This window comes from Pseudomonas sp. G2-4 (assembly GCF_030064125.1).
Taxonomy (GTDB): Bacteria; Pseudomonadota; Gammaproteobacteria; order Pseudomonadales; family Pseudomonadaceae; genus Aquipseudomonas.
Map to the genome: position 1 here is coordinate 57,672 of NZ_CP125957.1, position 56,786 is coordinate 114,457.

The 56,786-nt window shown below is 59.0% G+C and carries 51 protein-coding genes and 1 tRNA gene (2 of these 52 cut by a window edge); 33 read left to right on the forward strand and 19 right to left on the reverse strand.

Translation table 11 applies throughout. The annotated features are described in order from the left end of the window. Window positions 1-390, forward strand: partial view of an MFS transporter gene (locus QNH97_RS00305; protein WP_283555081.1) — the end only. 924 nt of this gene lie to the left of the window's left edge; the window shows 390 of its 1,314 coding nt (coding positions 925-1,314); its start codon lies off the left edge, out of view; it ends in the stop codon at window positions 388-390. On the opposite strand, the gene QNH97_RS00310 is transcribed toward QNH97_RS00305, so the two are convergent. Beyond that, window positions 387-1,277, reverse strand: coding sequence for a LysR family transcriptional regulator (locus QNH97_RS00310; RefSeq protein ID WP_283555082.1), 891 nt, complete (start codon window positions 1,275-1,277; stop codon window positions 387-389). The two genes, QNH97_RS00305 and QNH97_RS00310, sit on opposite strands and share 4 nt — an antisense overlap. 107 nt (window positions 1,278-1,384) lie before the next feature. Here QNH97_RS00310 and QNH97_RS00315 point away from each other — a divergent pair, with 107 nt between their 5' ends. From QNH97_RS00315 to QNH97_RS00365, 11 genes are all read left to right on the forward strand, one after another. Continuing rightward, window positions 1,385-2,380, forward strand: coding sequence for a zinc-dependent alcohol dehydrogenase family protein (locus QNH97_RS00315; RefSeq protein WP_283555083.1), 996 nt, complete (start codon window positions 1,385-1,387; stop codon window positions 2,378-2,380). A 178-nt stretch (window positions 2,381-2,558) separates the two neighbouring features. Next, window positions 2,559-3,140, forward strand: a complete 582-nt coding sequence (locus QNH97_RS00320) for a hypothetical protein (RefSeq protein WP_283555084.1) — start codon at window positions 2,559-2,561, stop codon at window positions 3,138-3,140. 28 nt (window positions 3,141-3,168) lie between these two features. Next, window positions 3,169-3,849: a CsgG/HfaB family protein gene (locus QNH97_RS00325; RefSeq protein ID WP_283555085.1), complete on the forward strand. Its 681-nt coding sequence runs from the start codon at window positions 3,169-3,171 to the stop codon at window positions 3,847-3,849. Window positions 3,850-3,878: 29 nt separating this feature from the next. Further along, complete coding sequence (locus QNH97_RS00330; protein WP_283555086.1) at window positions 3,879-4,238, forward strand: DUF4810 domain-containing protein; 360 nt, start codon at window positions 3,879-3,881, stop codon at window positions 4,236-4,238. After that, window positions 4,235-4,888, forward strand: coding sequence for a DUF799 domain-containing protein (locus QNH97_RS00335; protein ID WP_283555087.1), 654 nt, complete (start codon window positions 4,235-4,237; stop codon window positions 4,886-4,888). Before QNH97_RS00330 ends, QNH97_RS00335 begins: the two co-directional genes overlap by 4 nt. A 149-nt stretch (window positions 4,889-5,037) precedes the next feature. After that, complete coding sequence (locus tag QNH97_RS00340; protein WP_283555088.1) at window positions 5,038-6,711, forward strand: vWA domain-containing protein; 1,674 nt, start codon at window positions 5,038-5,040, stop codon at window positions 6,709-6,711. A gap of 173 nt (window positions 6,712-6,884) precedes the next feature. Next, window positions 6,885-7,457 (forward strand): RNA polymerase sigma factor, encoded by a 573-nt coding sequence (locus QNH97_RS00345; protein ID WP_283555089.1) that lies wholly within the window; start codon window positions 6,885-6,887, stop codon window positions 7,455-7,457. Next, window positions 7,454-8,071: a hypothetical protein gene (locus tag QNH97_RS00350; RefSeq protein ID WP_283555090.1), complete on the forward strand. Its 618-nt coding sequence runs from the start codon at window positions 7,454-7,456 to the stop codon at window positions 8,069-8,071. The genes QNH97_RS00345 and QNH97_RS00350 overlap by 4 nt, the downstream gene beginning before the upstream one ends. 348 nt (window positions 8,072-8,419) lie before the next feature. Beyond that, window positions 8,420-9,457, forward strand: coding sequence for a helix-turn-helix domain-containing GNAT family N-acetyltransferase (locus QNH97_RS00355; protein ID WP_283555091.1), 1,038 nt, complete (start codon window positions 8,420-8,422; stop codon window positions 9,455-9,457). 710 nt (window positions 9,458-10,167) lie between these two features. Continuing rightward, window positions 10,168-11,229, forward strand: coding sequence for an HWE histidine kinase domain-containing protein (locus QNH97_RS00360; protein ID WP_283555092.1), 1,062 nt, complete (start codon window positions 10,168-10,170; stop codon window positions 11,227-11,229). Next, window positions 11,219-11,587 carry a response regulator gene (locus QNH97_RS00365; RefSeq protein WP_283555093.1) on the forward strand — a complete coding sequence of 123 codons (369 nt, stop codon included), beginning with the start codon at window positions 11,219-11,221 and terminating at the stop codon, window positions 11,585-11,587. The genes QNH97_RS00360 and QNH97_RS00365 overlap by 11 nt, the downstream gene beginning before the upstream one ends. A gap of 299 nt (window positions 11,588-11,886) precedes the next feature. On the opposite strand, the gene QNH97_RS00370 is transcribed toward QNH97_RS00365, so the two are convergent. After that, a complete protein-coding gene (locus QNH97_RS00370; RefSeq protein WP_283555094.1) occupies window positions 11,887-12,510 on the reverse strand; it encodes a glutathione S-transferase family protein in 624 nt (207 codons plus the stop codon). Window positions 12,511-13,370: 860 nt separating this feature from the next. Here QNH97_RS00370 and QNH97_RS00375 point away from each other — a divergent pair. Together QNH97_RS00375 and QNH97_RS00380 are read left to right on the forward strand one after the other, a co-directional pair. Continuing rightward, entirely contained in the window at window positions 13,371-13,823 is a 453-nt protein-coding gene (locus QNH97_RS00375) for a response regulator (RefSeq protein ID WP_283555095.1), read from the forward strand. Window positions 13,824-14,036: 213 nt separating this feature from the next. After that, window positions 14,037-14,360 carry a hypothetical protein gene (locus QNH97_RS00380; RefSeq protein WP_283555096.1) on the forward strand — a complete coding sequence of 108 codons (324 nt, stop codon included), beginning with the start codon at window positions 14,037-14,039 and terminating at the stop codon, window positions 14,358-14,360. A gap of 111 nt (window positions 14,361-14,471) precedes the next feature. On the opposite strand, the gene QNH97_RS00385 is transcribed toward QNH97_RS00380, so the two are convergent. Next, a complete protein-coding gene (locus QNH97_RS00385; protein ID WP_283555097.1) occupies window positions 14,472-14,732 on the reverse strand; it encodes a helix-turn-helix domain-containing protein in 261 nt (86 codons plus the stop codon). Window positions 14,733-14,832: 100 nt separating this feature from the next. Here QNH97_RS00385 and QNH97_RS00390 point away from each other — a divergent pair, with 100 nt between their 5' ends. From QNH97_RS00390 to QNH97_RS00400, 3 genes are read left to right on the forward strand one after another with little or no spacing between them, the layout of a single operon-like run. Continuing rightward, the gene (locus QNH97_RS00390) at window positions 14,833-15,372 is read left to right on the forward strand and encodes a hypothetical protein (RefSeq protein ID WP_283555098.1); all 540 of its coding nucleotides are present in this window, start codon (window positions 14,833-14,835) and stop codon (window positions 15,370-15,372) included. Between the two features lie 41 nt (window positions 15,373-15,413). After that, window positions 15,414-15,662, forward strand: coding sequence for a hypothetical protein (locus QNH97_RS00395; protein ID WP_283555099.1), 249 nt, complete (start codon window positions 15,414-15,416; stop codon window positions 15,660-15,662). Further along, window positions 15,652-15,960: a hypothetical protein gene (locus tag QNH97_RS00400; protein WP_283555100.1), complete on the forward strand. Its 309-nt coding sequence runs from the start codon at window positions 15,652-15,654 to the stop codon at window positions 15,958-15,960. The genes QNH97_RS00395 and QNH97_RS00400 overlap by 11 nt, the downstream gene beginning before the upstream one ends. A gap of 889 nt (window positions 15,961-16,849) precedes the next feature. On the opposite strand, the gene QNH97_RS00405 is transcribed toward QNH97_RS00400, so the two are convergent. After that, a complete protein-coding gene (locus QNH97_RS00405) occupies window positions 16,850-17,122 on the reverse strand; it encodes a hypothetical protein (RefSeq protein WP_283555101.1) in 273 nt (90 codons plus the stop codon). A gap of 190 nt (window positions 17,123-17,312) precedes the next feature. Between QNH97_RS00405 and QNH97_RS00410 the strand changes: the two genes are divergently transcribed. Beyond that, on the forward strand, window positions 17,313-17,888 hold the full coding sequence (locus QNH97_RS00410; protein WP_283555102.1) for a hypothetical protein: 576 nt from the start codon (window positions 17,313-17,315) through the stop codon (window positions 17,886-17,888). A 665-nt stretch (window positions 17,889-18,553) separates the two neighbouring features. Here the strand turns inward: QNH97_RS00410 and QNH97_RS00415 are convergent. The 5 genes from QNH97_RS00415 to QNH97_RS00435 form a co-directional block, all read right to left on the reverse strand. Then, window positions 18,554-19,336 carry a hypothetical protein gene (locus QNH97_RS00415; protein WP_283555103.1) on the reverse strand — a complete coding sequence of 261 codons (783 nt, stop codon included), beginning with the start codon at window positions 19,334-19,336 and terminating at the stop codon, window positions 18,554-18,556. 456 nt (window positions 19,337-19,792) lie between these two features. Then, window positions 19,793-20,668, reverse strand: a complete 876-nt coding sequence (locus QNH97_RS00420) for a hypothetical protein (protein WP_283555104.1) — start codon at window positions 20,666-20,668, stop codon at window positions 19,793-19,795. 4 nt (window positions 20,669-20,672) lie between these two features. Next, on the reverse strand, window positions 20,673-21,182 hold the full coding sequence (locus QNH97_RS00425; protein WP_283555105.1) for a KwaA family protein: 510 nt from the start codon (window positions 21,180-21,182) through the stop codon (window positions 20,673-20,675). A gap of 501 nt (window positions 21,183-21,683) precedes the next feature. Continuing rightward, window positions 21,684-22,757, reverse strand: a complete 1,074-nt coding sequence (locus tag QNH97_RS00430) for a site-specific integrase (protein WP_283555106.1) — start codon at window positions 22,755-22,757, stop codon at window positions 21,684-21,686. A gap of 114 nt (window positions 22,758-22,871) precedes the next feature. After that, a tRNA-Arg gene (locus QNH97_RS00435) sits at window positions 22,872-22,948 on the reverse strand. Window positions 22,949-23,297: 349 nt separating this feature from the next. Here QNH97_RS00435 and gabD point away from each other — a divergent pair. The 3 genes from gabD to QNH97_RS00450 all read left to right on the forward strand — a co-directional run bounded on the left by gabD (window position 23,298) and on the right by QNH97_RS00450 (window position 27,550). Beyond that, window positions 23,298-24,740 carry an NADP-dependent succinate-semialdehyde dehydrogenase gene (gene gabD / locus QNH97_RS00440; RefSeq protein WP_018606643.1) on the forward strand — a complete coding sequence of 481 codons (1,443 nt, stop codon included), beginning with the start codon at window positions 23,298-23,300 and terminating at the stop codon, window positions 24,738-24,740. Window positions 24,741-24,915: 175 nt separating this feature from the next. Continuing rightward, window positions 24,916-26,193: a 4-aminobutyrate--2-oxoglutarate transaminase gene (gene gabT / locus QNH97_RS00445; protein ID WP_283555107.1), complete on the forward strand. Its 1,278-nt coding sequence runs from the start codon at window positions 24,916-24,918 to the stop codon at window positions 26,191-26,193. A gap of 139 nt (window positions 26,194-26,332) precedes the next feature. After that, window positions 26,333-27,550, forward strand: coding sequence for an HDOD domain-containing protein (locus QNH97_RS00450; RefSeq protein ID WP_283555108.1), 1,218 nt, complete (start codon window positions 26,333-26,335; stop codon window positions 27,548-27,550). Window positions 27,551-27,701: 151 nt separating this feature from the next. On the opposite strand, the gene QNH97_RS00455 is transcribed toward QNH97_RS00450, so the two are convergent. Together QNH97_RS00455 and desA are read right to left on the reverse strand one after the other, a co-directional pair. Next, window positions 27,702-28,691 (reverse strand): GGDEF domain-containing protein, encoded by a 990-nt coding sequence (locus QNH97_RS00455; protein ID WP_283557577.1) that lies wholly within the window; start codon window positions 28,689-28,691, stop codon window positions 27,702-27,704. Between the two features lie 319 nt (window positions 28,692-29,010). Beyond that, complete coding sequence (gene desA / locus QNH97_RS00460; RefSeq protein ID WP_283555109.1) at window positions 29,011-30,195, reverse strand: delta-9 fatty acid desaturase DesA; 1,185 nt, start codon at window positions 30,193-30,195, stop codon at window positions 29,011-29,013. A gap of 146 nt (window positions 30,196-30,341) precedes the next feature. Between desA and dibA the strand changes: the two genes are divergently transcribed. Beyond that, window positions 30,342-32,249: a phosphodiesterase DibA gene (dibA, locus tag QNH97_RS00465; protein ID WP_283555110.1), complete on the forward strand. Its 1,908-nt coding sequence runs from the start codon at window positions 30,342-30,344 to the stop codon at window positions 32,247-32,249. Between the two features lie 158 nt (window positions 32,250-32,407). Here dibA and QNH97_RS00470 read toward each other — a convergent pair whose 3' ends face one another. After that, entirely contained in the window at window positions 32,408-32,791 is a 384-nt protein-coding gene (locus tag QNH97_RS00470; RefSeq protein ID WP_283555111.1) for a DUF6124 family protein, read from the reverse strand. A 479-nt stretch (window positions 32,792-33,270) separates the two neighbouring features. Between QNH97_RS00470 and oscA the strand changes: the two genes are divergently transcribed. The 8 genes from oscA to QNH97_RS00510 all read left to right on the forward strand — a co-directional run bounded on the left by oscA (window position 33,271) and on the right by QNH97_RS00510 (window position 41,855). Continuing rightward, window positions 33,271-33,453, forward strand: coding sequence for a sulfur starvation response protein OscA (gene oscA, locus QNH97_RS00475; RefSeq protein ID WP_030138496.1), 183 nt, complete (start codon window positions 33,271-33,273; stop codon window positions 33,451-33,453). Between the two features lie 132 nt (window positions 33,454-33,585). Beyond that, a complete protein-coding gene (locus QNH97_RS00480; RefSeq protein ID WP_283555112.1) occupies window positions 33,586-34,599 on the forward strand; it encodes a sulfate ABC transporter substrate-binding protein in 1,014 nt (337 codons plus the stop codon). A 202-nt stretch (window positions 34,600-34,801) separates the two neighbouring features. Next, window positions 34,802-35,620, forward strand: a complete 819-nt coding sequence (cysT, locus tag QNH97_RS00485; RefSeq protein ID WP_013692011.1) for a sulfate ABC transporter permease subunit CysT — start codon at window positions 34,802-34,804, stop codon at window positions 35,618-35,620. A 12-nt stretch (window positions 35,621-35,632) separates the two neighbouring features. After that, window positions 35,633-36,502, forward strand: coding sequence for a sulfate ABC transporter permease subunit CysW (gene cysW, locus QNH97_RS00490; protein WP_283555113.1), 870 nt, complete (start codon window positions 35,633-35,635; stop codon window positions 36,500-36,502). Window positions 36,503-36,505: 3 nt separating this feature from the next. Then, complete coding sequence (locus QNH97_RS00495; protein ID WP_092225611.1) at window positions 36,506-37,495, forward strand: sulfate/molybdate ABC transporter ATP-binding protein; 990 nt, start codon at window positions 36,506-36,508, stop codon at window positions 37,493-37,495. Between the two features lie 288 nt (window positions 37,496-37,783). Then, window positions 37,784-39,148 carry a cytochrome C gene (locus QNH97_RS00500; protein ID WP_123344681.1) on the forward strand — a complete coding sequence of 455 codons (1,365 nt, stop codon included), beginning with the start codon at window positions 37,784-37,786 and terminating at the stop codon, window positions 39,146-39,148. Beyond that, window positions 39,145-39,657 (forward strand): sorbitol dehydrogenase, encoded by a 513-nt coding sequence (locus QNH97_RS00505; RefSeq protein WP_283555114.1) that lies wholly within the window; start codon window positions 39,145-39,147, stop codon window positions 39,655-39,657. Before QNH97_RS00500 ends, QNH97_RS00505 begins: the two co-directional genes overlap by 4 nt. Continuing rightward, window positions 39,654-41,855, forward strand: a complete 2,202-nt coding sequence (locus QNH97_RS00510; protein ID WP_283555115.1) for a GMC family oxidoreductase — start codon at window positions 39,654-39,656, stop codon at window positions 41,853-41,855. Before QNH97_RS00505 ends, QNH97_RS00510 begins: the two co-directional genes overlap by 4 nt. A 130-nt stretch (window positions 41,856-41,985) precedes the next feature. On the opposite strand, the gene QNH97_RS00515 is transcribed toward QNH97_RS00510, so the two are convergent. Beyond that, window positions 41,986-42,510: an Mpo1 family 2-hydroxy fatty acid dioxygenase gene (locus tag QNH97_RS00515; RefSeq protein ID WP_283555116.1), complete on the reverse strand. Its 525-nt coding sequence runs from the start codon at window positions 42,508-42,510 to the stop codon at window positions 41,986-41,988. Window positions 42,511-42,597: 87 nt separating this feature from the next. On the opposite strand from QNH97_RS00515, the gene QNH97_RS00520 reads away from it, so the two are divergent. Further along, window positions 42,598-43,284 (forward strand): Crp/Fnr family transcriptional regulator, encoded by a 687-nt coding sequence (locus QNH97_RS00520; protein ID WP_283555117.1) that lies wholly within the window; start codon window positions 42,598-42,600, stop codon window positions 43,282-43,284. A 253-nt stretch (window positions 43,285-43,537) separates the two neighbouring features. Here the strand turns inward: QNH97_RS00520 and QNH97_RS00525 are convergent, their stop codons facing one another. Then, window positions 43,538-44,542: an AraC family transcriptional regulator gene (locus QNH97_RS00525; protein WP_283555118.1), complete on the reverse strand. Its 1,005-nt coding sequence runs from the start codon at window positions 44,540-44,542 to the stop codon at window positions 43,538-43,540. Window positions 44,543-44,642: 100 nt separating this feature from the next. Here QNH97_RS00525 and QNH97_RS00530 point away from each other — a divergent pair, with 100 nt between their 5' ends. Continuing rightward, window positions 44,643-45,716 (forward strand): fatty acid desaturase, encoded by a 1,074-nt coding sequence (locus tag QNH97_RS00530; RefSeq protein WP_283555119.1) that lies wholly within the window; start codon window positions 44,643-44,645, stop codon window positions 45,714-45,716. Between the two features lie 191 nt (window positions 45,717-45,907). On the opposite strand, the gene QNH97_RS00535 is transcribed toward QNH97_RS00530, so the two are convergent. The 3 genes from QNH97_RS00535 to QNH97_RS00545 all read right to left on the reverse strand — a co-directional run bounded on the left by QNH97_RS00535 (window position 45,908) and on the right by QNH97_RS00545 (window position 49,989). Then, entirely contained in the window at window positions 45,908-48,412 is a 2,505-nt protein-coding gene (locus QNH97_RS00535; RefSeq protein ID WP_283555120.1) for a TonB-dependent siderophore receptor, read from the reverse strand. An 85-nt stretch (window positions 48,413-48,497) separates the two neighbouring features. After that, window positions 48,498-49,484, reverse strand: a complete 987-nt coding sequence (locus QNH97_RS00540) for a FecR domain-containing protein (RefSeq protein ID WP_283555121.1) — start codon at window positions 49,482-49,484, stop codon at window positions 48,498-48,500. Window positions 49,485-49,488: 4 nt separating this feature from the next. Continuing rightward, complete coding sequence (locus QNH97_RS00545) at window positions 49,489-49,989, reverse strand: sigma-70 family RNA polymerase sigma factor (protein WP_283555122.1); 501 nt, start codon at window positions 49,987-49,989, stop codon at window positions 49,489-49,491. A gap of 278 nt (window positions 49,990-50,267) precedes the next feature. Between QNH97_RS00545 and QNH97_RS00550 the strand changes: the two genes are divergently transcribed. After that, window positions 50,268-52,148: a methyl-accepting chemotaxis protein gene (locus QNH97_RS00550; protein WP_283555123.1), complete on the forward strand. Its 1,881-nt coding sequence runs from the start codon at window positions 50,268-50,270 to the stop codon at window positions 52,146-52,148. A gap of 1,171 nt (window positions 52,149-53,319) precedes the next feature. On the opposite strand, the gene QNH97_RS00560 is transcribed toward QNH97_RS00550, so the two are convergent. Further along, window positions 53,320-53,802 carry an SRPBCC family protein gene (locus QNH97_RS00560; RefSeq protein WP_283555124.1) on the reverse strand — a complete coding sequence of 161 codons (483 nt, stop codon included), beginning with the start codon at window positions 53,800-53,802 and terminating at the stop codon, window positions 53,320-53,322. 32 nt (window positions 53,803-53,834) lie between these two features. After that, window positions 53,835-56,786, reverse strand: partial view of a non-ribosomal peptide synthetase gene (locus tag QNH97_RS00565; protein WP_283555125.1) — the 3' portion only. It continues 474 nt past the right edge of the window; the window shows 2,952 of its 3,426 coding nt (coding positions 475-3,426); its start codon lies beyond the right edge, outside the window — the gene reads right to left on this strand; the stop codon is at window positions 53,835-53,837.

Consider the following 56,786-nt stretch of genomic DNA (forward strand, 5'->3'; position numbering starts at 1 on the left):
GGCGCCTGGCGCACGGTCATGCTCTACAGCCTGGTGCTGCCGGTGGGCATCGCGGTGCTCTACGCCAGCCTGATCAACGGCGGTGCCTGGCTGGGCCTGGCCTATGCCATCGCCGGACTGGGTTGCGGCGTGGTCGGCGCGGTGCCGTCGGTGATGGTCAGCCTATTCCCGCCGAACATTCGCGTGTCCGGCATCTCGTTCACCTACAACATCGCCTACGCGCTGTGGGCGAGCATGACGCCGTTGCTGCTGATTGCGCTGGTGCCGTGGAGCCCGTGGGTGTGCGTGGCGTATTGCGTGGTGATGGGGGCGGTGGGGATTGGTGCGGCGGCGTATTTTCCGGGGCGCAATACGAAGGCTGCGCAGCCGTCTCTGGCTTGTGAAGCCTAATCCAGCCTTCCAAGACGCTCACGCAGAAAATCCACAAAAGCACGGGTCCTTGCCGACCGGCGGCGGTCATGGCTGAAGACGGCGCTGATGGGCAATGCCACCGGATGGTAATCGGCAAGCACGGTGGACACGCTTCCCTGGCGCACGTCGGTTGCGAACAACCACTGTGGTGACAGCGAAATACCCAACCCGGACAGCACCATTTCCCGGATCGCTTCGCTGCTGTTGCTGGTGACGTTGCCCTTGATCGTGATGCTGTGTTGCTTCCCTCCCTGGTCAAATCGCCAGACGTCGTAATGCTCCAGCAGCGTGAACCCCAAACAGTTGTGGCGGACCAGATCGGCCGGTTCCAGCGGCGTGCCGTGTTGTTCCAGATACGCTGGGGAGGCGTAGACCCGGCGTGGGCTGTCGCCCAGGGAGACTGCCACCAACCCTTCGGTTTTCACCGCGCCAATCCGAATGGCAACGTCGATGTTTTCCTTCAGCACATCCTCGTTTTGATCGCTCAGGCGCAGGTCGATCCGCACTTTTGGATAATGCGCCAGGAACTCACCCACCCGCGGCGCAATGCACAACCGTCCGAAACTCACTGGCGCCGCCACACGCAGGGGGCCGGCGATCTGTTCCTGTCCGCTGGCGAAACTGAGCTTGGCCGTGTTCAGGCTGGCGAGAATTTCCTTGCTCTCGGCATAGAAACGCTGGCCCTGGTCGGTCAGCGCGAGCTGGCGGGTGCTGCGGGCAAACAACGCTCCGCCTAAATGTTGTTCCAGCGCGCGGATCTGCTTGCTCACTGCCGGTTGGCCCAGGTTCAGTTCCCTGGCGACGGCCGAGAACGAGCCACGCTCTACCACCCGTACGAACACCTGCATTGCGTCGAACAGATCCATCAGGATTTGGCCTCTATCTGGAATAAATTCTATTCATTGTTGCTTACTTATCGGAATGCATCGGCGGCTGCAATATGAACTCACCCACTCATTGGAGGTTTACCGTCATGAACAACGCCATGCTCGCCGCCATTGCCGAAACCGCCCAGGCTCCGCTGGTCGTGCGCCACATCCCCCGGCCTGCTCCCGGCAAAGGCCAAGTATTGATCAAGGTCCATGCGGTCGGAATCAATCCCCTGGATACCAAGATTGCGGCGGGAGGCGGTGCCCATGCCCGCCAGCCGCTGCCTGCGGTCTTGGGGATAGATCTGGCCGGGGTGATTGTTGAGCTGGGCGATGGCGTGGACGACTTCGCTGTTGGCGACGAGGTGTTCGGTATGGCCGCCGGAATCGGCGGAGCCCAGGGCGCCCTGGCCCAGTACGTGGCCGTCGATGCCTCCCTGATCGCGCCCAAGCCCGACTCATTGAGCATGCGCGAAGCGGCCGCCTTGCCACTGGTCTTTATCACCGCCTGGGAAGGGCTGGTTGATCGCGCCAACGTGCGGGCTGGCCAACAGGTGCTGATCCACGGTGGCGCGGGGGGCGTCGGTCAAATGGCCGTGCAAATCGCCAAGGCCCGTGGTGCCGAGGTCTACGCCACCGGCTCGGCCTCCAGCCTGGACTTCATTCGCGAACTGGGCGCCACCGCCATCGACTACCGGACCCAGGACACCGACAGTTACGTTCGCCTGCACACCGATGGCGAGGGCTTCGACATCGTCTACGACACCGTCGGCGGCCCAACCCTGGATGCGTCGTTCCATGCGGTGAAAACCTACACCGGTCATGTCCTCAGCTGTCTCGGTTGGGGACAACATAGCCTCGCCCCGTTGTCGTTCCGTGGGGCGAGTTATTCCGGCGTGTTCACCCTTATGCCGCTGTTGACTGGCAAGGGACGCGAGCACCACGGTCAGATCCTGCAGGAGGCGACAGCTCTGGTTGATGCCGCAAAACTGCGGATCAAGGTGGACCCACGGCGGTTTGGCCTGGAGGACGTGAATGAGGCGTTCCAGCAAGTCGCCAAGGGCCTTGGAAAAGGGAAGACCGTGGTGGAAATCGAGTAAGGAGGCGGGGGCTGTGCGGCGATGTATTTTCCCGCTCGGCCTCCGAAGCCGGCGCAGCCGTCGTTGTCTTGTGAGTCGCTCACCGACGGCGTAGTCAGCGAAACAACTTGAGAACCCCCCCAAACCCCGTAAAATGCCGCGGCCATTGTGCCACTACTCTTCAGGGACGAATCAAGATATGCGTGTTTTTGCACTATTGCTGGCCGCCTGCCTGATGGCGGGCTGTGCCTCCAAGCCGGACTACTACATTTCCCCCGCCCCCGTGACAATCCCCGAGACCGCCACCTATTGGGTCGACACGTTCAACGTTGAAGTCGTAGGCAAGAACGAACGCTTCCTGCCTGACGACGCGGTTCGGGAGCAGTTGCACAGCGACTTGGTCGGTCGTCTGCTCGATGCCGGACGCTACGCCAACAGCAAGGAAACCGCCGACTATCTGCTGGACGTGAACACCGTCTACGCGCGCCGTATCCAAGACACCCAAGGTGGCTTCATGAGCCATCTCGTGGCCGACAACACGCTTCTCGCCAGTGTCGATTTCAGCTATCAGGTCAAGGTGAAGAAGGCCGGTGCCGAGGTGTTGCACTTTGCCCAGGCTCGCAAAGGCTTGATGCCCGGCGGCGCGATAGGGCAATTGCAGAACATGAAAAGCATGATGGGCGCGCTGACCGACAAGGGCAATTCCGATGTCGAGGGTTACTACACCGGTCTGTTGAGCGGTTTTATCGTCGATGATCTCCAGGCCATTCCATCTCGCTAGTTATCTGCTGCACCTTTAGGAGCAACACGTGAAAACACTGTCCAAAATCCTGCTGTCGAGCCTTACCGCCGCGGTATTGCTGACCTTGGGCGGTTGCGCCTCGGAAAGCTCCCGGGCGCTGCCGGTGGAAAAAGTCGCCAGCGCCAGCGTTGCCTATTCAGGCCAGCGCGTGCCGATTGCCGTGGGTAAGTTTGATAACCGTTCCAGCTACATGCGCGGGATTTTTTCCGACGGCGTCGATCGTCTTGGCGGCCAAGCCAAGACCATCCTGATTACCCACCTGCAGCAGACCAACCGATTCAGCGTGCTGGACCGCGACAACATGGGCGAAATCGCCCAGGAAGCGGCGATCAAAGGCGCCGTGCAGAAGCTTAAAGGCGCCGACTACGTAGTGACCGGCGATGTAACTGAATTCGGCCGCAAAGAGACCGGTGATCGTCAGTTGTTCGGGATTCTCGGCCGTGGCAAGACCCAGGTCGCCTACGCCAAGGTCAACCTGAACGTGGTCAACATCAACACTTCCGAAGTGGTGTATTCCACCCAGGGCGCTGGCGAATATGCCCTGTCCAACCGTGAAGTGGTCGGTTTCGGTGGCACCGCCAGCTATGACTCCACGCTCAATGGCAAGGTTCTGGACTTGGCCATGCGTGAAGCAATCAACCGCCTGGTGGACGGCATCAATGCCGGCGCCTGGAACCCGCGCAACTGATCGGTAGCACCATGAGGAGCAGTACACGGATGAACAAGGCAGTGAAGTGGGTGCTGATGTTGACGGCCGTCGCAACGGTAGCCGGGTGCCAGACGGCGCCCCAGTCCTTATATCAATGGGAGAGCTACCAGCCGCAGGTCTACGAATACTTCAAGGGCGAGCCCAAGGAAGCGCAGGTCGAGGCGCTGGAGCGGGATCTGCAAAAGATCAACGCCAGTGGTCGTAAGGCGCCGCCGGGTTATCACGCTCACCTGGGCATGCTGTACCTGAGCATGGGTAAGGATGACCAGATGGTGCAGCAGTTTCGCACCGAGAAGGTGTTGTTCCCTGAGTCTGCGGCCTATATGGACTTCCTGCTCAAGAATGCCAAGACCGGAGACGTCAAATGAGCTTTTTGAAAATTGCCGGGGCTCTGCTGGCGCTGTCGTTGCTGGGCGGTTGTGTGGCGCCCAAGACCATTGACTACTCGGCCTTCAAACAAGCGCGGCCCAAGTCGATCCTGGTACTGCCACCGATCAACGAATCCCCTGAGGTGCAGGCGTCCTACGCCTTGGTGTCCCAGGTGACTTATCCGTTGGCCGAAGCGGGTTACTACGTATTGCCGATTGCCCTGGTGGATGAAACCTTCCGCCAGAACGGCCTGACGACACCGAACGACATCCAAGGCGTTGCCCCAGGCAAGCTGCATGATATTTTCGGTGCGGACGCGGCGCTGTACATCACCATCACTGAGTACGGCACCCGCTACATGGTGATCTCCAGCGAAACGGCAGTCACTGCTTCGGCCAAGCTCGTGGACCTGCGCACCGGCACCACCTTGTGGACCGGTTCTGCCCGCGCCTCCAGCGAGGAAGGTGGGAATAACGGCGGCGGCGGACTGGTCGGCATGCTGATCACGGCAGCGGTCAAGCAAATCATCAACAGTTCAACCGACGCCGGTTACCCGATTGCCGGGATGACCAGTACGCGCTTGCTGTCGGCCGGCCAACGCACCGGAATCCTCTACGGGCCACGTTCTCCCAAATACGGGTCGGATTGACTCTCCCGCAGTGAACCGCCTGGTCACCTTTGGGTGCCCAGGCGCAGCCGCTTCGACACCCTGTAGAAAATTTTCCGGCCGTTAACCCGAACCACGAATACGCCACGTCTGAGCTTGTGAACGGATCATTCATTCACGAGGTTCAGCCCATGTCCCGTCCATTTCCATTTATGCGCCCTGCTGCCCAGGGCTTCGCCGTGACCTTGCTGGTGGCATTGGCCGGTTGTGGGTTGTCTTCGTCCCGGGAGGCGGCCAAGCCGGTCGAGCCGGTAGCTGTGGCCCCCAGTCCTGTAGCGCAAGGCGAGCTCGCTTACGTTCGTGAGCCGATGGCCAAGCGCATGGTCGCCCCGGCATCGATGGCCGCCCCAAGGGTGGCGAACGACGCCATCGCCGGGGATTACCGCGCCGAGCCCCGGGAACAGTACGGAAAACTGCCGGACAACCCTATCCACAGCGTGGCCGAAACGCCAGTCTCGACCTTCAGCGTGGATGTCGATACGGGCAGCTATGCCAATGTGCGACGTCTCCTCAACCAAGGCAGCCTGCCGCCCGAAGGGGCTGTGCGGCTGGAGGAAATGGTCAACTACTTTCCTTACCACTACGCCCTGCCCACCGACGGTTCCCCCTTCGGCGTGACCACCGAAGTGGCCCCGTCGCCGTGGAACCCTCACACCCGCCTGCTGCGCATTGGCATCAAGGCGAGCGATCGCGCCGTGGCGGACCTGGCCCCGGCCAACCTGGTCTTCCTGGTGGACGTTTCCGGTTCCATGGACCGCCGCGAAGGCCTGCCGTTGGTCAAAAGCACCCTGAAACTGCTGGTAGATCAATTGCGCGACCAGGACCGCGTTTCCCTAGTGGTCTATGCCGGCGAATCCCGGGTGGTGCTCAAGCCCACCTCGGGCCGCGACAAGGTGAAGATCCGCAATGCGATCGATCAGTTGGACGCCGGTGGTTCCACGGCCGGCGCCTCGGGCATCGAACTGGCCTATCAGATGGCTCGGGAGAGCTTTATCGACAAAGGCATCAACCGCATCCTGCTGGCCACCGATGGTGACTTCAACGTCGGTATCAGTGACTTCGACAGCCTCAAGCAGATGGCGGTGGACCAGCGTAAAAGCGGTGTGTCCCTCACGACGCTGGGTTTCGGTGTGGATAACTACAATGAACACCTGATGGAGCAACTGGCCGACGCTGGTAACGGTAACTACGCCTACATCGACAACCTGCTCGAAGCGCGCAAGGTCTTGGTGGACCAGCTCAGTTCCACCCTGGCAACGGTCGCGCAGGATGTGAAGTTGCAGGTGGAGTTCAACCCCGCCCAGGTCAGCGAGTATCGCCTGCTGGGCTATGAGAACCGCGCGCTGAAGCGTGAGGATTTCAACAACGACAAGGTCGATGCGGGCGAGATCGGTGCCGGGCACACGGTGACGGCGCTGTATGAAATTGTCCCGAAGGGTGAGCCGGGCTGGTTGGAGCCGCTGCGCTATGCCAGCACACCCAAACAGGATGGCAAGTCAGGGGAACTGGCGATGTTGCGTGTACGCTACAAGCCCGCGGAAGGTGGCAGCAGCCGCTTGATCGAGCATCCTATCGCCAGCGCGCAGGGCGAAGGCAAGACCAGCGATGACTTGCGCTTCTCGGCCGCTGTGGCGGCCTTCGCCCAACAGCTCAAGGGGGATGGACGTTACACTGGGACGATGAGCTTGAAGGACACGGCGCAATTGGCCCGCTCCGCCCGCGGTGATGATCCGTTTGGGCTGCGTGGCGAGTTTGTGCAGTTGGTGGAGCTTGCCCAGAGCCTCAAACCTGCACCCAAGCGCTGATCCCAAGCACAGCAAGGACCAAATGTGGGAGCGAGCTTGCTCGCGATAGCGGTGGACCGATCATGCTCATCATTGACTGATCCGACGCCATCGCGAGCAGGCTCGCTCCCACCGTGTTCCCTTGTTATCTGTCAGGACTGTGTTGCAATGACCGGAAGGAGTTCGTCACCTACATGGCCGCACCGATTGATCCTCCCAGCGATGAAGCGCTGCTGGCCCGCTACCGCAACGGCGATGGGGCTTGCTTTGAAGTCCTGTACGCCCGCCATCGGCAGGGGCTTTACCGTTTCCTCGTGTCCTTGAGCAACAAGGCCGAGCTGGCCGAGGAAATTTTCCAGGACACCTGGCTCAGCCTGATCCGCAGCGCGACCCAGCCACAAGGGCGGGCCAGTTTTCGCACCTGGCTGTTCCAGATTGCCCGCAACCGCTTGATCGACCATTGGCGCAAACACGGTGTCCACACGCCGTTGCACGACAGCTACGATGAGCAGCTTCACGTCCAGCCCGACGACACCGGCAGCCCCGAGCAACAGCTGAGCCTGAGCCGCGATCAGGCGCGCCTGGACGCCGCGTTGCGGGCCTTGCCCGAAGATCAGCGGGAAGTCTTCCTGCTGCGCCTGCATGGTGACCTGGAACTGCCGCAGATTGCCGCCCTGACCGGCGCCCCGCTGGAAACGGTCAAAAGCCGCTTGCGTTACGCCCAGCAGAAGTTACATCGACTGCTGGCCGAGGAGGTACCCGCATGATCGACTCCAAACACACCCCGGATCCCAACGAAGAAGTGCTGATCGAGCATTTCCGCCAACACGCCAGCGGCGAGCCGCCGGCTTCCCTGGACGCCTTCATCCTGGCCACCGCCCACCGCGAAGCCCCAACGCCGACACCGAGCCTGTGGAAACGCTGGTTGCAGGCCTGCCAACGGCCGCGCTGGCAAATGGCATTCGCCACGGTTGCCGGTGTGGCACTGATGCTCGGCCTGGTGCTGCGCTCGCCGGTGCCCCAAGACGACCTGGCCTCACCTGCTTCGATGGAGTTTTCCGCCGATCGGCAGGAGCCCGCCGTTGCCGCCGCACCACCGCCGGCCATGCCTGCTCCCGCACCGATCACCCGCATGGCGCCTCAGGGCGAACTGGCCCGGGCCCCGGCAAGCCCGGTGCAGGCCCTGGCAGATAAGCCGATGGCGAAAATGAGCAAATCCACAGCCGTCGCCCCGCCCTCGTTGGAGCAAGGCCTGCTGGAAATCCTGCGCTTGCGTCAGGCGGGTGAGACCAAGGCAGCCGATGAGAAGCTGCTTGCGTTGCATAAGCGCTTTCCCGAGGAAGACTTGCCGGCGCGGTTGGAGGCGTTGCGCAAGCGTTGAGTTAAACGGGCACTTGAGGCGCAAGGAGAGCTGCTGCTTTTAGGGCGGTTGCTTGAACAGACGCCAACACCTGTACGCCTTGATCGGCTGGCGGCTCGTGAGAAGTCCCGCTTTTGGCCGGTAGCGCCTGACGCACGTCCAAAGGTAAGCCGCTAGCTAGAACTCAGAGAGAGCTTAGAGGCTAGGGACCGACTACGCAGAACGACCCGCTATCAATTCGGCTACGTGTAGTCCGCAGCGGCAGCTTCCTTGGCGGCTTCTGTGCCCATTCAAACCATCTCTACAGCCACCTGATTTGACAAGCTCCAGAGGATTCGTATAACTGGTTATACAAATCCCGGAGATGTTATGGATATTTTACGAGAAATGCCCCATGTCTTTTTAGGCAGCCGTCTCAAGCGACTTGCCGAGCAGATGCAAGCAGATGCGAGTCTGTTGGCTAGCGATGTTGGTACATTAGTCCCACCAGGGCTGTTTCCGGTTCTCGCGCTGCTCGATGGCTCCAAAGGCTGCACTGTTGGGGATCTCGCCCGAGCCATCCGGGTGAGCCAGCCTGCAATGACAAAAAGTGTAAACCGGCTGACGGACGAAGGGCTCGTTGTCTCGAGCCGGGGGGAGAAAGACAAGCGGCAGTCCCTCGTCGAACTGACGGCGGCGGGGAGGGCTGCCGTCGATCAAGGCCGCCAAGTTGTATGGCCACTTATTGATATCGTGGTTCGCGACTTATTAGTCGGAATGTCGGGTCCTTTTCTGGAACAGCTGGATACTCTGGAAAATCGCTTGGCCGAGGAGTCTCTAGCTGAGCGCGTTGATCGCCTTAACCCTGTCAGCTTGCGACCCGCTTGTGATGCAGATGTTGCTGGAGTCGTTTTGTTACTCAATCGGGCATATCGCGGCGAAGGGGAAGGAGCAGGTTGGACGACAGAAACTGGCCTGATTAGCGGAGACCGTATTTCGGAAACAACGCTCAGGACTGAGATTGCACAGAAACCGCTCGCTTCGTTATTGGTATGGAAGAAGCGAGAAAACATCCTCGGGTGTGTATGGGTTGAGCCAGTGCAGGCGGGGACTTGGTATCTGGGGTCATTGGCAATCGATCCAAAAGAACAGAATGCTCAGTGTGGACGGCGTTTGCTCGCCGCCGCGGAGCAATGGTGCCAATCACGCGGCGCTGAGTGTATTCATATGACGGTGCTTGGAGCGCGCGACACGTTGATAAAGTGGTATGAGCGTCGGGGCTACTGCAAAACAGGTGAAACCGAACCTTTTCCTTATGACGACGACAGGTTTGGGGTTCCCATCCGGCCGGGTCTACAGTTCGAGGTCATGAAGAAAGTGCTGGAAACCTCAGCGATTCACTCGATGCATCAGGTATTGAACACATGACATAGCCAGAAACAAGAAAGCCCGCACAGGGCGGGCTTCTTGGGGTGTTTCGTAGACTGTCTGAGACAGGTCTAGACTGCGATATGGTGCACCAGGCGGGATTCGAACCCACGACCCCTGCCTTCGGAGTCCTAAAAGTCGACGTTTAGAATCAATACGTTAGCGGGGATTAGCTGGAAAATCAACGGGTTGTGTTAGCTGGAGTTAGCGGGTTTTCGCCCCGGTTAGCGGGGCGAGTGTGGCAAAATTGTGGCATTCGCACGCTATACCTGCCGCGTGGCCGACTGCAGTAATCACGGTATTGAATCTATCATCTATTCCTATCGTAATCCGGCATCTGTCCCAAGGATCGGCCTGAGTGATGCAATCATCCATGCGGCCCACGTAAACGGCCGCAATCGGCCAGAAGCGGACATTCGGGACCGAGCGTAACATCAGGCATCACGAAGCCTGTTACCCGCAGCCGGACCTTTATTTGCCCCATTATCCGCGTAGTGATCCTGACCGCAATCTTCGGCGGCTATATCCTGTTTGCGTGGCTGGGGTCATCGCATCGGATGTTCGCCTAATTGCACTACGCGCGGACACATGACGAACGTTGGCACCGCCAAAACCGACGCATGGTCGTCTATTGTGATGGTTCATTTAGGAGGTGTGATTCGCTGGCGAGCGGTATAAGGTCTAGCAGACAATTCGAGTGGAGGCTTTATATGTCTGAAGTCCAGCCAAAATCCGAAAAGCAGGAAGACGCTGAGGCCGCCGTCGACGATTTCCGAAAGGACCTTGGACCTTTTGTTGTTGCCGCTGAGACGACACGCATGGCAATGCTTTTTACCGACGCGAAGGCACCCGGCAACCCGATCGTTTACGCAAACGACAGCTTTCTAAAGCTGACTGGGTACGACCGGAACGAGGCATTGGGCCAGAGTTTCAATTCCTTACTGGAACAGCGCGTCGATCCTGAGGTCGTCGAGAAGGTCAAGTCCCAATTCGAGAAATGTGAGAATCACGACAATGACCTAGATATCGATTATTACCGGAAGGACGGCAGTACGTTGTTCGTCTCGGTTTTCATAAGCCCGGTGTGGGACGAGAGTGGCGAGATCGTGCAGCATTTCGTTTCGTTCATGGATATTACCAAGCACAAAGAGGCGCAAAGCAAGTCGGAAATGTTCATCGACGAGCTTAATCATCGCGTAAAAAACACTTTGGCCACGGTGCAGGCGATAGTCTGGCAGTCGTTCAAAAAATCATCCGATACCCAGATCGTTCGAGAGTCTATCGATTCCCGCCTCTTTGCTCTTTCTCGATCGCATGATCTCCTTACCCGTGAGCATTGGAACGGCGTGAGTTTTCGCGATTTAGTGAACGAGGTATTGGAGCCGTTTGGGGTCGCAGGCGATGGGGCGGCGCGCTTCATCATCGCGGGTCGAAATGTCCGCATTTCACCGCAGACGGCGCTGGCGCTCGGTGTCGCGCTCAACGAGCTCGCGACAAACGCCCTGAAGTACGGTGCCTTATCCAACGAAGCAGGATGCGTCCTGATCGAGTGGGCGGTCGCGCCCATGCCGGCGGGCAACAGGCTGATTATTCGTTGGCAGGAAAAGGACGGCCCAACTGTTGCTCCGCCGTCGCGCAAAGGGTTCGGTTCGCAGGTGATCGAGCGTGGGTTGTGTCATGAGCTGGCAGGGACCGTGCATCTCGACTTTCCGAAAGAAGGCGCGGTTTGCACGATCGATATTCCGGCATCCGAGCGTGCCCATGTCGAGTAAGCCGCTTGCTGGTCGGCGCATCTTGGTCGTCGAAGACGAGTTGATGATTTTGATGCTCGTCGAGGACATGCTGGCCGAACTCGGGTGTACCTCCATCACGTCAGCCGCAACTGTTGACCAAGCACTTGCTTTTATCGACGAGAAAGACTTCGATGCCGCGACATTGGACGTCAACCTACACGGGATCAAAAGCTTTCCCATCGCCGACGCGCTCATCGCGCGCGGCGTACCCTTCATGTTTGCAACCGGATTTGGCGCGGAGGGAGTGCCGGCCCGATATAACGAGCAGCCTGTCCTAAGAAAGCCGTTCCGCTACCAAGATTTATCAGACCAATTCCAGCGCCTCTTAAACTGCTAAACAGCAGCCCTTGGTCCGCGCCAACGATGAGGCGGTGCCTGCGATCTAGTCAATGAAGCGCAGGGGCGTGATCTTTGGCAGCCCAAATAGGTGTCCCGCGACCTTCCACGGCACCTTCGACTCGTAGAAGTGTTGGCGCTGATACGATTTTGACCCAGATTGCTGATTTTTGGCTGACCTATATGCACCTCTGAAATTCCGCGCAAAGACTTCGTTCGCTGAGTACTTGGGTAGGTCAATTAATTCCGGCAGCTTGGGTCAAAATCGCATAAGCGGTAACAAACAACTCTGCTACAGCGTTATGGCGTTCCATTCCTCCCGTACAGGCGGTAGCCCTGTCGCCTACTCAAACGTTCGTAATAGGCGTTCACGGCAGGAAAGTCCGGATGGGCAAGGGGTGTCTCAAACCATCGATTAACCGATAGGCCGATCGGTATGTCTGCAAGAGAAAACTGGTCACCGACGACGTAGGCCCCGGTTGAGTCGAGCTGTCTATCGAGAATTTCCATGTGCCTCAACCAGTCCTTGCACGAGGTTGCCAATGCATAGCCGTCTTGATGCTGAGGCGAATGCCTGACCAGAGACATAAAGGCATAACTCCACGATTTGTTGAGATCCGACGCTTGCCAATCGATCCATTGATCCACCCGCGCTCTGGCCCTCGCTTCGATCGGGTACAGGTCGGTGTCGCTGTAGCGAGACGCCAAGTAGCGAATGATCGAGTTTGATTCCCAGAGAGTGAAATCATCATCCTGGATGACCGGCACCATGGCATTGGGATTCAACGCCATAAATCCAGGCGTCTGGGGCGACTTGAATCCAGAGCCCCAATCCTCCCGGTCGAAGGGGATTTCAATCTCAGCGCAGGCCCAGAGTACTTTTCTTACATTGATCGATGATGCTTTACCCAGTACGCGCAACATTCCATGTCCTTACAGTCGGTGGCTTTTCCTGTCGACACTATCGCCTTGTCGAGACGACTGTCCAGTGACTGCGTCTGGCCGTTTGCTGTCCTTCACATTAGCCAGATCCGCCCTAGGAGGGGCTCGTCTTTTCGGGAATTACTAGGTGGCAGAGATCAGTTCGGCCTCAAGTGTCGGACTCTGGAGCAACTGATTACAAGGAAGATGCTTTGAATATTTAAAACAAAGACTTACAGAATTCCTTGTTACGTGGCATATCTTGGAAAGCAGCTATTAGCGTGGGCATCCAAACCGTTGTTACGTGCTGTTATCCGGGAATTTTCATTGAGTCCGTCCGGCTCCATCGTGCTCAGTTTGGTGGCTCTCAAAAATCTTGAGTGCCGGGCTGTCTTCGCGCATACATCCAACGCTGATTGGTTGCTTACTCAAGCTCTTGCCACGGGAATTGCTCAGCGCTTATCGGTGAGCAGTGGTCTGCGTGCGGGAATTGATGTTCTTGGTCGACTTCCGTTTGCCCTGCTCCGCATTTCCGACAAATCACGGTGGTATCTTCCAGTCTCCACTGAAGACTCCACGCGATTACTTCGCTACTCGTTGCCATTTTTGTGAGTATCCATGCGTTTTTGCTAGGGGCTGCGCTCTGAATTGAGCGTTTCAGGCAGTATCAGCGCTAAAAAATTCTATTCCATCCGCATAATTTTTCAAATCTACCAATGACGGCACCCTCTCTCTGCCAGATGCACCGCCTTCGCCAAGGCTGCACCTGTGCTGTCATGCAGACCAACTGATTAGTGGTGATATAGGTTCACCTTGTGATTTGGTAGTGTGTCTGCGATTTTTTACTAGTCGTGATACCTAATATGCTTAAACCGATACTCCTGGTTGAAGACGATCCGAAAGACCTTGAACTCACATTGTTCGCTTTGGAACGTACGCAGCTAGCAAATGAAGTGATTGTTGTGCGGGACGGCTCGGAGGCGTTGGACTACCTGTTTTGCCGCAATGCGTTTGCTCACCGCGCCAGGGGCAACCCGGCCATCGTCCTGCTTGACCTTAAGTTGCCGAAGGTGGACGGCCTTGGCGTATTGGAAACCATCCGAGCCGACGAGGTACTGCAAAGCATCCCGGTTGCAATGCTCACGAGTTCCCAGCTGGATACTGACCTGACCCGTGCGTATGAATTGGGTGTGAATTCATATGTGGTTAAGCCTTTTCAGTTGATAGAGTTCGTTGAGGCCGTTGCCAAGCTTGGAATGTTTTGGGCCGTATTGAACGAGCCGCCTCCCGGTTCCGTTCGTCCTGTGCGTAAGTAGGAAGTGGATTTTTTGCTCTGCTACTTGGACGCTTCACACCCTTTTGGATGCAGTGAGAAAAGAGAAAACCCAAACGGTTCGAATAACAGGACATTCGTTAAATAGCCCACTCCGGTGGGCTTTTTTGTGGCCGCTGGATATCACACCCCGGATGTCTGGTTTACCATTTCCCATGCTCATGGTCCGAGCACCACGTATCTCCAGGAGGTCAACGTGTCGTTACCCATCACTGCCCGGCAACTCAACGCCTTGCGCGCACTGCAACGCACCGCCCCCGAGCTGGGCGACCTGGCTACGTCGATTGCTCTGGCGTTTGATGCGTCCAACATCGAAAACCCGCAGCTGGCACGCTTGATTCTGGAGAAGACCTGCCGACGCATCGTGGCGGGCCAGCCCGGTAGCCGGGACGCCATGATCCAGCACCTGGAGACCTTCGGAAACTTGAACTGTCTGTCGCCCGGGAAGGTCACTGAGTTTACCGACCGGATCAGGAAGATGGCTTACCCATGTCGGAAGGTATCCAGAAAGAAACTCTGAGCTTCATGCTCGAGGGCGACCCTGCAGGCGACGTGCGCCGACTGTGTTTATGACCGTCTGCTTTTGGCCGATAGCCGCCTATGACTAACGCCCCTTTGGGAATGATTATCTTCAATCCTGCACGTTTTCATTACCCAGCGCGTGCTCGAAGGACTTGGTAAAGGCGATAAGATCACTATCCAAGACCTGACATAAATCCCGCAACTGCACCGTATCCAGCCGCCTTACCCCTCTTTCCACATCGCTCATGAACGATTGCGGCCTTCCCAGAGCGGCAGAGCATTGCGCCTGGGTCATCCCTGATTCGATCCTCATGCGCTTCAGCACCTGCAGAAAGATCACATGCTCGCGTCGATAGATAGCCTTTGTCATAGCCGTGTCCGGGCAAGGTTCGGCTGATAACGCTATATCTGCTTTTGGGATATCTGATTTTCAGTTATTTTATCTGTGCACGTTTGGTTTAGGAGGCTGCATGAGACTTATCTGGGAGTTGTTTCGCTTGGCATGGGCCGTCGGGTGTTTGCCGGTGGGTGCGCTTTTGCTAGTCGTGGTGGTTTTTTCCGGCTTCAACCTGCCATTCTTTCTGGGTTTTAACAGTAGCGAAGACCCGGCAATCCGTTGGCTGTTCTGGGTCTTGGTTCTCTACTTCGTCGGGGGAGGATGGCTGTTCTCCAGAATCAACCAGAACTATGCCGATAAGCTGAGAAAAATGGTTGCCGGCTATCAGGCTGAAGGGTTTCATCCGCAGGTAGAGGTTTTCGCGAAGATCAATGACGCCTACGTTGGTGTCGACCTGCAATCGAAAAGGTTGCTGGCCTACCCCGTTGGTCAGGATGGTCATCTCTTCCGTTTGGATGAGATTCGCTCCTGGCGCATCCTTCCAGTCGGCAAGAGCAACCATCGGTTGGAGCTGTTGACCAGCGATTTGGCAATTCCAACGTTTAGCCTCGCGCTTAAAACGGCCGACGTGACCAATACGGAGGCACGGCTGCATTCAATCTTCAGCACTTAGCTGGATGATGGAGCCTTCACTTAGCTATTCGGAGTGGCCCGATGACCGACGTAACCGCAGGCAGTGTTTGGCAGGTAGACATCGCTCAACTGAAGCTAGCTAACGCCACCATGCGTTTGGCCAATCAAGCGCTGGCTTCTGACGATGTTGCCGTTCTATCCGCTCTCGGTTTTTCGCTCGCCCACATTCGAGAGCTGAGGCGCAAAGGTGGCTTCAGACCATCTTCCATTGCGCAGAACACACGAATGATCAATTGCTTACAAAAAAGGGAGCCTGCACATGCTCATTAACTACATGCCATTGAAAATCGCGTCCAGCGTTCTGGCGACAACGACGATCGAATCTGTCCGCCGATCCACTTCGTATCATGCCTGCGGCTGGCAGATTCTTGACCGTTGGGCGTTTAATTCTCCCGAGCAGCTTCGCGCACTTGAAGCACAGGGAGAGCTGCTGCTTTTAGGGCGGTTGCTTGAACAGCAAATCGTCGAGCATGAGGCGCTTATCTCGCCCCTTGGATTGGCGCAGCGGAGGCAAGGGCTTGCAGAGCATGAGGTTCTTGCGCTGTCAGGCATCTCTACCGAGTTGTGAGCCATCGGCGGCAGCGCGTTCTACCAAAACTTTTCAGCCGTTGGCAGCAGTGGGGTCTCGGGGCTTGCCCTGAGCAGGGACGGTAGGCAAAGCAAAGAAGTGAAACGACTGCCGCTTTGCCGGTTGTACGTACGCCATTTATGGCGGGAGTACAAACCCTACCCTGTCCCAGTTTTTATCCTCCAAATGGTTCCCGCCGTTGTGGACGATGTTGGTGACTAAAAATTGTCTGTCCGTTGGTAATGGATTTCTTAGCCCTCGATGAATAAAAGCATCATTGGGGAGGGTGCAGAGGGAATCGTCCAATGACTCGATAAGCACAAGAGTCAGATGCCATCAGCCTAACAAAATTGATCATCAAAAATATTTGCGAAGTGAGCGCGGTAATTTCCAGAAAACACCGCAACACGACGCTGTACAAAGCAAGGCGTTGGCAGTGATGGTGTCGGATATTGTGAAGTGCGCGCGTTTGCCGTTGGTGACTGTGCGTGCATCGCTCGGGTAAGAAGAGAAAAACATCTGGCAGCACAGGGAAAGGTAAATCTTGTGATGCTGAGGGAGGCATGCGGTAGGCAAATCTGGGCACGTCACCCACAACTGGAGTAAACACTATGAGTGAAAGCTGGCTGAGGAAAATGTGGTCGCTTGCACTGCGACGGAAATCTGTAGACGCGATGAACGGCGGCAAGCCGTTTACCAGGTGCGGAACCCTCATGGTCTATGCGGGAGAGCTCAAGCTGATACCTGAGCTCATTCCCGAGTCAAAACCTGCCAGACGCTCCACGCCGCCCGATTCAGATTGAGTGCAGCATCTCAGGGCGGCTGAACGCATGTCAGTAAAAGTGGAACGCCTTAACTGATACGCACTTTGGATAGCCGGTGCGCAGGGCTAGCTGCTCAGACTACTTTCCTGATCAAACAGAGCTCTGGCAGAGGGGCCATAGGTTGCGATGACATTCTCGATGGTATCCCGGTCGTTACAGTTCAAACTGCGGGTCAGGTCGAAGAGGGTGTTTCGCTCTGCTTTCCACTGGCTGATGATTTCAACATTCGGTTGGGCTTTCTTCCGCTCGTAGAAAATCGACTCGGAACGGAGCGCTATTAAGCAACCCAAGACGTCCTGGGCGATTTCCAGTCTATGAGCATCTGATGGTTGGATCATCGTTGAGACCTCCTGCTGATCAGTATCAGTACGTCGCGTGGTAGTTTATGGATTTTTGAATGCTTCGTAATCGATGCTCATCGGGGCTGTCGCTCGGCTGGTGTGGAATGCGTCGACTGTCAGCTGGGAGGCATCCCGCGATCCAGGATACGTTTTTGACAGGTGCTGCTGTTAGCTGAAGAATGGCCGCATGCAAAAAGCAGAATCTGAAACCTTGGGTGTTGAGGAGTATGAAGCATTCGAGCTTATGGCTCGGGAGCTCCATGCCCATTTTTTAAGCGCGCGGAAAAATTTTGCGGTGCGAGTGCCCCTAAATTTAGTGAGCTATTTGTTCACTGGGATTTTGCGGAAATCACGGTTGCCGAAAATCCAGCTTGAATGTGCCATCGCGGAATTAGAATTTGCTGTCGAGGCCAGGACATTTCGCCGTTACATCAGCGGTCATACCCGGATGACATGGAGGACGTTTCAGCGATTGGTTTTCTGGGCGCTGGGGCAGCAATGGATCAGCGCGTGGATGTGCCGCGATTTGATGTCAAAAGCCCATCTATGCGAGGTCGCTCAAATCAGTGCACGCGAGTTATTGAACGAACGTAAGCGCCTCGTATCAGCGACAGAAATACACAGAGAGGAAATGGTTAGGCGTTTTTATGAAAACCTAGCACTCAAGGACTTGGAACGAGAGGAAGAAGCAATCCTCTCTATTCGAAGAAACGATGAAGCGAGAGAGCTCGCATGCTCCCTGGGATTGGATATAGCTGATTAGCCTCAGGCCAGCTTGGCCAACAGCGCTTCGGCCCTAATGTTGTAGTAATCCTCCAGCGTGCTTATCTCGCAGTTCCCGGTGACACTGGCAAACTTGGTAGCTTGCTATCAGGTCGCTTCATCGCGCCATGACTTACATTTGGGATAGCTGCTGCGATAAAGCTAATGCCATTACCAATCAGGCTCCAGCTCTGTGCTGAGGTGAATGCCCATGATCCTGGCCTTACGGTACCTCAACGGCTCTGCATTGATCTCCAAGGCAACGAGACGATTTGCAGCGACCACTAGACTGTTGAATCGCTCGTTGTGAATAGCTACATACGCAACCAGTCTCTTGCCAGACGCCTGCATTGAGCCGATGCAGCGAGGTGCTGCCTTCCCGTCTAGGAGTAGCGGGTCAACGTATAGGTAGCATTCCAATATCGGATATTTGAACGCTTCGGGATATCGGATGGAGCCGTGCAGCTTCATCGAAGCATGCTCTGAATAATGGTCACCGATTAGCCTGGTATCGGCATGCGTGGCCATTCCAAAGGACCACGACATATCCCATTGCCAAATCCGGGCTTGTACGGTTATTCGATCAATGACTGCATGGCTTCGACCTGCCACAGCATGCTTCCTCTCGAATTGGACTGACTTCTGCCATGACCCCGTACCTGCTGCTCACGGTGGATCGGGTTTATTCAGATGTTCCGCCAGATACAAAGTTAGGGCCATGGCGTCATGCGGTTTGCCCGATGTGGAACGAAACCTTTCTGCCATCGCACTGACGACAAGCTGAGCCCCATTTCGAAGCTTTCCCGTGGCTTTAGCCTTCACAATACCTTTACAAACATCCGTCCGATATTCTGTGGGGATTCCAGACAGATCCAGCTCATTGGAGGCAAGATGTGGCGTTTGGGTTTCAGTTAATAGTTTTGGTTGAGGTTTAGTGTTAGGCCGAACTTGGTCCGATACGGTATCGATACCGCATCCGTGGTGTATCGGTATCTCTTCCAGACCTACGTCTGAGCGGGGACGGAGGGCCTCATTGATCAATCGCTGCTGATTCACCGTAAGTCTTTCTTTGAAATCGCGCAGGAAATCGTCAAGCCACTGGCTCGGAATGCGGCGAATTTCCTCAAGCGCTCTAGCTATCAGCTTTGGCCCAGTCACCTGAGTAGCGGTGTGATGATCCCACCAGATACGTACCCAAACGACGTATCTGACATGATCGTATCTAGCCAAGCCCTCATCTTGTAATCGATGAATGACTTGTAACCATTGCTCTGCCGTCCAGCCTATCTCTGCTCCTGCGATTCGGGGCACGAGGGGGTATACGCCCGTGATATTGCTGTCAGGGGCTGTTAAGAGGTGCAGCAACGCAACTTTGTCTTCAGTGGTGCAATTCAGCAAGCGGGGGGAGCGCCAAAAATTTTGATCCCTGATGGTTCGTTGTCTGCCCATGCTCAAGGCTCCTTGCGCAAACGTACGGAGATGACGTAAGGGACGATCATTGTCGCGCCTCCACCTGCGCTTTCTTGGTTGGCCTACCTGTGGGTTTTGGTTTTGATGAGGTGTTGGTCATGGCGTGGCGATCAGGGCTTTCTGTACTGCCGGTGCGCATCCAAGCTCTTAAGTCACCTAGCCTCCATCGCAGCCTTGAGAGTCCTGGTACAGGCTCAAGCCCTGGCAACTTACGCTGACGGACCGTAAGCACGCTGAACCCGGTCAACGCAGCAACTTCAGACACGCCGATCAGGACATCGTCGCCAAGCTTCTGTATTTTTTGTATGGTTTCGTAATCTATTGGCATCAGGTTATCGCTCGATTGATCTGGTCGACACAGACTTCACCAATCGAGCTGCTTGCAGCTAGGACATCTTTTTAACAGACGTCTGTATCTAACTCACTTTGCGGAGTTTATAGGCGCCTCTTTGAATTGGTTACGAAATTCGTACTAGAAAGCGGAGATTTGTAGTAGTCCTCATCAAGAAAGCGAAGAACTTTTTTGAGCTCTGCTTTTTGAAGTGGCAATATTAGTTGCTCAATCCCGCCAGCGGCAGTAACGGTGTTGAAGGGTACATTGAATTCTTGCGCAGCTGGCTTCATCGTTCCTATGGGTATTGATTGCAGTATGCCACTTTGCTGAATTAGCGAAATCTTTCTGCGCACCCAAGAGTCAGCTATCATTAGCAACCCCGGTGCGCTAGCTACTGACAAAGTTGGAATTAGAGCGAAGCCGTTTACGTCTTCATCTGTGGCGGTCTTGTAATATTCGCTAAGGTCAAAGATCTGGCGAGCAGCATGAAAGCTGAAGAATTTAAGCCTGCCTCCATCCAGAATCGCTGTAAGTTTATAGTCGAGAGTAAGCCCAATCCCTTCTATTTTTTTATAGACGTTAGCTGCGTGGAATATTGATAGGCCTCGTGTCGATATTATTCTTCGTTTATCAAAGTTTTGAAGTAGTATGCGTACTCCACCTCCGTCAGCTGCATAACCTGAAAATAGAGCTTTTATTAATGTGAAAAACTCTTCCGTTGGTTCAACTTCTGGAATGGCTAGAGGGTTCGCAATTGCAGCCGCTAGATCGTCGATATCGTCAAAATCGTCAATGAATAAGACCTCGTCATCGTCAGGCTTATAACTTCCATCAAATTCGATTTCTTGGTCAGCTTCGTCGAACTCTGCCTCTTGTGTATGTAGCAGATCGGTAAGTTCGGTTTGTACAGGCTGAGATAGCGCAAAGCGAACGATGCGTTGGGCAGGGTCTTTGGTTAAGGCAAACAGATGCAGCATTTCATTACTCCATTAGCATACTGTCGGATATTTTTTTGACGGAAGTTACCGGCCTAGGAGACTTCAGGCGTGACTTTGTTAGTAGGGTGTAAACCATGCCGTCATCGGACTCGACTTTATAGAAGTGGTAGCCCGCGAAGAATAGAAAAGGGTGTACAGGAATATTGGAGACAAACCATCCAGTGATCATAAGTGCCACGAAGATTGAACACGTCCACGTGGCGTCGAACGCGGTTATTTTCGTGACTAAAGGCATTAGGTAGCTGATAAGAAAAACTAAAATAAAATAATCATTCGACTCTACCTTCTTAGCCTTAAATGGGAAGATCTCGCCCTGAGAGTGGATGAGCCGTAGGATCAAAAGTGGGAGAAAGGTGCCGATGGTCCCTACAATGATCAATTGCCACGTAAAAAGGGACATCGCATGTGTACTAAAAACTTCGATAGCTGCTGCGACCAACAACGTCGGTGCCGCTGAAGAAATCAACAGGACTGTCTTGAGGATATTGCGCATCTTGGTTCCATCCATGGATTTCATCAGTTCACAGTGGCTGATTCTGAGGCCCTGAGTCAACAGTAGCTCAGCACTCGACTATCGGAGTTGGGTAAACTGGCTATTGCAGGAGAATTTATTCGCGAGCGGCCAGCGAACACATTTTGCGTCGATCAAGCAGGCATCCGCTGATGCGGCAGCTGCTCGATCTATCGGGCTCACTGCTTCGGTAGCCGCGTGAGCACATCCCTGAAATGGGCACGTCGTATGTCCATTGATGCGCGCCGATTTGATCGACGTCCGCTTGCCGCTGCGCAACCACCTAGAATACATCCAGGTCGACCGTCTAAGCGCCCACCGCCGGATGAATCGCCCCTAGCTTCGTAGATGGCCCGAACGTTTGCATTGGGCCAACTTTTACTGGTCAAAATCCTAAGCTAAGCTGGTCGAGCGTCAACGCAAATCAAAGTCTGATGTAATGGAGGCCGGTCTATACAGCACCCACAAACGGGCGTGGTCCTTTCAGGCAAGCTTTGCTGCTAGCTCCTCCGCAGTAATGTTGTAGTACCGCTTCAGCATGTTCACCTCCCGATGCCCCGTCACGCTCGCGAGCTCGATCAAATTCGGCAGCTTGGTCGCAAGCCGACAGGTCGCTTCATGCCGCAGATCGTGAAAGCGCAGATTGATCAGAAAGTCCTCCTGTGGCGTTACCTGCGCAGCCCCGCAATCGGCAAAGTATTTCAGCCTCGCTCGCTCCAGACCTCGCACAAAGGCCTTCTTAAGTGCATCGGCGGTGGTGGGGAAGACTCGCCCGCACAGCGAGCGCGGTAAATCCTTGAGCAACTGAATAGCCTTCGGCGAAAGCGGGACGGTTCTGGGCAGTCCGTTCTTCGTCGCGGGTAGGTGCGCGGTTCTACGTTCCAGGTTCACATGCTTCCAGCGCAGCTCGAAAATCTCGCCACGGCGCATGGCTGTCTCAATCGCCAGTTGGACGATGGGCCGTATCCATGGATTGTGTGATGCATCGGCGTAGGTCCCATCAGCACGTCGCTCACGAAGCTCTAACGCGCCGAGCATGTATTGCTCTTCAATGGGGTCCAGTCGTCGCGAGCGTTCGTCGTTGTAGCTTGGACGGCTGACCATCCTGACCGGGTTCTCGGCAAGGTGAATTCCCCACTCGCGGCGAGCGACCTCAATCACACACTGAAACAACGCAAGCTCACGCTTCACCGTGTTGCCTTTGCGAATCTTCAGGCGCTCGTCACGGTAGCGGGCAAAGTCTGAAGAGGTGAGGGTGGCAACGATGCGCGTCGCGAGCGGATTACGCTTGAGTGCTTCCAGGCGTTTGATTTCCGAATACGCGCCCTTGTGCTTCGGAGCAATCTCGGAGATGTAGCGATCAATGAGTTGATGAAAGGCGGTGCGTTCAGCCTCGACGCGAGAGACAAAGATGCCCCGGTCGATTTCGCTTTCGATCATGCGTGCCCAGGCTTGGGCATCGGATTTGGTTTCGAAGGTTTTGCGCTGGGCTGGATAGCCCTTACGGCGAATTTGCGCTTCCCACTGATACTCGCCGCGATTCCTGATTGTTGCCATTCCGACCATTCCCGCCACATTTAAGTGTGGCAAATTTGTGGCAAAAACGACTTTCAGGACTAGGACAGGTTTCTGGCAGTGGAGCTAACCCCTTGTAATACAAGGGATAGAAGGTGGTGCACCAGACGGGATTCGAACCCATGACCCCTGCCTTCGGAGGGCAGTACTCTATCCAGCTGAGCTACTGGTGCGACGCGGGCGCCATAATACTCATATGCATGGCGGGCGTCCATGCTGCTGAATCGCCTGCGTTTTTGGGCAGCTCGCCGGGTGTTGGCTACGCTGATCAGAAAAAGCGGGCAAATTCGGGTTTTTCGTTCTTTTTTTCGAACAGCCTATTGTCCTTCACCCCTATCGGCCCTAGGATTCGTTTGAGATTTCAAACGCTCTTGTCTGGGTGCTGAACCGCACGTCTGTGCTTATGTGCGTTATTTCTGTGCTTCAGCCCGGTGGATGATTTCCCTGACGGCAGCCCCTGAGGCGCCTTTCTACAAATCTAATTCGCTCCGCGTACGCGCGGTGCTGTTAAGGAAAGCCGACATGCAGCTTAAAGACACCCAGTTGTTCCGCCAGCAAGCCTTTATCGATGGCGCTTGGGTCGATGCGGACAATGGTCAGACAATCAAGGTCACCAACCCGGCAACGGGCGAAGTGCTGGGCACCGTGCCGAAGATGGGCGCTGCCGAAACCCGCCGGGCGATTGAAGCCGCCGACAAGGCGCTGCCAGCTTGGCGTGCACTGACCGCCAAGGAGCGCGCCAACAAGCTGCGCCGCTGGTACGAATTGCTGATCGAAAACCAGGACGACCTCGGTCGCCTGATGACCCTGGAACAAGGCAAGCCACTGGCCGAAGCCAAGGGCGAAATCGTCTACGCCGCTTCCTTCATCGAGTGGTTCGCCGAAGAAGCCAAGCGCATCTACGGTGACGTGATTCCCGGCCACCAGCCTGATAAGCGCCTGATCGTGATCAAGCAGCCAATCGGCGTGACCGCGGCCATTACCCCGTGGAACTTCCCGGCCGCGATGATCACCCGCAAGGCCGGCCCGGCCCTGGCCGCCGGTTGCACCATGGTCATCAAGCCTGCTTCGCAAACCCCGTTCTCGGCCCTGGCCCTGGTGGAACTGGCGCACCGTGCCGGCATTCCGCAAGGCGTGCTGAGCGTGGTCACCGGCAGCGCCGGTGACATCGGCGGTGAGCTGACCAGCAACCCGATCGTGCGCAAGCTGTCGTTTACCGGCTCGACCGAGATCGGTCGCCAGTTGATGGCCGAATGCGCCAAGGACATCAAGAAAGTCTCCCTGGAGTTGGGTGGCAACGCGCCGTTCATCGTGTTCGACGACGCGGACCTGGATAAGGCCGTCGAAGGCGCAATCATTTCCAAGTACCGCAACAACGGCCAGACCTGCGTCTGTGCCAACCGTCTGTACATCCAGGATTCGGTGTACGACGCCTTCGCTGAGAAGCTGAAAGTGGCGGTGGCCAAGCTCAAGATTGGCAACGGTCTGGACGACGGCACCACCACCGGCCCGTTGATCGACGGCAAAGCGGTCGCCAAGGTGCAAGAGCACATTGCCGATGCAGTCAGCAAAGGCGCAACCGTGCTGTCGGGTGGCAAGGCGATGGAAGGCAACTTCTTCGAGCCGACCATCCTGACCAATGTGCCGAACAATGCCGCCGTGGCGAAGGAAGAAACCTTCGGCCCGCTGGCGCCGCTGTTCCGCTTCAAAGACGAAGCCGAAGTGATCGCGATGTCCAACGACACCGAGTTCGGCCTGGCCTCGTACTTCTATGCCCGCGATCTGGGCCGTGTGTTCCGTGTGGCCGAGGCCTTGGAATACGGCATGGTGGGCGTCAACACCGGTTTGATCTCCAACGAAGTCGCGCCGTTCGGCGGCATCAAGGCGTCGGGCCTGGGCCGTGAAGGTTCCAAGTACGGCATCGAGGACTACCTGGAAATCAAATACCTCTGCCTGGGTATCTGATCCGCTTCAAGCGCAAAGGGCACGAGAGCGCTGTCCCTTTGCGTGTTTCACCCGTTCTGTTTCTTGTGGCCGGGAACGCTGTGGCAGTCGATCATCGCATGCTGTCGCAGTTGCCTTCCCGCCATGTATTCCTTGAGCCACGCCGACCGATGAGCGGCGAATGAGGATCTATTTAATGAGCAAGACCAACGCTTCCCTGATGAAACGCCGCGAAGCCGCCGTACCCCGCGGCGTCGGCCAGATCCACCCGATTTTTGCCGAATCGGCGAAGAACGCCACGGTCACCGACGTTGAAGGTCGTGAATTCATCGATTTCGCCGGCGGTATCGCCGTACTGAACACCGGCCACGTGCACCCGAAAATCATCGCTGCCGTGACCGCGCAGCTGAACAAGCTGACTCACACTTGCTTCCAGGTCCTGGCTTACGAGCCGTACGTGGAACTGTGCGAAAAAATCAACGCCAAGGTGCCCGGTGATTTCGCCAAGAAAACCCTGCTGGTGACCACCGGTTCGGAAGCGGTGGAAAACGCCGTGAAAATCGCCCGCGCCGCCACGGGGCGTGCCGGTGTGATCGCCTTCACCGGTGCTTACCACGGTCGCACCATGATGACCCTGGGCCTGACCGGTAAAGTCGTGCCGTATTCGGCTGGCATGGGCCTGATGCCTGGCGGCATCTTCCGTGCGCTGTACCCGAACGAACTGCACGGCGTGAGCATCGACGACTCCATCGCCAGCATCGAACGCATCTTCAAGAACGACGCCGAGCCGCGTGACATCGCTGCAATCATCATCGAGCCGGTGCAGGGCGAGGGTGGTTTCTATGTGGCGCCCAAGGAGTTCATGAAGCGCCTGCGCGCCCTGTGCGACCAGCACGGCATTCTGTTGATCGCTGACGAAGTGCAGACTGGCGCTGGCCGTACCGGCACTTTCTTCGCCATGGAGCAGATGGGCGTTGCCGCTGACCTGACCACCTTCGCCAAATCGATTGCCGGCGGCTTCCCGCTGGCCGGTGTCTGCGGCAAGGCCGAGTACATGGATGCCATCGCTCCAGGTGGCCTGGGCGGCACCTACGCGGGTAGCCCGATCGCCTGCGCGGCTGCGTTGGCGGTGATGGAAGTCTTCGAGGAAGAGCAACTGCTGGACCGTTGCAAGGCCGTGGGCGAGCGCCTGGTCACGGGCCTCAAGGCCATCCAGAAGAAATATCCGGTCATCGGTGAAGTTCGTGCCCTGGGTGCAATGATCGCCGTCGAGCTGTTCGAAAACGGCGATACCCACAAGCCGAACGCTGCGGCAGTGGCTCAGGTCGTGGCCAAGGCGCGCGACAAGGGCTTGATCCTGCTGTCCTGCGGCACCTATGGCAACGTTCTGCGGGTGCTGGTGCCGCTGACCTCGCCGGACGAGCAATTGGACAAAGGCCTGGCGATCATCGAAGAGTGCTTCTCCGAGCTCTGATTGCCGGGTTGCGCACTGATCCACAAAAAAACCCGCTTCGGCGGGTTTTTTCATGACCAGGAGCATGTCCTGCGGGTTTTGAGCTGTCTGGAACGGCCGCCAAGGTCTAAGGTGCAAGTATGGCAAGGGAGTGTGTTGCATGACCGCTGTGGTTTTACCGGCTGTACCGCGTGTACTGATCGCCGAGGCTGATCCGGCGTCCCGTGAGCTGCTTGAACAGGTGTTGTCGGGTGTGCGCTGCGATGCCCGGGTGGATACGTGTGGCGAGGGCAAACAGGCGTTGGAGCTGCTGGCGAACACCCCCTATGACCTGGTGATCGCCGATTGGGAGCTGCCAGGTGTCGATGGCCTGACGATCTTGCGCGGCCTTCGCCAGCAGCATCGCAGCCCGCCGTTGCCGTTCATCCTGATGAGTCGGCGCAATGACAGTGCCAGTGTTCGTGAAGTCCTGCCGCTGGCGCCGATGGCCTATTTGACCAAGCCCCTGAATCGGGAAGACTTGACCCAGCGTTTGCAGGGTTTGCTGGTGGGGGGCGGTGAAGAAATCGCCAACGACGCGCCGGTCCCGGGCCCTGGGTTGACCCTGGCAGCCTTTCTGGAGCGGCGGCGTGATATGTCCGAAGGTGCGCCGCTGATGACCGATGTGCAGGTGGCGGTCAAACGCAGCCTCAACCCCGGCGGCCTGGACCTGAAGCTGTTTGAAGAGGAGTTGCGCACCGACCCGCAAATCACCGCGGTGCTGATCGCGGCGGCCAACAGTGCCGCCCAGCAGCAGGGGGGCAGTCCGGTGCAGACCGTGGCCCGAGCGCTGCACCAGCTCGGCAGCGGGCAGAGCACGAACCTGGTCCTCGGCCTGACCCTCAAGCGCTGCGCCCGGCTCAGTGTCCCGTGCCTGGCGGACTATGCCCAGCGTTACTGGGAGTTGTCGCTGCATACCGCCGAGTACGCGCGAATCTTGGCGCGGTTGCTGGATCTGGAACCGGAGCGCTGTTATTGCGCCGGGCTGTTGCATCGGCTCGGCGACCTGGCGCTGCTGCGTTGTCTGGAAGAATGGAAGCAGGCCGGTGGCGAGCTGGATGAGCTGGAGGAAATCGGGCATTTGCTCGATCGATACGGCGCCAGCTTCGGTTCGGCACTGCGCACCCGCTGGCGCCTGCCGCTGGAGCTGAGAGAGTTGATCGCGGCGGCCTATAGCCTGGGTGGTGGGGTTTATTCCCGTGAGGCACTGGTCATGAACATGGCCGGGCAGATGGCCCATCTGACTGAGCATGAAGGGCTTGAGGAGTTGGCCCGTGGCCGTACGGCACGCTTGCTGAAAATCGGATTGCCGGAGCTGATGCGGTTGCGCCGCAAGTAGGACCGCCGACTCATTCCTGTGTAAGCGAGCTTGCTCGCGATGAGGGCCTGACATTCATTGATGCGGTGACAGTCATGTCGCCATCGCGAGCAAGCTCTCCCACAGGGGGTATGAGTGAGTTCAGCGTCGGTTCATTTCTACCGAAATCGTCTCAAGCCGCAATAATGCGATTCTTACCCTGGCGCTTGGCTTCGTACATGGCCGCGTCGGCGCGGGCGAACAGGCTGTCGAGGCTCTGGTCCTCGGCGGTGATGCTGGTCAGGCCTTGGCTGACGGTAATACCGAAGCCGTGATCGCCGCTGCGGAAGGCCAGGCGTTGAATCTCCCGCTGCAAGCGTTCGGCCACTTGCAGCGCCATGTCCGGGGCACAGCCGGGGAACACGGCTGCAAATTCTTCGCCGCCGATCCGTCCAAACAGATCTCCGCGCCTGAGCACAGATCGGCCACTTTCGGCGATTTTCTGCAGCACGGTATCGCCTTCCTGATGGCCGTAGGTGTCGTTGATCACCTTGAAGTCATCGATGTCCAGCAACAGGAACGCCATGGGTATTCCTTGTAGGCGTGCCTGGGCGAATTCGCGGTGGGCGCACTCGAAGAAGTGCCGGCGATTGCTGCTCTGGGTCAGGACATCGGTGGTCGCCAGTCGCTGCAGTTCGCTTTCCAGCAGCTTCTTTTCGGTGATGTCTTCGGCGATGCCCACCACAATCACCGGTTGCCCTGGTTCGGCCTTGCGGTTGATGAAGCATTTGTCGCTGAGCCAGCGGATCTGGCCATCAGCGGCGATGATGCGGTATTCGCGATCCTCGACGGCGCCTTTGACCAGCACTTCGGCCAGGCTGCGTTCGGCGTAGTCCTGGTCGTCGGGGTAGATTGCGTCGCGCCACTCGTTGAAGTCGGCCATGACCAGGCCGGCGGGTCGGCCGAAGATCCGTTCGTAGGCGGGGCTGACGTACAGCACTTGCCGGGTTTCCCAGTTGAATGCCCACAGCACGGCATTGACGCTGACCAGCAAGGAACTGAACAGCTGCTCACGCTCGCTCAGGCGCGCGACTTCGCCTTGGGCGTGCATCAGCGCCATGAGGGTTTGGGCCGCTTCGGGCCAATGAGGCTGGGATGAATCCTGTAGGTTCTTGTCGACCATCGGCACATATCTCAAAGAACGTGCACTGCTGTGGATTTGCACGCGCTTACTCCAAAGCCCGCCTGGATGGCGAAGTGCTCCTTGAGATAAGGGATTTGGGGCGAAGTTCCTTTTCAGGCGACGAAGGGCGGGGGATTTAGTTACTCAAATACTGAGTATTGAACCTGTGGCGAGGGAGCTTGCTCCCGCTGGGCTGCGAAGCAGCCCCCAGGAAAATTTCAATGGGCCTGATGCGCCGGGCCAGCAGATTGAGGGCTGCTGCGCAGCCCAGCGGGAGCAAGCTCCCTCGCCACAACAGCCCTCCTGCGGAGTTGTTCTGTCAGGCCGTGGCAGGCCGCAGCGAGTAGGTCTTGAGCTGGTCGGCAAAGTCCCGCAGGGACTGGATGCCGCTGGCCTCGGCTTCGTGGACCCATTCCTTGATGGCCGCGAGCATGTCATGACCGTTGCTGCTGGTCTTGACCCAGATCTGCTGCAAGGCCAGGCGCTTCTCGTAGATCACTTTCAGCGCCTGGCTGTGTTCCAGCATGTTCTGGATGCGCACGTGATGACGGTCATCCAGCAGGCTGGTTTCTCGCGACAACAGGCGTTTGGCCCGGTGGAACTGGTGACGCACCGAGTGATCGACCTTCTCCAGTTCCTGCTTGACCAGCGGCGCGATGACCAACCGGCGGTACTGCGCCATGATCTGGAAGCGGTTGTTGAGGATCGCCATGGCGGTGTCCATGTCCAGGTGGCCCTTGCCTTCGATCCGGTGGGCGATCGGCGCCACCCGCTGGACCTTGGCCAAACGCAGGAAACTGAACACCTGGATCCAGGCCCAGCCCAGGTCGAACTCCCATTTGCGGACCGACAGCTTGGCTGAGTTGGGGTAGGTGTGGTGGTTGTTGTGCAGTTCTTCGCCGCCGATCAGGATGCCCCAGGGCACCAGGTTGGTCGCCGCGTCACGGCATTCGAAGTTGCGGTAGCCGATGGCATGGCCCAGGCCATTGACCACGCCGGCGGCCCAGACTGGAATCCACATCATCTGGATGGCCCAGATGGTGATGCCGATGGTGCCGAACAGCAGCAAGTCGATGGCGCCCATGATCGCTACGCCCAGCAGCGGGAAGCGGCTATAGAGATTGCGCTCGATCCAGTCGTCGGGGCAGTTCTTGCCGTAGATGCGCAGGGTTTCCGGATTTTCCGCTTCGGCGCGATACAGTTCGGCGCCTTTGCGCAGCACGGTGGACAAGCCTTTGATCACCGGGCTATGGGGGTCGTCGACGGTTTCGCATTTGGCGTGGTGTTTGCGGTGGATGGCGGTCCACTCGCGGGTGTTCTGCGCCGTGGTCAGCCACAGCCAGAAACGAAAGAAATGTTTGAGGCCGGCATTGAGCTCAAGGGAGCGATGAGCCGAATAACGGTGCAGGTAGACCGTGACGCCAATGATCGTGACATGGGTCATCAGCAGGGTGACTGCCACCAGCGACCAAGGCGACAAGCCAAGAAAACCTTCGTACCACATAGGCTGTAGGGCCCTCGATAAAGATAAAAACAGCCGTTGCATTATCACCGGCCCGACAGATAAAACCAGTCGGCCTTTCAGATAAGAGTGGCAGGATGTTTCTTCCTCTATAATTCCCGCCTCATCATAGGGACATGGAAGGCCGAATGACCGCCAATCACCGCATCGCTCTGCGCCCAGCGCTGCTTTATCTCGTGCTGTCAGTTGTCTGGCTGCAGCTGGTTGGCTATTTATTGAACAGTTTCTTCGATCAATCCGCCGACCGGCTTCGCTGGTTACTGATCAACGGTTATGCCTGGGTGCTGGTCAGTGCCGGGTTGATCTTCCTGGCACGGGTACGAATATCCGGCTTTTTCGGCAAAGGTGAGCCCAATGTCGATCGCGAACGACTGCGTCAGGCAGCCGCCGTCTTCGATTGCACCCGCGAAGGGGTGTTGGTGACGGACCGTGATGGCCTGATCGTGCACGTTAACCGGGCGTTCATGGCGATCACCGGTTTCGCTCGGGAAGAAGTCCTGGGCCAGCGCCCCAACCTGTTCAAGTCCGGTCGTCACGGGCCGGCTTTCTATCGGGACATGTTTGCCTCCCTGGCCACTCGTGGCGAGTGGAATGGTGAGATATGGAATCGACGAAAAAGCGGCGAAATCTATCCGCAATGGCAGACGATCCGCGCCATTCCCGATGAAAACGGCCAGGTCCATCAATACGTCGCGGTGTTTTCCGACATCAGTGCGATAAAGGATTCGCAACACGAACTGGCGCACCTGGCCCATCACGACCCGCTGACCGGCCTGCCCAACCGACTGCTGTTTTCCGATCGCACCGAACAGGCCCTGACGTCGGCTCAGCTGCACAAGCGTGGCTGCGCGCTGTTGTTGGTAGATCTGGATCATTTCAAAAACATCAACGATAGCTTGGGGCACAACGTGGGCGATGAGTTGCTCAAGGGTGTGTCGGAGCGCTTTCGCGGGCTCTTTGCGCCGGGCGTGACGCTGGCCCGGCTGGGGGGCGATGAGTTTGCCGTGCTGGTGGAAAACTGTTCGCAGCCCGGGCAGGCGGCGGTCCTGGCTGGACGAATTCTCGATGCGCTGAAGGAGCCGTTGCGGCTCGATCATCAATCCCTGTTCATCAATGCCAGCATCGGCATCAGTCTGTTTCCAGGCGATGCTCTCAACGCCGGGCAATTGCTGCGCAATGCCGATTCGGCGCTGTTCAAGGCCAAGAGCGCCGGGCGTGACGGTTACGCCCTGTACACCGAAGAACTTACTGCCCACGCTCAGCAACGGGTCGAGATTGCCTCCGAACTGCGCCAGGCCCTTGAGCGGCAAGAACTGCGGGTTCATTACCAACCGGTGCACGACCTGGCGACCAGCCGTGTGATCGGGGTCGAGGCGCTGGTGCGGTGGGAGCATCCCAGGCGGGGGTTGGTGTCGCCGGCCGAGTTCATTCCAATTGCCGAGCGCACCGGGCTGATCGCCCAGATCGATGCCTGGGTCATGGACCAGGCCTGTCGGCAGATGTGCCGGTGGCAGCAGGCCGGCGTGGTGTTGTCGTTCGTCGCGGTCAACGTCTCCAGCCGCCTGTTCGCCCATCGCGAGTTATACGAGCAGGTCGCCCGGGTGCTGCACGACACGGGCCTGGCCCCGGCCTGCCTGGAGCTGGAAGTGACCGAAAGTGCGGTCATGGAAGACCCGGAAGTGGCGCTGGAGCAGATGCATCGCCTGCGCGAGCTGGGCGTGCGGCTGGCGATCGACGATTTTGGCACGGGGTATTCGTCGCTGTTGCGGCTCAAACGCTTGCCGGTGCAGAAGCTCAAGATCGATCAGGGGTTTGTCGCCGGGTTGCCGTGGGATGAAGACGACGTGGCGATTGTCCGGGTGATCATCGCCCTGGCCCGGAGCATGGGCATGCAGGTGCATGCCGAGGGCATTGAACAGCGCGAACAAGCGGCATTTTTGCTTGGACAGGCTTGTGAATTGGGGCAGGGTTACTGGTTTGGGCGACCGGTGCCGGCGCAGCAGTTGGATTGGGACTGCGCTCCGGTCATTGCTTGATGACCAACGGCATTGATGTTGACTGACACTCCGCTATCGCGAGCAAGCTCGCTCCCACAGTTGTTTTGTGTTGCCTGTGATATCCGCGCCAACCCGCTTCCCTTGTGGGAGCGAGCTTGCTCGCGATGGCGTCGGCTCAGCTTGCATCAAGGTAGGCGTTACCCCTTGGCGTCAGGCGCCGCCATCCCCTTGGTTTCCAAATGATCCAACGCCCGCTCGACCAATAACTGAACCCCATCGGCCATGCGGCTGATCGCCAGGGCGATGCAGCGGCGTGAGTCGTCGACGTCGTCGGCCAGGTCGGCGGCGATGGTGCTGATGGACAGCAGGTCTTCAGAGGCGTTGGCCAGGAGGGTTTCGGTGTCGATGTGGGGGGAGACGATGAAGAGTTGGTCTTTGTCGGGTTCCGGCGGTGAGGCTGGCTTGGGGTTGAGGTAGTAGTCGAGGGCACGGTTGGCGGCGTCTTCGAGCTTTTTTTCTTCGAGGGCTTCGACGCGGGATTTGTGGCCGCTTTGTGGCGGATTAGGTGAAGGCTTTACCATATTTATGTACCAGAGTTGGGGTTGCCATCCTTTCGCTTGCATTCGAAGAGGTGGCAACTGTGCGTAGGTGTGCAAGACCGGTCCGGTACCGCCGGCAGACCCGAAGGTCTCCCACGCACAATCGCCATAACGGATGCGAGCATAAAAAAATGCTCGGTCAATAGCCATGACCAATTGCGTACCAGTCCGGACTTGCACGTCCGTGTCACCGTTTTTTGCGATGACGAACAAAGGTTAGCGGTGCAAAACCAGGGCGCCTAGTTCATGAACCGCCCCGCGTCTTGAAGGAAATCTCCGAGGATTTGGCGGGGGAAAAGGCCCCAAATACCTCAGCCGTAGGACGTTGGTCACTTTCTGTAATTTTGGTTATATAAAAATTCTTAAATAGTCTTTTTAAGAATATCCGCGCTTGTCTAGTATTGCTCCCACGCCACAAGCAGTGCCGCCCACTGTCAGGCATTCATCCAAGGAGCAGTAGCATGAGCGCATCCCTACGCAGCGTTGACGGCCAGGACGAGGCAACCATCTTGCGCGAGATCCAGAGCGCCTTGCGCGATCTGCGCTTTGGTGCGGTGGAAATCACCGTGCACAACGCGCAGGTGGTCCAGATCGAACGCAAGGAAAAATTCCGGCTGCAGCAGCCGAGCCAAAAACCGTCTTGAAACAACCAGGATCGCAATCTGCGGCAGCGCCTGCCGGGGGGCTTGATGCAGGCGCTGCCGAGGCTGCGATCGTTTAATCGGCTACCGATTTCCAAAAGTCATAAGAACATCAGAATTCCAGGAGCTTTCACCATGTCGTCCATTCGCCGTTATGCCCTGGCCGCCCTGGCCAGTGCTGTTTTTGCAGGTTCCGCAGTCGCCAAGGACTATGAGTTGCTCAATGTCTCCTACGACCCGACCCGCGAGCTGTATCAGGATTACAACGCCGAATTCGCCAGTTTCTGGAAAAAAGCGCACCCGGATGACAGCGTGAAGATCCAGCAATCCCACGGTGGCTCGGGCAAGCAAGGCCGGGCGGTGATCGATGGTCTACGGGCCGACGTGGTGACCCTGGCTCTGGCTGGCGACATCGATGAAATCGCCAAGCTGGGCAAATCCCTGCCGCTGGATTGGCAAACACGCCTGCCGGACGCCAGCACGCCTTACACCTCGACCATCGTGTTCCTGGTGCGCAAGGGCAATCCCAAGGGCATCAAGGATTGGGGCGACCTGATCAAGAATGACGTATCGGTCATCACCCCGAACCCGAAGACCTCCGGCGGCGCTCGCTGGAACTTTCTCGCCGCCTGGGCTTATGGCCTGAAAGCCAACGGCGGGGACGAAGCCAAGGCCAAGGAGTACGTGCAAGCGCTGTTCAAGCACGTGCCGATCCTCGACACCGGCGCCCGTGGCTCGACCATTACGTTCGTCAACAACGGTCAGGGCGACGTGTTGCTGGCTTGGGAAAACGAGGCCTTCCTGGCGCTGAAGGAAGAGGGTGGCGCCGACAAGTTCGACATCGTCGTACCGTCGCTGTCGATCCTCGCCGAACCGCCGGTGGCGGTGGTGGACAAGAACGCCGAGAAAAAGGGCAACGCTGAAATCGCTGAAGCCTATCTCAAGCACTTGTACAGCCCGGCCGGCCAGGAAATCGCCGCGAAGAACTTCTATCGTCCACGTGACAAGGACGTTGCCGCCAAGTACTCCCGGCAGTTCCCGAAACTGGAGCTGGTGACCATCGACAAGGACTTCGGTGGTTGGAAAACCGCCCAGCCAAAATTCTTCAATGATGGCGGCGTGTTCGACCAGATCTATCAGGCGCAGTAAGCTGGGGTTTGTCTTAAATTGCCAGTTGGTCAGGCCATGGACCTTGTGGGAGCGAGCCTGCTCGCGAAGACGGCGTCTTGTTCGACATCGATGTCGACTGAGCCGGCGCTTTCGCGAGCAGGCTCGCTCCCACAGGATGTTTAGCTGACAATTCCTTGTGGCAAGGGAGCCAGTTCTCCCGCCACATCAACCAAGGACTTCTATGTCGCGTCGCATATCCCCCGTCATACCCGGCTTCGGGCTGACGCTGGGCTACACCCTGGTGTACCTCAGTCTGATTGTGCTCATCCCCCTGGCGGCGATGTTCGTGCATGCCGCCCAACTCACCTGGGAACAATTCTGGGCGATCATCTCGGCGCCACGGGTGCTGGCTGCCTTGAAGCTCAGCTTCGGCACCGCGCTGTACGCCGCGATCATCAACGGCGTGATCGGTACGCTGCTGGCCTGGGTGCTGGTGCGGTACACCTTCCCCGGCCGCAAGATCATCGACGCGATGATCGACCTGCCGTTCGCACTGCCCACCGCCGTGGCCGGTATTGCCCTGACCGCGTTGTATGCGCCGACCGGCCTGGTCGGCCAGTTCGCCACTGACCTGGGGTTCAAGATCGCCTACACGCCGCTGGGCATCACCCTGGCGCTGACCTTCGTGACGCTGCCGTTCGTGGTGCGTACGGTGCAGCCGGTGCTGGCTGATATTCCCCGTGAAGTCGAAGAGGCCGCCGCCTGCCTCGGTGCCAAGCCGTGGCAGGTGTTCCGCCACATTCTCGTACCGGCGTTGCTGCCGGCCTGGTTGACCGGCTTCGCCCTGGCGTTTGCCCGTGGCGTGGGCGAGTACGGCTCGGTGATTTTCATCGCCGGCAACATGCCGATGAAAACCGAGATCCTGCCGCTGCTGATCATGGTCAAGCTTGATCAATACGACTACACCGGCGCCACCTCCATCGGCGTGCTGATGCTGGTGGTTTCCTTCGTCCTGTTGCTGCTGATCAACCTGCTGCAGCGGCGCATCGAAACCCCATAAGGAGGCGCGAACATGTCCCAATCGTCTATTTCCGCGGCCTCCACCAACGCCGCCCGCCGCGGCAGTGCAATGTCGCGGCGAGTCCTGATCGGCCTCGGCTGGCTGATTTTTGCGCTGTTTCTGCTGCTACCGTTGTTCATCGTGGTGTCCCAAGGGCTGAAGTCCGGCCTGGGGGCATTCTTTACCGCGATCTTCGAACCCGACGCATTGTCGGCGCTGAAGCTCACGGTGTTCGCCGTGCTGATCTCGGTGCCGCTGAACCTGGTGTTCGGCGTCAGTGCCGCGTGGTGCGTGAGCAAATATTCATTCCGTGGCAAGAGCATGCTGGTGACGCTGATCGACCTGCCGTTCTCGGTGTCGCCGGTGATCGCGGGCCTGGTGTATGTGCTGATGTTTGGCGCCCAGGGTTTGTTCGGACCGTGGCTGTCGGATCACGACATCCAGATCGTGTTTGCGCTGCCGGGCATCGTGCTGGCGACGATTTTCGTCACCGTGCCGTTCGTGGCCCGGGAGTTGATCCCGCTGATGCAGGAGCAGGGCACCCAGGAAGAAGAAGCCGCGCGCCTGTTGGGCGCCAATGGCTGGCAGATGTTCTGGCACATCACCGTGCCGAACATCAAGTGGGGCCTGATCTATGGCGTGGTGCTGTGTACCGCCCGGGCCATGGGCGAGTTCGGCGCGGTGTCGGTGGTGTCCGGGCACATTCGCGGGGTGACCAACACCCTGCCGCTGCACGTCGAGATCCTCTACAACGAATACAACCACGTGGCCGCGTTCGCTGTGGCGAGCCTGTTGCTGATCCTGGCGCTCTTGATCCTGCTGCTCAAGCAGTGGAGCGAAAACCGAATCAACCGCCTGCGCGCCAGCGCCGCAGAGGAATAAGTCATGTCGATCGAAGTTCGTAACGTCAGCAAGAATTTCAACGCCTTCAAGGCCCTGGACGACATCAGCCTGGACATCCAGAGCGGCGAGCTGGTGGCGCTGCTGGGCCCGTCGGGTTGCGGCAAGACCACGTTGCTGCGGATCATCGCCGGCCTCGAAACCCCGGACCAGGGCAACATTGTGTTCCACGGTGAAGACGTTTCCGGCCACGATGTGCGTGATCGCAACGTCGGTTTCGTGTTCCAGCACTACGCCTTGTTCCGTCACATGACGGTGTTCGACAACGTCGCCTTTGGCTTGCGCATGAAGCCCAAGCAGCAGCGCCCGAACGAAAGCCAGATCGCGACCAAGGTCCACGAACTGCTGAACATGGTGCAGCTGGATTGGCTCGCCGACCGTTACCCGGAGCAGCTGTCCGGCGGCCAGCGCCAGCGTATCGCCTTGGCCCGCGCATTGGCGGTGGAGCCCAAGGTGTTGCTGCTGGATGAGCCCTTCGGTGCCCTGGACGCCAAGGTCCGCAAGGAACTGCGTCGCTGGCTGGCGCGGCTGCACGAGGACATCAACCTGACTTCGGTATTCGTGACCCACGACCAGGAAGAAGCCATGGAAGTCGCCGACCGGATCGTGGTGATGAACAAGGGCGTGATCGAGCAGATTGGCTCACCGGGCGACGTCTACGAGAACCCGGCCAGCGACTTTGTGTATCACTTCCTCGGCGACTCGAACCGCCTGCACTTGGGTGAGGATCGGCACGTGCTGTTCCGCCCCCATGAAGTCTCGCTGTCGCGCTCGGAGCTGGAAGACCACCACGCCGCCGAAGTACGCGACATCCGGCCGCTGGGCGCCACCACCCGGGTGACCCTGAAGGTGGAAGGCCAGAGCGAGCTGATCGAAGCTGAAGTGGTGAAGGATCACGACAGCCTGGTGGGCCTGGCGAAAGGGGAGACGTTGTTCTTCAAGCCCAAGGTCTGGCAGAAGGTCGCCAATCTTTAGGATCAAAAGCATCGCGAGCAAGCTCGCTCCCACAGTAGAGCTTCGGTGAACACATAATTTGTGAACATATGGAGATCCCCTGTGGGAGCGAGCTTGCTCGCGATGGCGCCCTCACTGACACCCCGAGCCGAATCCGAATAACACCGCCCGACCTTGCTTCGATTGGTTCTACTCCAACACCTTTTCCCATCTCAAACCCTACCTAGACTCTGAGTTGCCAGGAGGCAGTAAGAGTCCAACGACGGACCGGTGTTATCTCCTGGCGCCCTGATGCCAAGGAGATGAAGTATGAGAATGGAAGTCAGTCGGCACGGCCCATTTGGCTGTGCCTTGATAAGCGTTTTATTGAGCCCATCCATCAGCGCCACCCCCTCGTTGTCGCCGCAGATACCTTTCGATGTCACGGTTACCGGCGAGCATCCCACTCTGGTCAGTCTTCAGCGCGATTTCGATGACCTGTCATGGCAGACCTTCATCGCCTTGAGCTGGCCGGCGCTGGATAACGGTGAGCCGAATACCGGCACGCCTATCGGCAAGCAGGATGGCGCCACCGTGTGGGAAAGCTGGAAAGAGAGCTACCAGATTTTCCGCGCCAAGGGCCAGGCGCCGTTGCCCTGGAACGCATCGGCGACCCTCCCTGAAGCGTGCAAGTCGCTCAAGCCCGGTCGCCTGTTGCAACAGATGGGCAAGGTGCCCGATGTGCTGGACGAGTTTATCCAGCCCTTCGAGAGCGGCCCGCTGGTGGACCAGAACGGTACCTACACGCGCAACGAAATCGTGGTTAACCAATCGATGTTCAACGGCATCGTCGACAACGGCCTGTACAGCATCGAAGGCCAGCAGAAGTTCTTCGCCGCCAACCCGAACAACACCGTGGCCTTCAGTTGCGGCTCCACCGAGACCAAACAGGTCGGCGCGGTGATGGTCAAGGCGTCGTGGAAAGTGCTGGGCCCCAACGACAACCGCCAGGATTTCCACACTGTCGATGCACTGGTCTACACCCCGGGCAACAACGACCCGAGCCATGGGCCGATTGTCGAGGAGTCGTGTGTGTCCGAGCCGGTCGGGTTGGTGGGATTGCACATGGTCCATAAGACCGCCAGCGCGGCGCAGTGGGTCTGGTCAACCTTTGAGCATGTCAAAAACGTGCCGGAAAAAACCACGCCTGTGGCCCAGCGGACGGGGCCTTATCTGTTCTACAACGCAGCCAGCAAAAGCGACATCAACCAGCCGCCGCCACGGCCATGGAACCCGGCGGTCAAGGCGACTCCCTCGCAGATCGTGCGGGAAGTGCCGCTGACCGACGCCACCAAGGCCCTGAACAGCACCTATCAGGCGCTGTTGCGTACGGTGAACCCACAGAGCGTCTGGGCGAACTATCAACTGATCAGTACCCAGTGGCCGTCAGATCCGCCCAAGAACTGCCAGGTATCGGCTGCCAACCCGCTGGGCAGTCCCGCCCCCTCGTTCCTCGCCAACGCCACGCTGGAAACCTACATCCAGGGCACCGTGCCCCAGGCGTCCTCCAGTTGCATGGCGTGTCACGGCAATGCGGCGACCCATGTCACCGAATCACCGCGCACCAGCTTCGCGGATTTCACTTATTTGCTCGAACGCGCACAGTCCACCAGTGGACAAGGAGCCAAGCAATGAGCAGCAATCTGGATAATTTCGTAGGCCTGTCGTCGGCCCTGATTGGCATCTCGGCGGATCGTTTGGCACCGCAGATCGACCCGGTCGGTTTGCCGCCGATTTTTCTCGATTACATCACTGCGCGAATCCCTTCCGCGGTGCTCAACACGCTGTTGACTCAATACGCCACGCTGGTGGCTGACCAGGTACCGCCCGACCAGATCGCCCAGCAGATACTGAAGTTCAACATGCAACCGACGATTCCAGACACCGTGCTGGCAGCGCGCTCGATCATGAAGCTGTGGTTGTTGGGCGTCTGGTATCAACCGTTCGATATGGCGCCTTTCAAGAAAGATGATTCGGCGGTGGTGTCCGATCAGGCCTACATCCACAGCTGGGCCTGGAAAATCGCCCAGGCCCACCCGATGGGCTACAGCGAATCGTTTTTTGGGTATTGGCAAAGCGCGCCCTCCAGCCTTGAAGATTTGACCGGCGTATCCGCCAACGGACAGCAAGGAGCGTTGTCATGAGTACCGAACAAGCCGAAGTGGTGATCGTTGGCGCAGGTCTGGCCGGTAGCATCATTGCCTATCAGTTGGGCATGGCCGGTATTGATGTACTAGTACTCGAATCGGGGCCGGAGATACCGGTCAATCGTGCTCAGTATCTGGAGCGTTTCTATACCGCGACGCTGAAAACCCCTGAGTCACCCTATCCCCCGAGTACGACGCTAGACCGACACCTCACCGGGCCGGCCAAACTGAACGCTCCGCGCGCGACCATTGCCGATCTGCTCAATGACAACTGGAACAATCCGGCGGTCAGCTACTTGGTACAAAAGGGCCCGCTGCCCTTCACGAGTACTTATGAACGAGTAGGTGGCGGCACGACATGGCATTGGGTCGGAACCTGTCTACGCATGGTGCCGAACGATTTTCGTTTGAGGTCGAAATATGGCGTCGGGGTGGACTGGCCGATTGGTTATGACGATCTGCAAAGCGCCTACTGCCGGGCGGAAGCGGAAATCGGGGTGTCGGCCAACGTCGCTGACCAAGCCTATCTGGGCATGACCTTTCCTGAGGGTTATGCGTTCCCGATGCGCAGCATTCCGTTATCCCTGGTCGATGGCAGCTTTGTCACCGCCGTCACGGGGCAGACGTTCGATAATTTGCCGCTGGTGGTCAGCCCGACGCCGGCCGGGCGCAACTCTGAGCCTTATGCCGGGCGCCGGGTATGCGCCGGTAACACCAACTGCACGCCGATCTGCCCGATCCAGGCCAAGTACGACGCCACCGTGACCATGAACAAGGCGTTGAACACTGGCAAGGTCCGAGTGCTTTATCGGACCGTGGCCAGCAAGGTAACCGTTGGCGTCGACGGCAACGTCAATGGCATCGAGTTCATGCAGTATCAGTTGGAAGACGGTCCCAATACTGGAACAGGCGTGGCCGTTGCACAGCGCTATGTGATCGCCGCCCATGCGATCGAAACACCGAAACTGTTGCTCAACTCCAAGACTGACGTTTGGTCCAAGGGCGTCGCCAACAGCAGCGGCCAAGTAGGCCGCAGCCTGGCTGACCATCCCATTTATCTGGCCTGGGGGCTGATGCCCGAGGGCAAGGCGATTTTTCCTTATCGGGGACCGCTATCGACGGCTGGCATTGAAAGCCTGCGCGACGGCGCCTTTCGCAGCGACCGCGCGGCTTGGCGTATCGAGATTGGCAACGAAGGTTGGAACTGGCCTGCCGGTGACCCCTACACCACAGTGGCTGACTTTATCGACGGGACGAACATTGGGAAGACCAACCCGAGTAACACATTGCTATCGGGAACGGCGCTGGTGCGCAAGCTCAACGACGTCTTCACCCGCCAGTTCCGGATTGGCTTTTTAGTGGAGCAGGTGGAGGAGGATCCCGATCACTCCGACAGCTATATCCAGCCCTCGACGGATAACCTCACGGATGGGCTCGGCATTGTTCGGCCGGAAATCCACTACAACCTCTCCCCGTACACCAGGAAAGGTTTCCAGCAGGCGAAAATATTGGCGACGCATATCATCGAGGATTTGCTCGGTGCCCAGGAACTGACGGACATCATCGGGCCTGGATGCTTCACTTACGATGAGGTGCCCTACAGCTTCCAGGGCGCCGGTCACCTGATGGGGACTTACCGCATGGGCGATGACCCCAAAAAGTCGGTCGTGGATAAATACCAGCGCAGTTGGGACCACAAGAACCTGTTCCTGGTGGGCGATGGCGTCTTCCCGAGTACCGGGACCTCGAACCCAAGCCTGACAATCGCCGCGTTGTCATTCCAGGCCGGGGATACGTTGGCCAATGACCTGCGGGCGGTCACAATGCAGGTTCAATCCAACATTGCCTGGCAGGGCACCGGCGTGCAGGTCAACGAGCTGGTACCGCGCGTGGTTCGCTACGTCAGTGGGCTATGGTGTGCCAGCCCGCAAGGCGGCAATGTCGATGGAAATGGCGGTTCGAGGCACATCGACTACAGCAGCTATGCCTTGCCCGGTGCCGCCGAAGGCGCCTTGATCGGTCGTGTGGGCATTGGTGGCAAGCCGTTCTTGGTGGGTGATCTGGCGCAGGTGCCGGGCGACCAGCAAGGGGAACTGCAACTGTGCATCAACGATGACCTGACCGGGCAGCACGGGTCTGGCTTGAAAGATAACACCGGTGCGCTGACGATTCGGGTCGAGTTTGGCACCCTGTAACGCCTGAGCGGTAAGGCCTAACTCCTGTGGGAGCGAGCTTGCTCGCGATAGCGGTGGGTCAGTCGACACGGATGTGTCTGACCGAGCGCAATCGCGAGCAAGCTCGCTCCCACAGAGGGGCATTGTTTTTTCACGCCGCCGAACGCTGGTTGCGCAACGCCACCGGCCCGACGCGCTCTTCAATGGCCCGCTTCAGATCGCTCCTGAGCCCCAGCAGGAAACCCGCTTCCACCACCACGAACAACGGCCCGACAATCAGCCCGCTGAGGTCGTCGACGAACGCCGGTTTGCGCCCCTCGTAATAGTGACCGACAAACTGGATCACCCAACCCACCACGAACATTCCCAGGCCACTGCCCAGCCATACCGCCGTGCTTTGCGCGGCCAGTGTCTGGCCCAGCCATACCGCCAGGCCCAGCAGCACCGTCATCAGCACGCCCAGGCGCACTTCCAGGCGCAGATAGAAGCCGGCACTGGCCACGGCCACCAGCAACGCCGGCGACACCAGCACTGCACCCATCGGCCACCCGGGTCGTGACAGCAGCACCGCGACGGCGATGAAGATCAGCGGAATACCGATGAAATGGCTGGCGATGTTCCGCGGGTCGCGGTGGTACGCGGCATATTGACTGAGATGATCGACGAGGCTTTTCATTGTTGTTCCTCCTGAGGTGATGCCTGCATGATGCCCAGGTTCCACACGGTGTTCTGTCAGCTAGCCGACACTTGTCCCGGAGTTTCCATGAACGCGCATCCCTGGCACTCGCACCTGATGGCCGGTCACTGGTACAGCCATTTGCCTGTTGAGTTACAGAATAGTCTGCTGCAGATATCGCGGGTGCGCCGTCTGCCGGCGGGCCATCGGCTGTTCCAGCGTGGCGATCCTCCTTGCGGCATGTACGCTGTGCTGGAAGGCGCGGTGCGAGTCGGTTCGGTGAACGAGCAGGGCAAGGAGGCGCTGCTGAGCGTAGTGGAAGCCCCCCACTGGTTCGGCGAAATCTGCCTGTTCGATGGCCAGCCGCGTACCCATGATGCGGTGGTTGTGGGCCAGTGCACGTTGCTGCACTTGCCTCAAGCAGCATTACTGACGTTCCTGGAGCAGCAGCCGCACTATTGGCGGCATCTTGCGCTGCTGATGAGCCACAAACTGCGCCTGACGTTCATCAACCTCGAACAATTGAGCCTGATGCCCGCCCCGGCCCGGGTGGTCCACCGCTTGCTGCAGATCGCCCAAGGTTACGGCGAAATCGAACCGGCGCGCCGAGTCCTGCAACTGCCCCAGGAACAACTGGCGCTGATGCTTTCGCTGTCACGCCAGACCACCAACCAGATCCTCAAGGACTTGCAGGCCCAGGGCATTCTTCACCTGGGTTATGGCGAGATCGAAATTCTCGACATTGAGCGGTTGCGGGCGCTGACCACAATCTGAAACCGACCTGAACCCTGTGGGAGCGAGCTTGCTCGCGAAGGCGACAGGTCAGTCGACATCAATATTGACGCATACATCCTGTGGCGAGGGAGCTTGCTCCCGCTGGCCTGCGCAGCAGGCCCTTGCATGTCTATAGGCGGATCGCATTGGCCGGTTTTGCGACTGCTGCGCAGCCGAGCGGGAGCAAGCTCCCTCGCCACAGGGTCGGGGTTGTCTGGGCGAATGTCATCGCTAGCCCAGCCAACGCAAACCCCTAGTGCAACCCCTCCCGAAACTGCCCCGGCGTCATCCCGGTCCAGCGTTTGAACGCGCGGCTGAAGCTGCTGGTGTCGGCAAATCCCACCAGGTAACTGACCTCACTCAGCGAGCAGTGCGGATCACGCAGGTGCAGCAACGCCAGGTTTTCCCGGCACTCATTGAGCAGCGCGTCGAAGCGACAGCCTTCGTCGGCCAGGTGCCGTTGCAGGCTGCGCAGGCTCAGGTGCATGGCCTGGGCGATACGTTCGGCGCTGGGCTCGCCTTCGGGCAGTTGGGCCTCGATGGCTGCCCGCACCTTGCGCTCCCAGGTCAGCGGCTTGAGCTGCGCGAGGGTGCGTTCGAGCACCGTTTCGTTGTGTTCGGCCAGCTCCGGGTTGGCGTCGTCCAGGTGGCTGTCGAAATCCGTGAGGTCGAACTCCAGGCAATCCTGCGCGGCACCAAAATGCACTGGCGAACGGAACACTTTGTGCCAGGGGCCGGGATCCATTGGCTCCGGGCGCCGCAGGTACACCGCCAGCGGTGCGTAATCTCGGCCCAGCCGGTTGCGACAGGTGCGCACATAAATCGCCGCGAACGCGTCGATGGCTTCAAAGGCCGGCGCCGGTCGGCCCTGGGGCACATCCAGGCTGAAGCGGTAGCGGTCTTCGCCGCGACTCAGTTGCAGCGTCAGCGCATCGCTGACCACCGGGTGATACCGCACGATCCGTTCGAACACTTCTCGCAGGCTGCCGCTTGCCACCAGGGCGTAACCCAGCGCATGAAACGTGGTGGGGCTGACGAAACGCGAGACCCGCAAGCCGATGGCCGGGTCGTTGCTGGCCTGCACCGCCAATGTCCACAGGCGGGTGGTGGCCGAGAGTGGGTAACGGGCATTCGGGTCGTCCATCCACTGTGGATCGAGGCCAGCCTCGACGCACAGGGCGTGGCTGTCCAGGCCCAGCGCATCGAGCTGTTTGCGCAGGGCGCGGGTCCAGCTGGCGAGGGAGGTCGGTTCAGTCATGACGATTGGCGCTTGCGGTCAACAGGTTGGCGTTTACGGCTACCACCCCATGGGACAACGCCCGGCAGGATGTGCACATCTCTAACAGAGGATGTAAGCCATGCACGGCACTTGCGCAAGCCCCGAGCGATTGAATGCACAACAGCGATCCGCCCATATTCGCCAGGTGGTCCTGGCCCGGGGCGATGAACTGCGCCAGCGCTATCCGATTTTGCGCCACCAGGATGTGTTGGGCGCGGGCATCCTGGCGTTCGCCCTGGCCGGGATGATCGGTTCGGCGCTGCTCTACATCAATGGTCACCTGGCCGGGTGGGCGTGCTTGCTGCTCAACGCTTTTTTCGCGTCCCTGACCCACGAGCTGGAACACGACCTGATCCACAGCATGTATTTTCGCAAGCAACGCCTGCCCCACAACCTGATGATGGGCCTGGTGTGGCTCGCGCGACCGAGCACCATCAATCCGTGGATCCGTCGCCACCTGCACCTCAACCATCACAAGGTGTCCGGCAGCGAGGCCGACATGGAAGAGCGTGCCATCACCAACGGCGAGCCCTGGGGGTTGGCGCGGTTGCTGATGGTCGGCGACAACGTCATGTCGGCGTTCATCCGCCTCTTACGGGCCAAGACCTGGGCACACAAGCGCAGCATCCTCAAGCGCACCCTGAAGGTTTATTTCCCGCTGGCGCTGCTGCATTGGGGCGCCTGGTATGTGTTTCTCGGTTTTCATGGGGCCAACGGCGTCGCGGGCCTGCTGGGTACTTCGATGGATTGGTCTACGACCACGTTGTCGGTCATGCACGTGATCGACATCGCGGCGGTGGTGATCATCGGGCCGAATGTATTGCGCACTTTTTGCCTGCACTTCATCAGCTCGAACATGCACTACTACGGCGACATCGAGCCGGGCAATGTCATCCAACAGACCCAGGTACTCAACCCTTGGTGGTTGTGGCCGTTGCAGGCGTTCTGCTTCAACTTCGGCAGCAGCCACGGGGTCCATCATTTCGTGGTGAAGGAGCCGTTCTACATTCGCCAACTGACGGTGCCGGTGGCTCACAAGGTGATGCGGGAGATGGGTGTGCGGTTCAATGACTTCGGCACGTTCGGGCGGGCGAATCGGTTTGTGGGCGAGGAGGGGGCGGTGCGTGAGGAAGGGGATGCGGTTCGGGTTTGAAGCGCACCCCTTAATGGATGAAAAACACAACCTTGTGGCGAGGGAGCTTGCTCCCGCTCGGCTGCGCAGCAGTCGCAAAATCAGGCAGCGCGGTCTGCCTGAGGAACTGCTGGGGGCCTGCAGCCCCAAAAAGCAGGGCCGCTGCGCGTCCAGCGGGAGCAAGTTCCCTCGCCACAGGGAACGGGGTGCGACTAGAACTGGTAACTCACCGTAGCCGCCACATTGCGCTCTTCGCCCATGTAGCAAAAACTCAGGCTGGCGCACGAAGCGACGTAGGTTTCGTTCGTCAGGTTGTTCGCGTTCAGGCGAACGTCGACGCCTTTCAAGCCGACCTTGCCCAAGTCATACCCCACCGAGGCATCGAACAGCGTGTAGGACGGCACCTTCATGGTGTTCTCCGCGTCGGCCCAGCTGTAGCCGACGTAACGCACGCCGCCGCCCAGGCGCAGGCCATCGAGTGCGCCGCTGTCGAACTTGTAGTCAGCCCACACCGAGGCCATGTGACGCGGCGCCTGGGTCGGTGAGTTGCCTTTGTTTTCGATGATGTCGGTGGCGGTGCTCAAGGTGCTGATCATCGATTTCGAGTATTCGACATCGGTGAAGGTATAGCTGCCCAGCACTTTGAACTGCTCGGTCAACTGCAGGTGGGCTTCCAGTTCCAGGCCCTGGGACCGCACGGCGCCGACGGCGCGGTAGAAGTTGTCCTGGGGCAGTTTGGTCGCCAGGTTTTCCTGGTCGATGCGAAACAGCGAGGCCGTGTACAGGTCATCCGTGCCCGGGGGCTGGTACTTCAGGCCCAGCTCCCATTGCTTGCCATCGGTGGGCGGCAGCGGGTTGCCGGCGCTGTCGGCGTAGGAGTTCGGGTTGAACGACTCGGAGTAGCTGATGTACGGCGCCAGGCCGTTGTCGAACAGGTACAGCGCCCCGGCGCGGCCAGTGAGTTTGGTGCGTTTGTCGTTGATCTCGGTGCCTTCCGGGCGTCCAAATTCAGCGATGCGGTTTTCATCCGAGGTTTCGACCCAGTCCTGGCGCAGGCCAAGGGAGAAGCGCCACTTGTCCATTTCGATCAGGTCTTGCAGGTAGACACCGGTCTGCTCCAGGCGCCGCAGGTAGCTGGTGGGGCTGAAGTAGCTGATGGTCGAGTTGCCGTAGACCGGGTCGAAGGCGTTGATTGGGGCCAGGCTGCCGCTGGTCCAGTCGACCACGGTTTTACGCCGCTGGTAGTCGGCGCCCATCAGCACGGTGTGCTTGGTCGCGCCGGTGAAAAATTCAGCCTGCAGCATGTTGTCGACGATGAACGAATGGAGCTTTTCTTCGGCGCCGGTGTAGTAGCGGTTCAGCTCGTTGCTGGTGGGCGTGGTCCAGTCGTAGGCATAGACCTGATCGTTCTTGACCTCGGAATCCAGGTAACGGAAGTTCTGCCGGGCGGTAAAGACATCGTTGAAACGGTGTTCGAACTGGTAGCCGAACGACTGCTGGTCACGCTCATAGCGGTCGATGCCGGGTTCGCCTTCGAAGAAGTGCTCGGAAATCCGCCGCCCGTTACGCGGGTGCAAGGCGCCGTCGGCTGGCATGCCGCCGTGGTAGCCGCCATCGGGATCATGCTGCAGGTAGGCCTGGAGCGTCAGCGAGGTGTCCTCGCTGAAGTCGATGTTCACCGTTGGCGCGAGGGCGAAGCGCTTTTCCTCGGTGTGGTCGAACTGGGTGTCGGAGGTATCCGCCAGGCCGATCAGGCGATAAGTGATGCGCTTGTCATCGTCCACGGGCCCGGTGAAGTCGAAGCCCATGCCGCGTTGGCCCTGGGTGCCGACGGTGGCCTGGACCTGGTGATAGGCCTCGTACTGGGGCTTCTTGCTGGTGAGTGCCACCAGGCCACCCGGGGAACTGCGGCCATAGAGCACCGAGGACGGTCCCTTGAGGATGTCGACCCGTTCCAGGAAGTACGGATCGACCTGCATGGAGCTGTAGGTGCCGCTGTCGCCCATGGACTTGAGGCCGTCGAGGTAGATGTTGTCCACCGAGCCGTCGTTGAAGCCACGCATCGCCACGTAGTCGTAGCGGTGGGTCGCGCCGTAGGGGTTGGTCAGCACGCCGGGGGTGTAGCGCATGGCCTGGGACACGGTTTGCGCGCCCTGGTCGTCCATTTGCTCGCGGGTGACCACGGACACGCTTTGCGAGGTTTCCCGCAGGGCGGTACTGGTCTTGGTGGCGACCTGGCTGTGGGTGGCGTTGTAGCCTTCCATGCTGCCCAGGGCGTTACCCAGGGCGAAGCCTTTGATGTCGGTGGCCGGCAGCGCCAACGTGTTGCCCTGGACCTCGGTTTGCAGCACATAGCTGCTGCCGTCCGGGCTGATGGCAACCAGGCCCGAACCGCTGAGCAAATGGCTCAGGGCCTGGTCTGGCGAGTACTCGCCTTTGAGCCCCGGCGACTGGACGCCGCCGGTTTGCTCCGGGGTGCTTGCCAGGGTAATCCCGGCCTGGCGGGCGAACTGGTTCAACACATCGCTCAGCGGGCCGGCGGCGATGTTGTAGCTCTGGCGGCTGGCGGCCAGGCTGTCCTGCGCGGCGATAGCGAGCATCGGCACGGCGCCCATGCCCAGCGCTGTGGAAAACAGCGCGGCATGGATCGCTTGGCGCAACAGGCCCGGGGCCGAAGAAACGTCGAAGGAGGTCTTGAGAAGTACGCGCTCAGTCATTGTAGGTTCCGTTGGAGTCGCTGAAGGCCAATAAGCGTTGCTTACTGTCCTAGCCGGACTTGCACGCAAAACCCGCCAAAAAAAATCAAACAGCACGTTCCAGCGTGACCCACCAACGGGTTCGATAGCGCAATTGCACGGGGAGCATGCGAGGCAGGACGGCCAATACCTGGTCGGTGTCCTCCAGGCGGAACACGCCCGACAAGCGCAAATCGGCAATCGACGCGGCACATTTCAAATAGCCGGGACGGTAGCGTCCTACTTCGTTGAGGAAATCTTCCAGGCGCATGTTGCGCGTGACGATCAGCCCGTCCGCCCAGGCGCCAGCGTCCATGTCCAGCGATGGCGCCAGTGTCGCTGTCGATGGGGTGATCACATAGCTTTGCCCGGCAGTGACCTGGATGGGCGCGCCGTTGTCGTTGCGGTGGGAACGGATCGCCACGCTGCCGCGGGTGACGCTCAAACGGGTGCAGTCGCTGTCCTGGCGCACGACGAAGCGCCCGTCCAAACCTTCGAACAGGCCGTGCCGGCTTTGTACCAACAGGGGGCGCCCAGGGTCGCGGCCGCAAGTGACCATGATTTCACCGCGGGCCAGGCTGATCAGGCGCTGCCTGGCCGTGTAGTCGAGGTCGACGGCGCTGCCGGTGTTGAGTTCAAGCCGTGTGCCGTCGGGCAGCTGGAAACCGCGACGTTCACCCGTGGCGGTGGCGAAGTCGGCGCTCCACGGCTGCCAGCCCAGATCTTTGCCCAGCCAGGCGGCGGAGCCCATCAGCGCAATGCCGGACAAGAGCTTGAGGGCTTGACGCCGGCCGAGGCGCTGGGCGCTGTTTTCCAGGGTATCGAGGGCGATGTGGGCGCCGGGCACTGCCCGCAGGTTCGAGGTCAATTCGTTATGCAGCGATTGCACCCGTTGCCAGGCCAGTTCGTGCTCAGGGTGGGCGGCGCGCCAGGCGTCGCACTGTTGGCGCAGGGTGGGGTTGGCGGCATGGTTGCGCAGGCGCAGCAGCCAGTTGATCGCTTGCCGGACCACCTGCTGAGGCGGGCCGTTACGTCGGCTCTGTAAGTGATCCATGGGTTCAGCTTTCATAGCGCAACACATAGCAATGGTACAGCGCATCGGCGACATAACGTTCCACCGAGCGCAGCGAAATGCCCATCTGTTCGGCAATCTGCTTGTAGGTCAGGTCTTCGCACTGGGCCAGCAGAAACGCCCTGCGCACTTTCGGCTTGAGGCCTTCGAGCATTCTTGCAATGGCCTCCAGCAATTCCAGAATCAGGGCCTGGGCTTCGGTGCCGGGGGTTTCGGCCTCCGGCAGGTGGGCGATGGTTTCGAGGTAGGCGCGCTCGATTTCTGCTCGACGCCAATGGTCGATCACCAGGCCTTGGGCGATGGTCCGCAGAAAGGCGCGTGGCGCCTTGAGTTCCAGGCGTTCGGTACGTTGCAGCAGGCGAACGAACGTGTCCTGGGCCAGGTCGGCCGCATCGGCGGCATTGCCCAAACGGTCGCGCAGCCACGTATTGAGCCAGCCGTGATGACGGCTGTAGAGCGCCTGTACTGCAAACTCGGGAGATGACATGAACGCGACGGCCTGGCTATCACAAATGATAATAGGTCGCATTGTCATCAGGAGGTGGCAAATTTGCAACCACCGTTCACCGGCCGCTGAAGGTGGCCGCGCTTTGTGCTTCTACCCCTCGTCGGTCAATTTCATATAACCCTCATTTTTTCCTGATGCTTGCCGAAAGAATAGTAAGCGTGCACCAAAGTGGAGCATGGCAGAATGCCTGCTCGTGCTTTTCACATGAAATATTGCAACTGGAATGCATCCCTACTCTTTGCATAAGAAGTCCGTCGATGAATCTAAAGTTCAGCCATAAAATCCTTCTGGCCGCCTCGGGTGTGGTGGTTCTAGCCTTTGCCCTATTCACGCTCTACAACGATTATTTGCAGCGAAATACCATCGCCCGTAGCCTCGAGTCCTCCATCGAGCAATCCGGTGACCTGACGGCCAGCAGCATCCAGAACTGGATGAGTGGGCGGATACTGGTGCTGGAAAACCTGGCGCAGAACATCGCGCATCAGGGCACCGGTGCCGATTTGCCGGGGCTTGTCGATCAGCCGGCGCTGACGTCGAATTTCCAGTTCACGTACGTGGGCCAGGCCAACGGTGTTTTCACCCAGCGTCCTGACGCAAAAATGCCCGACGGCTACGACCCGCGCCAACGGCCCTGGTACAAGCAGGCCGTTACCACCGATAAAACCATGCTGACCCCCCCCTACCTCGCGGCGGTCGGCGGCTTGGTGGTGACTATCGCGCTGCCGGTGAAGCACAAAGGTGAATTGCTCGGTGTGGTGGGTGGCGACCTGAGCCTGGAAACCTTGGTGAAAATCATCAACTCCGTGGACTTCGGCGGCATCGGCCATGCGTTCCTGGTCAGCGGCGACGGTCAGGTGATCGTCAGCCCGGACAAAGACCAGGTGATGAAGAACCTCAAGGACATCTACCCCGGCACGCCGGTGCGCATCGGCAAAGGCATCCAGGAGGTTGAGCTGAACGGGAAGGACCGCATTCTTTCGTTTACCCCGGTCACTGGCCTGCCGAACGCTGAGTGGTACATCGGTCTGTCGATCGATAAGGCCAAAGCCTACGCACCGCTGAGCCAGTTCCGCACGTCCGCGTTGATTGCGATGTTTGTCGCGGTGGCGGCCATTGCGTTGCTGCTGAGCATGTTGATCCAGGTGTTGATGCGTCCGTTGACCACCATGGGCCGCGCCATGCAGGACATCGCCCAGGGCGAAGGCGACCTGACCCGGCGCCTGGTCGTGCAGGGCAAGGATGAGTTCGCGGTGCTGGGTGGCTCGTTCAACCAGTTCGTGGAGCGGATTCACGCTTCGATTTCCGAAGTATCCTCAGCGACACGGCAGGTGCATGACCTGTCGCAGCGGGTAATGACTTCGTCCAACGCCTCGCTCGTCGGCTCGGATGAACAGAGCGCCCGCACCAACAGCGTAGCCGCGGCCATCAACCAGCTGGGCGCCGCGACCCAGGAAATCGCCCGCAACGCCGCCGACGCTTCACAACACGCCAGCGGTGCCAGCGAGCAGGCTGACGATGGGCGCCAGGTAGTGGAAAAAACCATCCAGGCCATGACCGAGCTGTCGCAGAAAATCAGCCTCTCGTGTAACCAGATCGAAACACTGAACGCCAGCACCGATAACATCGGGCACATCCTGGACGTGATCAAGGGCATCTCCCAGCAAACCAACCTGCTGGCCTTGAACGCGGCCATCGAAGCGGCCCGTGCCGGTGAAGCCGGACGCGGTTTTGCGGTGGTGGCCGATGAAGTGCGCAACCTGGCGCATCGCACCCAGGAGTCGGCGGAAGAAATCCACAAGATGATCACCTCGCTGCAGGTCGGCTCCCGTGAAGCGGTGACCACGATGAACGCCAGCCAGGCGTCCAGTGAAGAAAGCGTGGAAGTCGCCAACCAGGCCGGGTTGCGGCTGGTCAGCGTGACGCAGCGCATCGGCGAAATCGACGGCATGAACCAGTCGGTGGCCGCCGCGACCGAAGAACAGACCGCCGTGGTGGAAACCCTGAACATGGACGTCAGCCACATCAACCTGTTGAACCAGCAAAGCGTGGCCAACCTCAATGAAACCCTGAAGGATTGCGATGCCTTGTCGCAACAGGCCAATCGGTTGAAGCAACTGGTGGACAGCTTCAAGATCTGAGGCCTTAGCTGACATCACCGCAAGCTGAGCCACCGCCATCGCGAGCAAGCTCGCTCCCACAGGGGATTGGCGGTGAGCCTGGATCTTGGGTTCACTGCAACTCAATGTGGGAGCGAGCTTGCTCGCGATGGCGTCGGTAAAGCCACCAGCACCGCCAACAGACCCACCGCTTTCGCGAGCAGGCTCGCTCTCACAGAGGATTGGCGGTGAGCCTGGATCTTGGGTTCACTGCAACTCAATGTGGGAGCGAGCTTGCTCGCGATGGCGTCGGTAAAGCCACCAGCACCGCCAACAGACCCACCGCTTTCGCGAGCAAGCTCGCTCCCACAGGGGATTGGCGGTGAGCCTGGATCTTGAGTTCACTGCAACTCAATGTGGGAGCGAGCTTGCTCGCGATGACGGCGGCACAGGCAACATCAGCGGCACTGATCCACCGCCATCGCGAGCAAGCTCGCTCCCACAGGGGATTGGCGGTGAGCCTGGATCTTGGGCTCACTGCAACTCAATGTGGGAGCGAGCTTGCTCGCGATGGCGTCGGTAAAGCCACCAGCACCGCCAACAGACCCACCGCTTTCGCGAGCAAGCTCGCTCCCACAGGGGATTGGCGGTGAGCCTGGATCTTGGGTTCACTGCAACTCAATGGGGGAGCGAGCTTGCTCGCGATGGCGTCGGTAAAGCCACCAGCACCGCCAACAGACCCACCGCTTTCGCGAGCAGGCTCGCTCCCACAGGGGATTGGCGGTGAGCCTGGATCTTGGGTTCACTGCAACTCAATGGGGGAGCGAGCTTGCTCGCGATGGCGTCGGTAAAGCCACCAGCACCGCCAACAGACCCACCGCTTTCGCGAGCAGGCTCGCTCTCACAGAGGATTGGCGGTGAGCCTGGATCTTGGGTTCACTGCAACTCAATGTGGGAGCGAGCTTGCTCGCGATGGCGATCTTCAATGCAGCACAGGCCGCTCAGCCCAATGCTTGAACCTCAAGCCAACCCAATCCCTGTGGCGAGGGAGCTTGCTCCCGCTCGGCTGCGAAGCAGTCGTAAACCGGCGGGTGCGGTGTGTCTGATGCTCCGCATTTGGCAGGTTTTGGGGCCGCTTCGCGGCCCAGCGGGAGCAAGCTCCCTCGCCACGGGGTTTGTCGATTGCCTTAAGTGAACAACATTACCCCCCACCTCAGGGAAGGGTTATGCCTTCGGCGAACATCCCCTGCACATTCCCCATCGCCTCATCGGCAAACCCTTGCAGGAAATCCCTGAATCCCGACGGCGTATGGGCGTCGGTGTGGTCGGCGATGATGGTCCAGGTGGCGCGGCAGCGGTTGTCCGCCAGGGGCTCGACGCGCATGGCCGCCCAGAGGTTGTCGATGCCCAGGGTGTTGTAGATCAGCGTCCAGGTCATGTGCATGGCCTGGTCGTCACGGCTGTTGAGCTGTTCCACCACCAGGTTCTGGCCGTCGCGGAAGAACTTCTTACGCAGGGACCGCACGCCGTCGCCGGTCATTTCGATACGCTCCAGCGCCGGAATAAAACGGTTGAATCCGCCAAAATCGCCCACCACTTCCCAGACACGCGCCGCGTCGGCCGGTACTTCCACCGAGGTTTCGACCTGGCAGGCGTGGGGGTTTTTGATCAGGGTGTCGGGTTGAAATGCACTCATGGTCTTGCTCCTTGTTTTCAATTGAGGGTGCTTCAGATGAAATCGATGGCCTTGAGGTAGTCGGCGCCACGGCGCAGCAGGGCCGGGGATTTTTCCGGGTAGCAAGCGCCCATCTGCCGGACACCGGCGCGGGCGTTGTCGTGGCTGATTAGCGAGATGTCGCCGATGTCTTCCTCGAAGCCGTTGAGGTAGAAACCCAGCACGCCAAACAGCGCGTTGTCGGCATCGACTCGGCCCAATTGCTGTTGCCAGTCGGCGACGCTCACCAACGAAAACTCCCGGCCGCTGTCGCGGAACGACGCCACATAGGCGTCCCAGCTCAACGGCTCGGGGTTGTGCAGGTTGAACACCGCGTGCGTCGGCTGGTAGCGGCTGGCGTGGAAGGCGATGAAGCGGGCCAGGAAATCCACCGGCATCAAGTCGAAATTGAGCGACAGGTCCGGCACCTGACCGAGTTGAATCGAGCCCTTGAGCATCAGCATCAAGCGGTTTTTGTGCGGTTGGCAGACCCCGGTCAGGCTGTTGAAACTGATGTTGCCGGGACGGAACAGATTGACCAGCACGCCACGTTCGCGGGCCCGCTGCAGGATCCGTTCGCCGACCCATTTCGACAGGTTGTAGCCGTTCTTGATGTAGATCGGCGGCGTCTTCGCGGCGGGCTGCTCCAGGACCTGCCCATTGGCGTCCAGGGCGCTGGAGGCCGAAAGCGTGGAGACGAAGTTGAAGATCTTCTTGCTGCGCCCTTCACACAGGCGCAGGCATTCGAAGATCGGCTCCACGTTGTCCCGCGCCAGCGACGCGTAGTCGAGCACATGATTGACGTGGGCCGCGTTATGCACCAACGCGCCGAAGGTGCGGTCGATGCGGGCGTAGACGTCATCCGCCAAACCCAACTGCGGCTGGGTGATGTCGGCGGCGTAGACGCTGACGCGACTCAGGTCCAGGTGCGACAGGCGATTGTCCTGCAAGGCCTGGGAAAAACGTTCAGCCGCGCTTTGCCCAGCGGATGCGCGCACCAGGCAGGCGACTTCGGTGGCGCCCCAGGCCAGCAACGCCTCGACGATGTGCACGCCGAGAAAGCTGTTGGCACCGGTCACCACCACCTTGTGCACATCACCGCACTGGCTGATGGGTAACGGTTCGAGGTTGAGCTCGGCTTCGGCATCGATGAAGGCCTGGGGACTGAGGGTCGATGCGCTGCTCTGCCCGGAATCGTCCAACAACTGCGCCAAGGTCATCAGCGTGGGCGCTTCAATGAAACGATTGATCGACAAGCTGCGCCCGAACGTCTGGCGGATGCTCAACAACAGTTGCGACAGCAGGATCGAATGCCCACCGAGATTGAAGAAACTTTCGTCCGTGGCAATGTCTTCGACCGGCAGTTCCAGCAGCTCGGCCCACAGTTGCTGCAACTGTGTTTCCAGTGCGTTCTGCGGCTGGCGCCGCTGGCTTCCGACATGGACCTGCACCGCGGTTGCCAGCAACGCCCGACGATCGACCTTGCCGTTAGTGGTGTACGGCAGGCAGGGCAATTCGACATAGGCCGCCGGGTGCATGTAGCTGGGCAGCGTGTTTTGCACATGCTCGCGCAAGGCCTGGAGGGCAGCGCCGGGGCGGTCCTCCTTGGGGTGGACCAGAAACGCCAGGATCCGCCGCCGCTCATCGACCCCCACCGCCACCTGGCGAAACAACTGGCTTTCCCGCAGGCAGTGCTCGATTTCCTCGGGCTCGACCCGAAAGCCACGGATTTTCACCTGGTTATCCCGGCGCCCGCTCAGTTCGATACCGCTGTCGGTCCACTGGGCGATATCGCCCGTGCGATACACCCGCAAGGTTTGCCCGGCGGGCAGCGTCAAGTTGAGGTAACGGGTCGCCGTCAGCGTCGGGTCATTCAAGTAACCCAGGCCCACGCCCGGCCCGGCGATGTACAGCTCGCCCGGCGTGTCTTGCGGTACCGGTTGCAGCTGTTCGTCCAGAATCAGCACCCGACCATTGGCGATGGGCACGCCGAGATTACGATTGTTGTCGCCGACACCGAATTGCCGCGTCGTCGCCAGCACCGTGGTTTCGGTCGGACCATAAATATTGTGGAACCTGCACTGCGGCGCGAGCTGTTCGATCACGAAGGGCTCACAGACATCGCCACCGGTAATCAGATGCGCCAGGCCCATCGGCGCGTCCAGTGGCATCACGCTCAGGAGCGCTGGCGGCAGGAACGCGTGAGTCACTTGCTGTGCGCCCATCAGCTCCACCAATTGCTGTGGATCGCGGCGCTGGTCTTCGCTGGGGACCACCAGTAACGCGCCCTGGATGAAGGTCGGCAAAATATCCAACAGCGATGCGTCGAAATTGATGGTGGAAAACTGCAGCGCCCGACTGTCGCGCTGCAAGCCGACATAGTCGCCATACCAGGCGCAGAAATGGCTGAGGTTGCGATGGCTGAGCAACACGCCTTTGGGTTGGCCGGTGGTGCCGGAGGTGTAGATCGCCACGGCCGGCTCGTCGATACCCGTCACCCGACGGATCAGCGAGACGGGGATGCCGGGCTTGGACGCCGGCAACCGATGCACGTTCAGCGTCGGCAGCACGAGGTCGTCCAAGTCGCTGTCGCCGTCATGCAGCAACAGGCCCGCCCTGGCGTTCTCCAGGATAAAGCGCCGACGTTGCGCCGGGTGTTGCGGGTCCAGCGGCAGGTACACGGCGCCGCAACCCAGCACCGCCAGGATCGCTGCGTACAGGTGTGACGACTTGGGCAGGCAAACGCCGATCACCAGCGGTTGGTCGGAGGCTTGCCGGAGCTTTTCCAGCATGGCGTGCTGCAACCTCAGCGCCAGGCCACGCAAGGATTTATAGTCGGTGAGCCGGCCCTCGACCCACAGGGCCGGTTGCGTCGCGTCATCGAGCATGCGCTGTTCGATGCTGTGCATCACCGGCACTTCGGCCGCGGCCAATAGCCAGGGCACTGGCGGCCGGTTGAAACGGTG

Excerpts from the sequence above, each read along its gene's own strand:
- QNH97_RS00320 (WP_283555084.1), top strand. The coding sequence starts at position 2,559 with ATGCGTGTTTTTGCACTATTGCTGGCCGCCTGCCTGATGGCGGGCTGT.
- QNH97_RS00310 (WP_283555082.1), bottom strand. The coding sequence starts at position 1,277 with ATGGATCTGTTCGACGCAATGCAGGTGTTCGTACGGGTGGTAGAGCGT.
- QNH97_RS00420 (WP_283555104.1), bottom strand. The coding sequence starts at position 20,668 with ATGCTGCATCTGTTTGCCTTAACCAAAGACCCTGCCCAACGCATCGTT.
- dibA (WP_283555110.1), top strand. The coding sequence starts at position 30,342 with ATGACCGCCAATCACCGCATCGCTCTGCGCCCAGCGCTGCTTTATCTC.
- QNH97_RS00455 (WP_283557577.1), bottom strand. The coding sequence starts at position 28,691 with ATGGTCGACAAGAACCTACAGGATTCATCCCAGCCTCATTGGCCCGAA.
- gabT (WP_283555107.1), top strand. The coding sequence starts at position 24,916 with ATGAGCAAGACCAACGCTTCCCTGATGAAACGCCGCGAAGCCGCCGTA.
- QNH97_RS00430 (WP_283555106.1), bottom strand. The coding sequence starts at position 22,757 with ATGGCAACAATCAGGAATCGCGGCGAGTATCAGTGGGAAGCGCAAATT.
- QNH97_RS00480 (WP_283555112.1), top strand. The coding sequence starts at position 33,586 with ATGTCGTCCATTCGCCGTTATGCCCTGGCCGCCCTGGCCAGTGCTGTT.
- QNH97_RS00355 (WP_283555091.1), top strand. The coding sequence starts at position 8,420 with ATGGATATTTTACGAGAAATGCCCCATGTCTTTTTAGGCAGCCGTCTC.
- QNH97_RS00315 (WP_283555083.1), top strand. The coding sequence starts at position 1,385 with ATGAACAACGCCATGCTCGCCGCCATTGCCGAAACCGCCCAGGCTCCG.
- QNH97_RS00550 (WP_283555123.1), top strand. The coding sequence starts at position 50,268 with ATGAATCTAAAGTTCAGCCATAAAATCCTTCTGGCCGCCTCGGGTGTG.
- QNH97_RS00520 (WP_283555117.1), top strand. The coding sequence starts at position 42,598 with ATGAACGCGCATCCCTGGCACTCGCACCTGATGGCCGGTCACTGGTAC.
- QNH97_RS00510 (WP_283555115.1), top strand. The coding sequence starts at position 39,654 with ATGAGTACCGAACAAGCCGAAGTGGTGATCGTTGGCGCAGGTCTGGCC.
- QNH97_RS00350 (WP_283555090.1), top strand. The coding sequence starts at position 7,454 with ATGATCGACTCCAAACACACCCCGGATCCCAACGAAGAAGTGCTGATC.
- QNH97_RS00390 (WP_283555098.1), top strand. The coding sequence starts at position 14,833 with ATGAGACTTATCTGGGAGTTGTTTCGCTTGGCATGGGCCGTCGGGTGT.
- QNH97_RS00330 (WP_283555086.1), top strand. The coding sequence starts at position 3,879 with ATGAACAAGGCAGTGAAGTGGGTGCTGATGTTGACGGCCGTCGCAACG.
- QNH97_RS00545 (WP_283555122.1), bottom strand. The coding sequence starts at position 49,989 with ATGTCATCTCCCGAGTTTGCAGTACAGGCGCTCTACAGCCGTCATCAC.
- QNH97_RS00560 (WP_283555124.1), bottom strand. The coding sequence starts at position 53,802 with ATGAGTGCATTTCAACCCGACACCCTGATCAAAAACCCCCACGCCTGC.
- QNH97_RS00340 (WP_283555088.1), top strand. The coding sequence starts at position 5,038 with ATGTCCCGTCCATTTCCATTTATGCGCCCTGCTGCCCAGGGCTTCGCC.
- QNH97_RS00505 (WP_283555114.1), top strand. The coding sequence starts at position 39,145 with ATGAGCAGCAATCTGGATAATTTCGTAGGCCTGTCGTCGGCCCTGATT.
- QNH97_RS00425 (WP_283555105.1), bottom strand. The coding sequence starts at position 21,182 with ATGCGCAATATCCTCAAGACAGTCCTGTTGATTTCTTCAGCGGCACCG.
- QNH97_RS00525 (WP_283555118.1), bottom strand. The coding sequence starts at position 44,542 with ATGACTGAACCGACCTCCCTCGCCAGCTGGACCCGCGCCCTGCGCAAA.
- gabD (WP_018606643.1), top strand. The coding sequence starts at position 23,298 with ATGCAGCTTAAAGACACCCAGTTGTTCCGCCAGCAAGCCTTTATCGAT.
- QNH97_RS00450 (WP_283555108.1), top strand. The coding sequence starts at position 26,333 with ATGACCGCTGTGGTTTTACCGGCTGTACCGCGTGTACTGATCGCCGAG.
- QNH97_RS00370 (WP_283555094.1), bottom strand. The coding sequence starts at position 12,510 with ATGTTGCGCGTACTGGGTAAAGCATCATCGATCAATGTAAGAAAAGTA.
- cysT (WP_013692011.1), top strand. The coding sequence starts at position 34,802 with ATGTCGCGTCGCATATCCCCCGTCATACCCGGCTTCGGGCTGACGCTG.
- QNH97_RS00495 (WP_092225611.1), top strand. The coding sequence starts at position 36,506 with ATGTCGATCGAAGTTCGTAACGTCAGCAAGAATTTCAACGCCTTCAAG.
- QNH97_RS00500 (WP_123344681.1), top strand. The coding sequence starts at position 37,784 with ATGAGAATGGAAGTCAGTCGGCACGGCCCATTTGGCTGTGCCTTGATA.
- QNH97_RS00535 (WP_283555120.1), bottom strand. The coding sequence starts at position 48,412 with ATGACTGAGCGCGTACTTCTCAAGACCTCCTTCGACGTTTCTTCGGCC.
- QNH97_RS00410 (WP_283555102.1), top strand. The coding sequence starts at position 17,313 with ATGCAAAAAGCAGAATCTGAAACCTTGGGTGTTGAGGAGTATGAAGCA.
- cysW (WP_283555113.1), top strand. The coding sequence starts at position 35,633 with ATGTCCCAATCGTCTATTTCCGCGGCCTCCACCAACGCCGCCCGCCGC.
- QNH97_RS00470 (WP_283555111.1), bottom strand. The coding sequence starts at position 32,791 with ATGGTAAAGCCTTCACCTAATCCGCCACAAAGCGGCCACAAATCCCGC.
- desA (WP_283555109.1), bottom strand. The coding sequence starts at position 30,195 with ATGTGGTACGAAGGTTTTCTTGGCTTGTCGCCTTGGTCGCTGGTGGCA.
- QNH97_RS00515 (WP_283555116.1), bottom strand. The coding sequence starts at position 42,510 with ATGAAAAGCCTCGTCGATCATCTCAGTCAATATGCCGCGTACCACCGC.
- QNH97_RS00365 (WP_283555093.1), top strand. The coding sequence starts at position 11,219 with ATGTCGAGTAAGCCGCTTGCTGGTCGGCGCATCTTGGTCGTCGAAGAC.
- QNH97_RS00415 (WP_283555103.1), bottom strand. The coding sequence starts at position 19,336 with ATGGGCAGACAACGAACCATCAGGGATCAAAATTTTTGGCGCTCCCCC.
- QNH97_RS00385 (WP_283555097.1), bottom strand. The coding sequence starts at position 14,732 with ATGACAAAGGCTATCTATCGACGCGAGCATGTGATCTTTCTGCAGGTG.
- QNH97_RS00335 (WP_283555087.1), top strand. The coding sequence starts at position 4,235 with ATGAGCTTTTTGAAAATTGCCGGGGCTCTGCTGGCGCTGTCGTTGCTG.
- QNH97_RS00375 (WP_283555095.1), top strand. The coding sequence starts at position 13,371 with ATGCTTAAACCGATACTCCTGGTTGAAGACGATCCGAAAGACCTTGAA.
- QNH97_RS00345 (WP_283555089.1), top strand. The coding sequence starts at position 6,885 with ATGGCCGCACCGATTGATCCTCCCAGCGATGAAGCGCTGCTGGCCCGC.
- QNH97_RS00540 (WP_283555121.1), bottom strand. The coding sequence starts at position 49,484 with ATGGATCACTTACAGAGCCGACGTAACGGCCCGCCTCAGCAGGTGGTC.
- QNH97_RS00360 (WP_283555092.1), top strand. The coding sequence starts at position 10,168 with ATGTCTGAAGTCCAGCCAAAATCCGAAAAGCAGGAAGACGCTGAGGCC.
- QNH97_RS00405 (WP_283555101.1), bottom strand. The coding sequence starts at position 17,122 with ATGATCCAACCATCAGATGCTCATAGACTGGAAATCGCCCAGGACGTC.
- QNH97_RS00400 (WP_283555100.1), top strand. The coding sequence starts at position 15,652 with ATGCTCATTAACTACATGCCATTGAAAATCGCGTCCAGCGTTCTGGCG.
- QNH97_RS00530 (WP_283555119.1), top strand. The coding sequence starts at position 44,643 with ATGCACGGCACTTGCGCAAGCCCCGAGCGATTGAATGCACAACAGCGA.
- oscA (WP_030138496.1), top strand. The coding sequence starts at position 33,271 with ATGAGCGCATCCCTACGCAGCGTTGACGGCCAGGACGAGGCAACCATC.
- QNH97_RS00395 (WP_283555099.1), top strand. The coding sequence starts at position 15,414 with ATGACCGACGTAACCGCAGGCAGTGTTTGGCAGGTAGACATCGCTCAA.